We start from the raw sequence: 57,671 nt of genomic DNA on the forward strand, positions 1-57,671 counted from the left end.
AGCCGCGCTGGTGCAGCAGAGCGTGAACGTTCAGGCCAACCTGAACTTCTCACACTGAGTAACAACGAAACGGCACGGCGGGGCCTCGTTGTCCCGCCGTGTCGGGTCGTCGCTGGCGGACATGATCGGGTGGTCGCGGTGATGCGTCGTCGCGATCTGTTGGAACGCTTGCACCCAGGAGAACTTGCCGTGCGATACCTTCTTCCGATGGCGTGCGTCGTGTTCGGCGCCGCGATGACGTCCGGAGCCGCGTGGGCCGAGGATGGTGGCATTCCACCCTCCTATCTGGTCACCGGCGACGAGTCGCCCATTGCCGCCTACGTCGCAGCCGCGCGATGCGATTGCGCAAGTGATGCCAAGGACATCGGCGATTCCGTCGACACCAGCACGCTGGCCGACATGAGCGGCGGCACCGAGATCATCCAGAACACCAGCCTGACCGGCACGGTTTCCAACGATTCGGCCGATCATGTGATCTCCGGTTACAACCTCATCACCGGCGGTTCGCTCGCCGGCGAGGCGGGCATTCCGGTGGTGATACAGAACTCGGGCAGCAATGTGCTGATCCAGAACGCCACTGTGCTCACTGTGCAGTTCAAACCATGAACAAGTGGGCAGCGCTGTTGGTGGTCTTGGCGGCGCTGCCGCCCGGAAGCCACGCCTCCACGCCGGTGGACGTGGTCAGCCAGGGCAGCTACACGGTGCATCTGACGAGCCTCAAGGAGGCTCGCTACAAGGCCACCATTCACCAGAAGTACGACTTCAGCTGCGGCTCGGCCGCCGTGGCGACCCTGCTCACCTATCAATACGGCTACCCGATGAACGAACAGGTGGCCTTCGAGCAGATGTATACCCACGGTAACCAGGCCAAGATCAACAAGGAAGGCTTTTCGCTGCTCGACATCAAGCGCTTCCTTGCCGCCAACGGATTCGAGGCCGATGGTTTCAAGGTGCCTATCGACAAGCTCGAGAAGGAGCACCTGCCGGCCATCGTGCTGATCGACGAAAACGGTTATCACCACTTCGTTGTGGTCAAGGGTATTGAGGGCGATCGCATCCTGGTCGGCGATCCCGCGCGTGGCACGCGGGTCATTTCGCGCAAGAAGTTCATGGCTGTGTGGAAGAACGAACTGGTCTTCGTCATCCATAACCGGCGCAATCTTGCGGTCTTCAATAATCCGAACGATTGGCGGGTGGCGCCCGGCGCGCCTTTGAGCATCGGCATCGACCACAACCCGCTTTACAACACCGTGATGCCCAAGAAAGGGCCGGATGACCTATGAGGGAGCGGCCGATGAGAACTGCAACCTACATCATTTGTGTTGGCGCGATCTGCCTGGCCTCCGGCTACGCCGTCAGGGCGCAGGACGGAGCTCGCGACACCATGCCGGTAGCGACGCCGGCGGCAGTAGCCGCTGCGCCGGTCGCAGCAAATGCCCAAGGGCCCGTGGACGAGGTGGACCAGTGGACGCCGGTGAGCCAGGACGCGCTGGACGAGACGCGCGGTGGCTTCGACCTGGGCAATGGGCTCGTTGCGTCGTTCGGCATCGACCGGGCCGTGTACGTCAATGGCAACCTGGTGACTTCCACCAGCTTCAACGTGCCGGACATCGCGCACATCACCGCGCAACAGGCCAGCGCGATGGCCGCTGCACTCAACACCATCTCGGTGGTGCAGGTCGGTCCGAACAACACGTTTGATGCTACGGGACTACAGGCGACCTCCGCCGGCACCGTGATCCAGAACACCCTCAACCACCAGAACATCCAGAGCATTACCACCCTCAACACGACGGTCAATTCGCTCAACGCGTTCCGCCAGGGCAGCTTGCAGGACGCGTTGCAGCAGTCACAGCTGCAGTCACTTGGACATTGATCCGCATGGGAAGTGAGGCCACAGCAGTGCCAGACGACTACCCGCGCGCCACGGCGAAAGATCGCAGCGCGCGAGTAAGTCACCGAAGTCAACCCGAGGACGATGGGGGAGTGTGATGCAACGTCGAGCATGGAGATTTGTCTGGTCGGCCGGTTGTGCAGGATTGGTGACGCTCGGCGCGCCAGTCGCGGCGCAGCAGGCGGGTGCTCCTGCGGCGCCGGCCGGGGCGACTACGGTCGCCACTACAGCAACAACGACAGGAACTACGGCAGCACCCACCACGGCAACCATTCCCGCGGCGCCCGCCACCCAGGCATCCGCCCCGTCGGGGGATGATTTGCGCAAGAAGGTGATCGAACAAGGCGAGCGCATCGAGGCCATGCGCAGCCAGATAGGCGCGCAGATGGAGCAACTCGATGCGATGAAGCGCGCGCTGGCTACGCAGGAGGCCGATTATCAAGCGTTACGCCACGCTGTGGGCATGGACGAGTTGGACAAGCAACGTGCCGGCAGCATTTCCGCCGGCGGCCCGGGCGCTTCCGCATTACCAATGCCCGCAGCGCAGGCGGTGGCGGCAAATGCACCATCGCCGGACCAGGCGGGCCAGCCAGGGCAGGCTGGTCCGCAACAGCCAGTGGGCGAGGCGCCCAAGCCCGATACGCGACCGCCCGAAGTGGCGCCGATCTTCCAGCAGCCTGGTGTGCTGACGCCCAAGGGCAAGTTCATACTCGAGCCGGCCTACCAGTTCGAATACTCCTCTGTCGATCGCGTGGCGCTGGTCGGCTATACCGTGATTCCCGCCATCCTGATCGGCTTGATCGACGCGAGGCAGGTCAAGACCACGACGCAGATCGGCTGGCTGACCACTCGCTACGGCATCACCAATCGACTCGAAGTCGAATTGCGCGTGCCGTACGTCTATGAGCATCAGGACACCATCAGCCGCGAAATCTTCACCGGTGCGGCGACAGACAATGCCTTCGGCTCCAGCGGCCACGGCCTGGGCGACATCGAGGCGACAGCACGCTACCAGATCAACGTTGGCGGCCCCGACAAGGCTTTCTACGTAGGCTGGCTGCGCGTGAAATCGGCTACCGGCAAGGATCCGTTCCAGGTCACCACCGACTGCATCCAGCGCTGTGTCGAGAACGTGATCAACGAAGTGGACCTGTCAGCGACGGGTACCGGCCTTCCGCTGGAGCAGCCGACCGGCACGGGCTTCTGGTCGATCCAGCCCGGCGTGACCTGGCTGTATCCGACCGATCCCGTGGTGTTCTTTGGCAACCTCAGCTACCTGTACAACGTTCCCCGTGACAACGTTTCCCGCAAGATTCTGCTCGGCGGCACCGAGGAACTGGGCAAGATCAAGGAAGGCAACATCGCCGACGTGAGCATCGGCATGGGCCTGTCGTTGAACGAGAAGGCCTCGATCTCCATCGGCTATGACCAAAGCTTCGTCGGCGTCACCAAGCAAAACGGCCAGACCGTACCTGGCTCGGTGAAGACCGTGCTCGGCACGCTGCTGATCGGCGGCTCATGGCGACTCAACGACAAGCGCACGCTCAACTTCACCCTGGGTGTCGGCGTGACGCGCGACACCCCCGATGCCACCGTGACGGTGCGCGTGCCGATGATGTTCTGACCCATCGGCACGCATCGTGGGTGACCCTGAAGGCCTCTGTTTTAGAGGCCTTCGTGCTGCATCACCGCCTGCACGCCGGCATCCTGCAGCATGCGCTGGTGGAAGCGGCGCAGGTTGTCCAGCCCGCCCAGGTCCACGCCCTTGGCCTTGGCCCAGTTGAGCACCACGAACAGATACGGGTCGGCGAAGGAGCGCGTGCCGGTCAGCCAGTCGCGTCCGGCCAACTGCTCGTCGAGCCGTTCGAAATAGGCGCGCAGGCGGATCAGCGCCGTCTGGCGCAGCTGTTCCTGCGCGGCTTCGCCGTCGATGAAACGCTCCGGGCGGAACACCGGGCGGAACGCCGGATGCAGGTCGGAGTTGATATAGGCCAGCCAGCGGTTCACTTCCGCGCGACCGCGGGCGCCATCGCCGCCGAGGCCGGCCTGCGGATACTTGTCCGCCAGGTAGTTGAGGATCGCGGCGTTCTCGGTCAGCACCCAGCCGTCATCCTCCTGCAGCGCGGGCACCGTGCCGGCCGGACTGATGCGCAGGTAATCGGCGGAGCGCAGGTTCTCGCGAGCGACGCGCTCGGCCTGGTACGGCTGACCGATCCATTCGAGCACGATATGGTCGGCGAGCGAGCAGGCGCCCGGGAGGTAGAACAGCTTCATGCAGTGGTTTCCTGGTCGGATGGGCGCGCGCAGTGTCGCCGTTTGGGCCAACCGATCTCAAGCTGTCGTCTGCCGTCGTTCCCGCATGCGCCTGACCAGCCAGCCGCCCAGGCACACGCCGGTCACCAGAAGTACATCGAGCGCATAAGCGGCCCATGCATGCGCCTCGAACCAGGGCGACACCCACTGGTCGTGGGAGATCATGCGCGCCGAAGTCCAGGCGATGGCGCCGGCGCCCAGGTAGATGATGAGTGGGAAGCGCTCGATCAGGCGCAGCAGCAGCGTCGAGCCCCAGACGACCAGCGGCACGCTGATCGCCAGGCCGAGCACCACCAGCAGCAGCTGCCCTTTGGCGGCGCCGGCGATGGCCAGCACGTTGTCCATGCCCATGAGCGCGTCGGCAACGATGATGGTGCGCATGGCCGCCCAGAAGCTGCTGGCGGCAGCCACCTCGTGCGGCGTGTTCGGTTGCGGTTGGAGCAGCTTCCAGGCGATCGGCAACAACAGCAGGCCGCCCGCCATCATGAGGCCGGGCAATTCGAGCAGGAACACCACGACGCCGGTCAGCAGCAGACGCACTGCAACGGCGCCCGCGGTGCCCCACACGATGGCCCTGGTCTGGATGTCGCGAGGGAGATTGCGCGCGGCGAGTGCGATCACGATGGCGTTGTCGCCCGCGAGCACGAGGTCGAGCAGGATGATGGCCAGAAGACCAGAGAGAAAGTCGGCGCCTGTCAGTTCCATGGAGCGGTCTCCGCGCGTTGGACGAATGCAGCAACGACAGGTACGCGCGGTCCGTCGCTACTGCAAAAGTCTCGTTCGCGGCGGCGCCGCCGCGGTGACCGGGGCGTGGTTTGCGCCCGTGGTGACGACCACCGCGAGGACACCCAGCAAGGCGTGTCCGGAACTACTCCCTTTTGGGATCAGTGTTCGATCATTTTCACGGCGCCTCCGGTTTTTCGTCAAGCCGTGTCCATGCAAGGGGCGCTCGGCAAAACGGTAGAATGGCCGGGCTTTGTGTTGCTGCGAGAACACCCATGAGTGCGCACGACATCCGCTCCGCCAGGCGCCCCGATCCCGACCAACCGATGGTCGACGTCGCCAATTACGTCCTCGACTACCAGATCGACTCGTCCGAGGCATACGACACGGCGCGCTACATGCTGCTGGACTCCCTCGCCACCGCGATGCTGGCGATGAAGTTCCCCGAGTGCGTCAAGCACCTCGGCCCGATCGTGCCGGGCGCGAACCTGCCGGGCGGCGCCCGCGTGCCGGGCACCAGCCACGAGCTGGATCCGGCGCAGGCCGCATTCGCCATCGGCACGCAGATCCGCTGGCTGGATTTCAACGATACCTGGCTGGCCGCCGAGTGGGGTCATCCGTCGGACAATCTCGGCAGCATCCTGGCGGTCGCCGATTACCTCTCGCGCAAGGCCGAGCGCGAAGGCGGCACGGCCATGTCGGTGCGCGACGTGCTCACCTACGCCATCAAGGCCCACGAGATCCAGGGCTGCTACGCGCTGCAGAACAGCTTCAACCGCGTCGGTCAGGACCACGTGATCCTGGTGCGCCTCGCTTCCACCGCGGTGGTCACCGCCATGCTGGGCGGCAGCAGGGAGCAGATCATCACCGCTGTATCGCACAGCTGGATCGACAACGGCGCGCTGCGCACCTACCGGCACGCGCCCAACACCGGCCCGCGCAAGAGCTGGGCGGCCGGCGACGCCTGCCGGCGGGCGGTCATCCACGCCATCAATGCGGTGTACCGTGGGGTGGTGGGTTATCCGTCGGCGCTCAGCGCCCAGACCTGGGGGTATTACGACGTCGCCTTCAAGGGCAACGCGTTCCGGTTCGAGCGCCCCTTCGGCAGCTACGTGATGGAGAACGTGCTGTTCAAGATCAGCTACCCGGCCGAATTCCACGCGCAGACCGCGGTGGAGTGCGCCATGAAGCTGCACGGCGCCGTGGCCGGCAAGCTCGATCAGGTCGAGAAGGTGGTGATCGAAACCCAGGAAGCGGGCAGGCGCATCATCGACAAGACGGGTCCGCTGGCCAATTACGCCGACCGCGACCACTGCATCCAGTACATGGTGGCGGCGCCGCTGATCTTCGGCCGCCTTACCGCCGATGATTACAACGACGACGTGGCCGCCGACCCGCGCATCGACGCGCTGCGCGAGAAGACCGTGGTCAGCGAAAATCCGCAGTTCACCAGGGACTACTTCGACCCCGATAAGCGTTACATCGGCAACTCGGTCCAGGTGTTCTTCAAGGACGGCTCCAGCACGGAAAAGGTGTCCATTGACTACCCGATTGGGCATCGCAAGCGCCGTGCCGAGGGCATTCCGGTACTGCTGACGAAGTTCGAAGGGGCGCTGCGCGGCCACTTGCCGGCCCATCGGGTCAAGGCCATTCTTGAGGCCACGGGGGACCCGCAGAAGCTGGACGCCATGGCTGTTCAGGACTTCCTGGGTCTCTTCACGCTGTAAAGACGGCGTGAGCAGAAAATGAACGGGCGTTTGGGGTCGATTTGCAATTGTTTAACTTTTGCTAAACTACTCCGCGCCCGTTTCGGGTAAATCACGCTTCAAGCTTCTTAGGTTCGAAGTCATGTTCGGGGATTCGTAGGAGTTGAAATCCACGACTGATGTTTTTCCCGTCTGGGGTGAACGGACGCGTACACCAATAAACGAGGAGACACCTGATGAAACGTAAGGGCCTGTACATCCTGATTGCCCTCGCCCTGGGCGGCGCCGGCGCCGTTCACGCGCAGGACAACACTTCCAGCTCCACCTCGACCTCTACCGACACCTCCACCTCGAGCACCGGCGTGTCCCAGTACGACGGCCGCTGGTACATCGCGCCGACGGTGGGTGGCTACTACAACGACACCAAGCGCAACACCAACAGCCGCCAGTTCTACTATGGGCTGGGCGTGGGTCGTTACTTCTCGCCGAACTGGTCGCTGGACTTCTTCTTCGATCGCACCAAGCGTACGGTCGACAGCAACCTCGGTGGCGGCAGCTGGTCCAACAACACCTACGGTCTTGCTGCCCGCTACTACTTCCTCGACTGGAATGCGTGGCGTCCGTACCTGCTCGGCGCCGTCCTGGGCACCGATCACCACAACCCGTTCGACAAGAACTGGGAAGTGGGCGCTGAAGGCGGCGTCGGTGTGTCCAAGACCATCACCGACAGTTCCGACTTCCGCGTTGAAGCCGGCTACCGCTACGACTGGGACGGCAAGTCGCAGCCGAACCGCAACGGCTACGGCGACTGGTTCCTGGGCTTCAGCATCGTGTCGCGTCTCGGCGCGCCGCCGGCTGCGCCAGTGGTCGCTGCGCCGCCGCCGCCGCCGGATTGCTCCAAGCAGTTCCGCAATGGCGTGAACCTGTGCGACAACAAGTGCCCGGATCTGCCGGAAGGCACCATCGTCGGTCCGGATGGCTGCCCGCAGAAGGTCGTGATCGACCTGCGCGGCGTGAACTTCAAGTTCGACAAGCCGAAGAGGGGCGACAAGGACATCTCCAGGGCGCTGGCCGAGCCGACGAAGGATTCGCTGGCCATTCTCGACCAGGCGGTGGATACCCTGCAGCGTTATCCAGATGTACGTGTCCAGGTTGCCGGCCACACCGACAACATCGGTACCGCCAAGTACAACCAGGATCTGTCCGAGCGTCGCGCGCAGATCGTGTACGACTACCTCGTCGCGCATGGCATCTCCTCCAGTCGTCTGGATCCTCCGGTCGGTTTCGGCTTCAACAAGCCGATCGACACCAACGACACGGAAGCGGGTCGTGCCCGCAACCGTCGTGTGGAGCTGCAGGTCCTCCAGCAGGGTCAGCAGGCCGCCCCGCAGAGTCCGCAGGGTCAGTAAGCAAACACTGTCAGGGAAGATCGAAAAGCCCGGCGTATGCCGGGCTTTTCTTTTTGTGCGTGCTCACATCACAGACGTGTCATGCGCGCAACTGCTCATCGTGTGCGACAAGCCGCGACACGTTGTCGCAGTCGGTGTTTGCGCAGGAAACGCTTGCATGCGTTGCCTGAACCACGCTTCACCAACGTCGTCTCCTTACTCGTGCGATGGCCTTAACGCTTTTGCTACACTCCGCCGCGCTTTGAATCCTGAGACACCTTTTTCGCTCGGGGCGCGAAGCAAGGGACGGCTGTAGTCCCTCGAAGTAGAAGTCAGTTTTGACGCGCGTTTTCGTCTGGGGTGGGAACGGACGCGGATACCAATAATATGAGGAGACACCAGATGAATCGTAAGGGCCTGTATTTTGTTATCGCCCTGGCTCTGGGCGGCGTTGGCGCCGTTCACGCGCAAGACAACACCACCGGTGCGACCACGCCGAGCTTCGACGGCCGTTGGTACATTGCTCCGACGGTGGGTGGCTACTACAACGATACCGATCGCAACACCAACAGCCGTCAGGTCTACTACGGCCTGGGCGTTGGCAAGTTCATCAATTCGTACACCTCGCTCGACCTGTTCTTCGACCGCACCAAGCGTAGCGTCGACAACTCGGTCGGCGGCGGTCGTTGGTCGAACAACAACCTCGGCGTGGCCGCTCGCTTCTACTACGGCGACTGGAACGCATGGCGTCCGTACGCCCTCGTGGGCGTGATGGGCAGCTACCACCAGAACGCAGCCAGCAACGCGTGGGCTCCGGCCGCCGAACTGGGCGCTGGTCTGTCCAAGACCATCACCGAAAGCTCCGACTTCCGCGTGGAAGCCGGCTACCGTTATGACTGGGACGACAAGAGCATCCGCAGCCAGAACGGCTACGGCGACTGGTTCCTGGGCTTCAGCATCGTGTCACGCTTCGGCGAACCGGCTGCCGCTCCGGCCCCGGCTGCCGCTCCGGCCCCGGTTGCTCCGGACTGCTCCAAGCAGTTCCGCAACGGCGTGAACCTGTGCGACAACAAGTGCCCGGATCTGCCGGAAGGCACCATCGTCGGTCCGGACGGCTGCCCGCAGAAGGTCGTGATCGACCTGCGCGGCGTGAACTTCAAGTTCGACCGCCCGAAGAAGGGCGAGACGGACATCAAGAAGGCGCTGGCTGAGCCGACCGCCGACTCGATGGCCATCCTCGACCAGGCTGTTGACACCCTGACCCGCTACCCGGACGTCAAGGTCACCGTTGCCGGTTTCACCGACTCGGTGGGTAAGGAAGCCTACAACCAGGATCTGTCGGAGCGTCGCGCTGCGATCGTGTTCAACTACCTGACCACGCATGGCATCGCCGCCAGCCGCCTGGTCGGCCCGTTCGGCCACGGCATGAACAACCCGATCGGTGACAATGGCACCGAGGGTGGTCGCGCCCAGAACCGTCGCACCGAGCTGCAGGTCCAGCAGTAATCGGAGCTTCGTGCAGTACCGAAAAGCCCGGCGAAAGCCGGGCTTTTCTTTTGTGCGGCGGGCGCCACCCGCTTCGATCGCCTACCATGTTGCGCGCCGTCTTCTTCGAACCTTTGTTTCATGCGTCCATCCCGTCCAGCCGCACGAACATCAGCGCCAACGACTCCGCGCCACGGGCTGGCGCGCGTGCTCAGCAAGCTGGGCGTGTGCTCGCGCAGCCAGGCGGAAAAGGCGGTGCGCGAGGGCAGGGTTAGCGTGGATGGCAAGATCGTGCTCGATCCGGAGCGTCCTGCCGATGCGCAACGTCAGCGCATCCTGCTGGACGGCGAGCCCGTCATGGCGAGCGAACGCGTCTACATCGCGCTCAACAAACCGCGCGGCATCGTGGTGAGTGCTTCAGACGAGCGTGGCCGCGACACGGTATACGACCTGCTGAAGGAAGCGGGGTTGCCATGGCTGGGACCGGTGGGGCGGTTGGACAAGGCGAGCGAAGGCTTGCTGCTGCTGAGCAACGATAGTGTGTGGGCGGCGAGGCTCACCGAACCGAAGCATCACGTGGACAAGACGTATCACGTGCAGGTCGACAGCGTTCCCGATCAGGCATTGCTCGATGCGCTCATCGAAGGCGTGGTGGAAGAGGGTGAGCGTCTTGCGGCGCGACGCGCTGTGCTGCTGCGACATGGCGAGAAGAACGCGTGGCTGGAGATCGTGCTCGACGAGGGGCGCAATCGGCATATCCGTCGCCTGCTGGCGGCGCACGATGTCGCGGTGCTTCGGTTGATCCGCGTGGCGATTGGTTCGCTTGCGTTGGGCGAATTGGCCAAGGGGCAGTGGCGGCGCCTCAGTGAGGATGAGGTTCGGGCGTTGGCGCAGGCCTAGCCGTTTCTCTCTCATCATCGAGGGCATGGGCAAGTTGCCGGGACCTGAGATGTCACCGCCCGCGCTGCGGAAACGCACACTGCGCGCGGCCGCGATACCTTGAGTCGCTCCGATGCGTCAATACTGCGCGGCGCATTTTGAAAATCGATCGCTAGGGTCGGAATGGACGATAGGTGTGGTGCGCTATGGGACGGCCTCGAAGGGGGCATTCTTGCCGCGCACCTCAAGCTCGTCATCCCTGCGAAAGCAGGGATCCAGTGACTTTGCCTTTGGCTCTGTCTTCGACGCTTCCGCCAGCATGCCGCCTACGCGGCGGGCGTTTCGACCACCGTGAAGGTGGCAATGTCGCCTGCCGGCGCTCGAGTCACTTTTCTTTTGCTGGCCCAAAAGAAAAGTAACCCAAAGAAAATGGCCTCAAAGGCTCGTAGCGATATGTGGAATACGAGCCAGGGCGACTGTGGCCAGCCTGATCAGCGACGTGCTACCTCACGGACAGCGGCTACACCGCAACGCGCCTTGGCGGAGAGGGCTCAAAGCGCGGGTGTATTTGTGCGATCAGCTCGGATGACTCGGGGAGAGTCGGTGGCCGGCAACCGCACAGAGTGCGCTTGCTGCAGGAGTTCACCTTCATCCAACCCTCTCCCCGAGCAGCAACGATCTTCGCGTGGAACTAGGGGAGAGGGATGGCCGTGGCCTCAGATCACGCCCAGCTTCTTTCCTACCTTGGTGAACGCGGCGATCGCCTGATCCAGCTGCTCGCGCGTATGCGCCGCGCTCATCTGGGTGCGGATGCGGGCCTGTCCCTGCGGGACTACCGGGTAGAAGAAGCCGGTGACGTAGATGCCTTCGTCGAGCAGCTCGGTGGCCATCGCCTGGGCCTTCTTGGCGTCGTAGATCATCACCGGAACGATGGGATGCACGCCGGGCTTAATGTCGAAGCCGGCCTTGGTCATCTGTTCGCGGAAGTACGCCGTGTTGGCCTTCACCTGCTCGCGCAGGTCGCCAGCGGCGGCGAGCATCTCGAACACCTTGATGCCGGCGGCGACCACGTGCGGCGGCAGGGAGTTGGAGAACAGGTAGGGGCGTGAGCGCTGGCGCAGCATCTCAATCACTTCGCGTGGGCCGGTGGTGAAGCCACCGAGGGCGCCACCGAGCGCCTTGCCCAGCGTGCCGGTGATGATGTTGATCTTGTTGAGCACGCCTTTGACTTCAGCCGAACCGCGGCCAGTATCGCCGAGGAAGCCGGTGCAGTGGCATTCGTCGATGTGCACGAGTGCGTTGTATTTCTCGGCCAGCGCGGTGATCTGGTCGAGCGGCGCGATGAAGCCGTCCATCGAGAAGGCGCCGTCGGTGGTGATCAGCTTGGTGCGCGCGCCGGCGGCGTCGGCGGCCTGCAGCTGCTTCTCGAGGTCCGCCATGTCGCAGTTGGCATAGCGGAAGCGCTTGGCCTTGCACAGGCGGATGCCGTCGATGATCGAGGCGTGGTTCAGCGCGTCGGAAATGATCGCGTCCTCTTCGCCCAGCAGCGGCTCAAACAGGCCGCCGTTGGCGTCGAAGCAGGCGGCGTAGAGGATGGTGTCCTCGGCGCCGAAGAACTCGGCGATCTTCTTTTCCAGCTGCTTGTGCAGATCCTGCGTGCCGCAGATGAAGCGCACCGAGGCCATGCCGAAGCCGTGGGTGTCGAGCGCGTCCTTGGCGGCCTGGATCACGTCCGGATGATCGGCCAGGCCGAGGTAGTTGTTGGCGCAGAAGTTGAGCACTTCCTTGCCGCTGTCCAGGCGGATCTTCGCCGACTGCGGCGAGGTGATGATGCGCTCGGCCTTGAACAGGCCCTGCTCGCGGATGGATTCAAGTTCGCTGGCGAAGCGCGACTGGCCGGGGTAGCTCATGGGGGAATTCCAGCTGGGTCAAAGGCCTATTTTGATCCCTTGGGGGCTGGCTGTGAAGGAAGGAGAAGGAGCGGCCGCTGAGGCAGGCGCTGGGGCCTCGTGGCTATCGCGCACAGGGTGCGCTCGTACAAGGAGACTGTTCGCCGTCATTCCGGCGTAGGCCGGAATCCAGTGACGGACAGGCCAGGCCGTCGCGGCAGGCGGCGCCCTGGACTACTCGCGAAAAGCGGCGCCGGGCGCAGCTGGATTCCGGCCTGCGCCGGAATGACCGCCTTATTGCGAGGCGTGGAGTCTGGAGAACCCCGCGGCTTACCCCTGGTGCAGGCCGAACTCCACCCGTGTGGTCTTGCCCTTGTCGTCGATGCCGTCGGCGTTGAGCTTGGGATCCTTCAAGGCAACGCGCTTGTCGTCCAGCTTGCCCTTCAGCGCCGCCTGCACCGCCTGCGCGCGGCGCTGGGCCAGGTCGCGCATGGCGCTGTCGTCGACGGACACATTCGTTTCCATCAGGCTGCGCATCTCGTCCGGCTCCAGCGACTTCTTCAGGCCGATAATGTTCTTCGGCTTGCCCTTGAAATCGTCGTCCTTGTAAGCGCGCTTGAGGTACTTCTCGTACTCGTCGGGCGTGACGTTGACGGCGGCCAGGGCGGCGTCGGAGGTATCGGCGTTCTTGCCTGACTGGTCCAGCACCTTCTGCTTGCGCACCATGTAGTCGACGGTGAACTTGCGCAAGCCGTCCTGATCCTTGGACGGGTCGACGCGACCGATGACGTCGAGGTTTAACGCGGCCTTCTGGTTGAGCATGGCGACGATCTTGCCCAGCCGCTCCTGCGCCGCGCTATCCAGCACGTCCGAGCCCGGCTCGAATTCCACATAGCCGAGGTCTTCATGGTCACCTCCGTGGAAGGCCGCGCCAAGCAGGCGGAACGGGGCGGTGACGGCCTTGGCGATCAGGTTGCCGATCGCGCGCCAGATCAGGCCACCCATGCTGAATTGCGGGTCATCAAGCGAGCCCGATACGGGCACATCCACGTCGATGTTGCCCTGCGTGTCCTTGAGCAGGGCCACGGCCAGCTTTACCGGAAGATGCTGGATGCCGGGGCTTTCGTTGCGGTCACCGAAGGTCAGCTGTGTGATGAAGATGTGGTTGTCGGCATTGAGCTTGCGGTTGTCCAGCATGTAGTGGACGTCCATCGTCAGCTTGCCGGCGGTGATCGGGTAACCGGTGTACTTGGTGGAGTAGGCGGTGAGTCGGGTCAGCTCGACGTCGTTGGCCTTGCCCTTGATGTCGAGGAAGGCCACTGGCTGCAACGGGTTGATCGTGCCGTCGATACCCACCGGCGAGTTGTCGTCTAGCGCCGCCTGCACCGAGAGGCTAGCGGGCGGGTCGCCCGGCGTGGTGCCGAAGCCGCCGATGTTGCCGGTGAGCTTGGTAAGGTTCGCGGTGTAGTTGGGCTTGATGAAGTTGTCGGTGTAGTTCAGCTGGCCGTTGACCAGCGTGATGCCGCCGACATGAAGGTCGGCCGCAGGGGCAGCCGACGCCGCAGCCGTGGTGGGGGCTCCGGCTGTGGCTGCCGTGGCGGTAGCCACGGGCGCTGTCGGTTTCGGTGCTGCAGGGGCCGCCGGTGCGGCGGCGACGCTGCCTTCGGTGCGTGTCACGGACACCGGCGCCTGCTCCGGTTTTGCCACCACGTCCGACAGGTTGATCTTGCCGCTCGCGTTGACGATCACGCGGGCATAGAACGAACTGAGCACCAGCCCGCCGATATGCATGCGCGGCGTGCCGGGACCGTAGTCGGCGTCGACGTTGGTGGCGCTCAGCGTCCGCCAGCGGAGGAAGTCATCGCCGGTAAGCTTGTCCTGTACGCGCACGTTTTCCAGCGCGGCGTTTCCCTTGTAGGAAACCTTTGGGTCCTTGCCACGGCCGTCGTAGTGCAGCTTGCCGTTGCTGCTCAGGCGTGCGGTGGAAATAGTGACGTTGAGCGGCACGCTGATGTACGGCGCGAAATTGGCGATGTCCATCTGCTTGGACGTCAGCTGCACGTCGGCCATGGCCGGCGAGGGCTGCACCTTGCCGTTGACCGAGAAGCTGCCCTTGCCGATGTTGCCTTCGAGCTTCAGCTGGCGGGGTTCGTTGAGCTTGTCACTCAGGTTGTCCATGCCGCCCTTGAGCGACGTCACCTGGATCTTCACGGGCTTGTCGCCGGACGCCTGGTCGGTGAAGGCAATCGAAGCATTGTCAAAGCCGAGGTGCGCCACGCTCCAGTGCCACGGCGGGCCACTGTCAGCCGCGGCCTTGCCGGTAGGCGTCTTGGCGGCGAACAGATCCACCAGGGTGATGTGCTTGTTGGGGTCGCGCGCCACGTCCACGGCAAAACCGTCGGCCGTCACCGTGCCGAGCTGCGCCTGGCGGCTGGCCATGTCGACCAGCTTGATCTCGGTATCTGCCTTTTTCCATGCCACGGGTGCGACATGACCCTTGGCTTGAGGCTCCAGGGCAAAGTCGGTCACCGTGGTGTGCGCATCGGCGAGGTGAACGTTCATTGCCTTGCCCCAGTCGACCTGGACTTGGCCGTTCGCGTCGAGCTTGCCTTTCGAGGCGCGCGCAGCGAAGCCCTGATAGCCGATCGCCTGCAGCGGCACGATGTCGACTTGCTTCATGTCGAGCGTCGCGACCATTTTCGTCGCGGCCAGATCCACCGTGCCCTTGGCGGAGATGTCGCCGCCGAACAGTTGGCCCGCGAGGTCCATCCTGGCAGGAGGTGCGGGCAGTTTGCTCAGCGCCTGCAGGCTGCCGTGCACATGGGTGAGGTCCAGCTTGTCCTTGGTCGCGTTGGTGTAATGCAAGGTGCTGTCGTTGAGCAGCATCGAGGCGATGCGCAGGTCCATCGGCGGCGACTTTTCACTCGCGTCGGCCGGCTCGGACGGCGCAAGCAGCTCGTCGAGGTTGGTGTGACCCTCGCCATCCACGGTGTAGTACTGCTGAGCTTGATCCAGCTTGAGCGTGCCCAGGTAATAGCGTGAGACCAGAGGCTGCACATCCAGAAGGTCGGCGCTGCCATGCGCCACCGTGACGATGGGCTCGCCATGGTTGCTGTTGAGGACGAAATCATCCAGCTGAAGGTTGCCGATGAGCTCCACCAGCGGCGTGGGTTTGGTCTGGAGGAAGTGCAGCTCGAGCGGGCCGCTTGCCAGACCCTTGGCGATGGCAGCGGGCAAAGGTGTGGGGGAGTAGGCAACCATGCGTGCCAGGTCCAGGTGGTCGAGCTGGAAGCTGACGATCGAATCGCGGTTGTCAGCGAATGGCTTGGTATGGCCCTCGATCCGCAGCGGGCTGCCGTCCACTTTCATCGATAGCAGCGGCTGCACGAACACGTCGGTGTCGTTGGGCAGGTTGGCGAGGAACGGGATACCGATATCCAACTGCTCGATGTGGTGCTCGGCCTTCAACAGCTGGTCATCGAACTGGATGTCGCCGTCGTGCACGCTGATGTTGGACAGCGCAAACCGCGCCGGCGGCGCCTTGGGATCCGAAGGCCTGGAAGTGAAGCGCTCGATCAGGTCGGTGAAGTTGAAGCGCTGGTCCGGCGTCCGGACGATGTGAATGCGCGGGTGCTGCAGGCTGAACTCGTCCAGCACCGGCGCCATGCGGAACAGCGAGCTCCACGAGCTGTTGATCACCGCCTGGTCGACGTCGAAGAACGGCGACTTGCCGTCGCGATCGCCGATGTGTAATTGGTCCAGCTGCAGGCGCAGCGTATAGGGATTGAGGTGGACGGCGCCGATGGTGACCGGGCGCGAAAGCGCCGCGCTGGCGCGCTTTTCGATCTGGCTATGGATGATCGGCGGAGCGATGAAGAAACCCAGCAGGCCGAACACGACCACCGTGGCGACGGTGATCAAGGTCCAGCGACGGACCCGGCGCGAGCGATAGACGGCTAAGGCTCGGTCGCGTCCCGCGGCCAAACGAGGGTTGCTGAACAGATCAGCCATCCGACGATGCTCCCATGACATCGCGTGCCGACCGTGGGGATCGCCTGATCCCACACCTTCACAATCCCGGCGATTTTGTCGGCCGCCTGCTCCGAAGTTTAACCGGGGGATTGTGAATTCAGTGGGCCTTTTCCGCCGCCTGGGGCGGCGGAAGAGGCGGTATGTGACGGAGGTTCAGGATTGCTCAGGACCAGGAGCAGACGACCTTGCCGCACTTGCCCGCATCCATCAGGTCGAAACCTTTCTGGAAGTCGTCGATGTGGATCTGGTGGGTGAGCACCTTCTGCAGCGGGAAGCCGGTCAGCACCATCTGGGTCATCTTGTACCAGGTCTCGTACATGCGACGGCCGTAGATGCCCTGCAGGGTGAGGCCCTTGAAGATCACCTTGTCCCAGTCGATGCCGGCGCCCTTGGGCAGGATGCCGAGCAGGGCGATCTTGCCGCCGTGGTACATGCAGTCGAGCATGTCGTTGAAGGCGCGCGGGTTGCCGCTCATTTCCAGGCCCACATCGAAGCCTTCCATGTGCAGGTCCTTCATCACGTCCTTCAGCGATTGGTTGGCCACGTTCACCACGCGGGTGGCGCCCATGTCCGCCGCCAGCTTGAGGCGGTAGTCGTTGATGTCGGTGACCACCACGTTGCGTGCGCCCACGTGCTTGGCGATGCCCGCGGCGATGATGCCGATCGGGCCGGCGCCGGTGATCAGCACGTCTTCGCCGATCAGGTCGAACTCGAGCGCGCAATGCGCAGCGTTGCCATACGGGTCGAAGAACGCGGCCAGCTCGGACGGGATCTGGTCCGGGATCGGCCACAGGTTCGAGGCCGGCATGGTCATGTATTCGGCGAACGCGCCATTACGGTTCACGCCGATGCCGATGGTGTTCGGGCACAGGTGCTGGCGGCCGGCGCGGCAGTTGCGGCAATGGCCGCACACGATGTGGCCTTCGGCCGAGACGCGGTCGCCGATCTTGTAACCGGTGACGCCCGGGCCGATCTCCACGATGCGGCCGACGAATTCGTGGCCGATGGTCAGGCCAGGCTTGATGGTGCGCTGGGACCAGTCGTCCCACTTGTAGATGTGCAGGTCGGTACCGCAGATCGCGGTCTTCTCCAGCTTGATCAGCACCTCATTGGGGCCGACCTCGGGGACGGGCACTTCTTCCATCCAGATGCCCTGCTCGGGCTTGCGCTTGACCAGGGCTTTCATCATCTGAGGCATGGGATTTCCGTGGGGAAGGGCGGGAAAAACGACATTATAGAAGGCGGGGCTGGCGCCGCCTTCGTGCAGTGCAGCGTTGCCCCTGGGGCCGCCGCGGATTATCGTCGCAATTTTTTGCGATATCCCGTCGGGGGAATGGATGAAGCGAGTGACATCGAGGCTGCTCAGCGCGGCCGTGGGACTGGTCATGGCAACCGCCACGCAAGCCGACGAGGGGATGTGGATGCCCTCGCAACTCCCGTCCATCGGCAAGCCTTTGCTGGCGGCCGGCTACAAGGGCAACCCCGCCGACCTGGCCGACCTGACCAAGGCGCCGCTCAGTGCGGTGGTGAAGGTGGGCGGCGCCACGGGCGCTTTTGTCAGCAACGACGGGCTGGTGCTCACCAACCATCACGTGGCGTTCGGCATCATCCAGTACAACAGCAATGCGCAGCGCGACCTGATCCAGGACGGCTTTGTTTCGCACCAGCGCGGCAAGGAGCTGCCGGCCAATCCGGATTCCCGTCTGCGCGTGACCACTGGGTTCGACAAGGTCACTGAGCGCATTCTTGGCGCCGCCCATGGCAAGACCGGCCGGGCCTATTTCGATGCGATCGATGTCGCCAGCAAGGCGCTGGTGGCCGAGTGCGAACGCGAACCGGGCATGCGTTGCAGCGTGGTCAACATGTTTTATGGCCGCGACTTTTATCTGGTGACGCAATTGGAGTTGCGCGACGTGCGCCTGGTCTACGCGCCGCCGCGCGCCATCGGCAACTACGGCGACGAGGTCGACAATTTCGTGTGGCCGCGCCACGCGGGGGACTTCACCGTGCTGCGCGCCTACGTAGGGCCGGACGGCAAGCCTGCCGATTTCGCCAAAGAGAATGTGCCGTACCACCCGCCGGCGTATCTGAAGATCGCACGCGAGGGGGTACGCGAAGGCGATTTCGTCATGCTGGCGGGCTATCCGGGCATCACCTATCGCCATCGCACGGCGGCCGAATTCGCCGACCAAGTGGAATGGCGGCTACCCACCACGGTGCAGGTGATGCAGCAGCTGCAGCAGGTGATCGAGGAGGCCGGACGGGACGATCGGCAGGCCGCCATCCGCTACGCCTCCCAGCTGCAGTCGCTCAAGAACGGCATAAAGCGCTTCAGCGGCGAGCTCGAAGGCCTGAAGCGCAGCGATGCGGTGGCGACCCGCCGCAAGGACGAGGACGCCATGCTGGCCTGGCTGGGAGGGCAGTCTTCCGCAGCGGTGCTGCGCCCGCCGATCGATCAGGTGAGCCAGCTGATCGCCGCGGGCAACGCCACGCGCGAGCGCGATCTGCTGCTGGGTCTGCTGCAGACGCAGACGCAATTGATGCGCTCGGCGTTGATCCTGCAGCGCTTCGCGTACGAGCGTGGCAAGCCGGATCCGCAACGCGAGTCCGGCTACCAGCGGCGCGACGAGGATCTCGCCGCCGGCATGCTGCGCCAGGTGCAACGTCGCTATGACCCGGCGGTGGAGAAGCAGCTGCTGGCCACGCTGCTGACGCGTTACCAGCAGCTGCCCGACGCCCAGCGACTTCCGGAATTCGACGACGCCTTTGGACGAACGCCCGCCGAGCTGACGGCGAGGTTGGACCGCGTGTACGCGTCGACCCGCCTTGGCGAGGAAGCCCAGCGCCTTTCGTGGCTGACCGCCGAGCCAGCCGCCGTGGAGCACGCCGACGACGCGCTGCTGGCGCTGGTCGCACGGCTGCAGCCGGCGCTCCTGCGCATCGACGATGAGCGGAAGGCGCGCGAGGGCGATCTGCTGCGGTTGCGCCCGGCCTATATGGAGACGCTGATCACCTACCGCGAAAAGCAGGGACGGGCGGTCTACCCGGACGCCAATTCGACCCTGCGCGTGAGCTACGGAAAAGTGTCGCCGCTGAAGGCGCGCGATGCGGTGTCCTACGACCCGGTGACAACCACGGCGGGCATCGTCGAGAAGAATACCGGCGTGGTGCCGTTCGATGCGCCAAGGCCGCTGCTCGACGCGATCGCCAGGTCCGACTACGGCGACTATGCCGATGCGAAGTCCGGCGCAATGCCGGTGGATTTCCTGAGCAATCTCGACACCACCGGCGGCAATTCCGGCTCGCCCGTGCTCAACGCCAGGGGCGAGCTGGTCGGGCTGAACTTCGACAGCAACTGGGAGGCCGTCAGTGCGAGCTGGATGTTCGACCCGCGCTACAAGCGGGCCATCCACGTCGACCTGCGCTACATGCGCTGGCTGATGGACAAGGTCTATCCGGCGCCGGAGCTGCTGAAGGAGCTGGGCGTGCCGGCCAGTGAACATCGCTGATCGACGCTCATGCAGGTGAGTGGAGAGGGCGAGTTGATAGAATGCCGTGATGCCGATCGACCAGCGCCCGCTCGCCGTATTTTTGATGGGCCCGACCGCATCGGGCAAGACCGCGCTCGCCTGCACCCTGAGCGAGCAGTTTCCGGTGGACCTGGTGAGCGTCGACTCGGCGCTGGTCTATCGCGACATGGACATCGGCACGGCCAAGCCGGACGCGGCCACGCTGGCGCGCTACCCGCACCGCCTGATTGACCTGCGCGATCCTTCCGAACCGTACTCGGCCGCGGATTTCCGCACGGATGCGGTCGCCGCGATGGAGGACATCACGTCCCGGGGCAGGACGCCGTTGCTGGTGGGTGGGACTGGCCTGTACTTCCGGGCGCTGCAACAGGGCTTGTCGCAGTTGCCCGAAGCGGATCCGTCGATCCGCGCGCGCCTTGCCGCCGAGGCGGCGGGCGCGGGTTGGCCCGCGCTGCACGCGCGCCTGCAGCAGCTCGACCCGGTGGCGGCGGCGCGCATCGGTCCCAACGACGCGCAACGGATCCAGCGAGCGCTGGAAGTCATCGAGCTTACCGGACGGCCGTTGTCCGAGCAGCAGCGGGGCGGCCATGGCCAGCCGTTCCCGTGGCGCGTGCTCAAGCTCGCGCTGATTCCCTCCGACCGGGCGCCCTTGCACGCACGCATCGCCCAACGTTTCGACGCCATGCTTCGCGCAGATTTTCTCGATGAGGTGCGGGCCTTGCGTGCGCGCGGAGACCTGCATGCGGATCTGCCGGCCATCCGGGCCGTCGGCTACCGCCAGGCCTGGGAACATCTGGACGGCCAAACGGATGCAAAGGAGTTTCGCGACCGCGGCATCTTCGCCACGCGCCAGCTAGCCAAGCGGCAGATCACCTGGCTGCGCAGCGAGCTTGACGCTCGGGTGCTGGACCCCGATCGGCCCGATCTGCAGGCGCTCGGCGCCGATGCGCTTCGGCTGTTCCTCGGCGATCCCAAAACGCCTTGAAGCGCGCGTCGTCTAAACGTCTTTTTCACAGATGAAGAAAGCGCGCATTTACTCTTTCATCAACGATTTAAAAGTGGTTAATATTCCTTCGTCTTGGGCCGGGGCGCGATAAGCGTCTTTTCTCCGGCCCGTCCGTTCGCGAGGGGAGAAGAAGAAATGTCCAAAGGGCAATCGCTGCAAGATCCGTTTCTGAATGCACTGCGCCGGGAGCGCGTTCCGGTCGCCATCTACCTGGTCAACGGCATCAAGCTGCAGGGCACCATCGAATCCTTCGACCAGTTTGTCGTGCTGCTGCGCAACCAGGTCAGCCAGATGGTCTACAAGCACGCCATCTCCACCGTGGTGCCCAGCCGCAACGTGCGCGTCGGCAACGGCCATGAAGGCCACGCCGATGCTCCGGTCGGTACCGACGCCGACGCTTGATTCGGCGGACCTGCCGACCCATCTGAGTAGGGAAGGCGTCCGGCCGCAGTGAGGCTGCCGCCGGGGCGCGTGTCGACATACACTCCCCACTCCTGCCTTGCGCCGCGGGCTCGTTGTCCGCGGCGCGGCGTTTCCATACAGGTCCTTCCACCCTCGTGTTTGATCGTCAAAAGAGAGGCGACCGAGCCCTCCTGGTTCTCCCGCAGTCCCGCGGGGACGGTGATGTGGCACGGCGCGCCGACGAGTTCGCCGAGCTGGTCCGCTCCGCCGGCGCTGAGATCCTGGGCAGCATCACCGCCCGCATCGACGTACCCAATCCGCGCTACTACATCGGCACCGGCAAGGCCGACGAGGTGGCCGAGGCGGCGCGCGCGCTGGGCGCCGACCTGGTGCTCATCGACCACCTGCTGTCGCCGGTGCAGGAGCGCAACCTCGAGAAGCTACTCAACATCCGCGTGGTCGACCGGGCCGGGCTGATCCTGGACATCTTCGCCCAGCGCGCCCGTTCGCACGAAGGCAAGCTGGAAGTCGAGCTGGCCCAGCTCAAGCACCTGGCCACCCGTCTGGTCCGTGGCTGGACCCATCTGGACGCCCAGCGCGGCGGCGCCATCGGCAACCGCGGCCCGGGCGAAACCCAGCTGGAAACCGACCGCCGCCTGCTGGCCGAGCGGGTGAAGATGCTGTCCAAGCGCCTGGAGAAGGTGCAGACCCAGCGCGGGCAGCAGCGGCGCGCTCGCCTGCGCAACACGGTGCCGCGGGTGGCCCTGGTCGGCTACACCAACGCCGGCAAGTCCACCCTGTTCAACGTGCTCACCGAAGGCGAGGTGTTCGCCGCCAACCTGCTGTTCGCCACGCTGGACCCGACCGTGCGCAAACTGGATGGCCTGTCCTGCGGGCCGGCGGTGCTGGCGGACACGGTCGGCTTCATTCGCGAGTTGCCGCACGACCTGGTCGCCGCCTTCCGCGGCACCCTGGCCGAGGCGCGCGACGCCGACCTGTTGCTCCACGTGAGCGATGCGGCCGATGACGAGCGCGAGCGGCTGGCGCGGGTGGTCGATGGCGTGCTCGAGGAGATCGACGCCGGCGACCTGCCGCAGCTGCGGGTGATGAACAAGATCGACCTGGCGGGTCTGGAGCCGCGCATCGACCGTGACGCGGACGGCAAGCCGACCGCTGTATGGCTGTCGGCTGCCACCGGCCAGGGCCTGGAGCTGCTCCGGCAGGCGCTGGGGGAGCTACTGGGCGGCGATCGGGTACAGTCGGAGCTGCGCCTGCCCCTGTCCGCGGGCCGCCTTCACGCGCGCCTCAAGGCCGCGGGGGCCATTGCCGGGGAAGAGGTCGATGAGGATGGCTGGCGCCTCAACATCGACGCCCCGCGCAGCGTGATCGCCCCCCTGAGCGGCGGCAGCGCCGCCGAAGCCGCCCTGTTGCGCAACCTTCTTGCGGCCCCCGAGGAATCGACCCTGTAACAGTCCGTCTTGTGCGCGACAGGCCCGACGTCGACTTGGCGCATCGGCTACCGGGTCGCGCGCATGGCGGGGCGGGGAGGGAATCCCGGCCCAGCTCTGGTAGAATGACAGGTGTTTGTGCGGCCTCTCCGTGCCTCGGCGGCACACTGCCACGACACGCCTTCGCCCATGTCCAAACCCGTTCAACGCGTTTTCCGGCCAATGTTGCCGGCCTCCCAGCGGCCTCAAGGAGACTGACCATGGCCTGGAACGAACCCGGAAACGGGCAGCGCGACCCTTGGGGCAAGAACCGCCAGTCCGGCAACAAGTCGCCCCTGGACGACCTCATCAAGCAGTTTCGCGGCCTGCTCGGCAGGCTTGGCGGCGGCGGGGGCGGCGGTGTGCTCACCATCCTGCTGGCCTTCGCGCTGGTGGCTGTGGCCTTCTCCAGCTACACCATCGTCGACGCCCGCCAGGCCGGCGTGGTGCTGCGCTTCGGCAAGTACGCGCGCACGCTGCCGCCCGGCTTCCACCTCAAGCTTCCGCGTCCGATCGAGACGGTCACCAAGGTTGGCACCACCGAGATCCGATCGGTGTCCGACAAGGTGCGCATGCTGACCAGTGACGAGAACATCATCACGGTCGATTTCAACGTGCAGTACCAGGTGTCCGACGCGCGCAAGTACCTGTTCTCGCTGAGTGGTCCGCCGGAGGACACGCTGCGCCAGGCCGCCGAGGCCGCGGTGCGCACCGTGGTCGGCGCCAATGCGATGGACAACGTACTCACCAGCCAGGGCAGCGAACCCACCGCAGCGCCCGCTGCGGCCGGCACCGCCGCCGTAGCCACCGCCTCGACGGCCCCGATTCCGGCGACGCCGGCGGCGGCAGCCGCGGCGCAGACCCGCGACACGCTGCAGCAGCAGACCCGCGAGATCCTGCAGGCCACCCTCAACGAATACGATGCGGGCCTGGTGGTCACCGACGTGAGCTTCCAGAACGTGGCGCCGCCGCAGGAAGTGAAGGACGCCTTCGACGACGTCAACGCCGCGCGCGAGGACAAGCAGGGCACCGAGAACAACGCCCGCGCCTACGCCAGCCAGGTGGTGCCGGTGGCCCGCGGCGAGGCTTCACGCATTTCCGCCGAGGCCCAGGGCTACGCCGCCCAGCGCGTGGCGCTCGCCACCGGCGATGCCTCGCGCTTCAACCTGATCCTCAAGGAATACAAGGCCGCGCCGGACGTGACCCGTCGCCGCCTGTGGCTGGAAACGGTCGAGGACGTGATGTCCAACAATCCCAAGGTGCTGGACGGCTCCGGCGGTCGCAACATGATCTATCTGCCGCTCGATCGCGTCACCGGCAAGGAAGTGCCGGGTGTCGGCGCAGTGATGCAGTCCGCGGGCAGTGACAGCCTGGCCGGCAAGGAGAAGCAGCCGTGAAGTTCGCCTCCGCCATCATTGCCGTGCTGCTGGTCCTGATCGGTTTCAACAGCCTGTTCGTGATCCACGAGGGTGAGTCGGCGCTCGTGCTGCAGTTCGGCCGCATCGTGCGCACCGGCGACAAGCCGGGTCTGCACGTCAAGTTGCCGTTCGTGCAGCAGGTGATGACCTTCGACAACCGCATCCTCACGCTGGAGGCGCCGCCCGAACGCTACTTCACTTCTGAAAAGAAGAGCGTCAACGTCGACTTCTTCGTGAAGTGGCGCATTGCCGATACCGCCGCCTACTACCGCGCCACCGCCGGCGACGAGTTGCAGGCGGCGGCTCGCCTGACCCCGCTGGTCAAGGATGCGCTGCGCTTCGAGTTCAACGGCCGCACCCTGCAGGAGCTGGTGGCTGCCGGCCGCAAGGACATCACCGAGGCCGTGCGCAGGCAAACCGATGCGGCGGCCACCCGGAACCTCGGCATCACCGTGGTGGATGTGCGCATCAAGCGCATCGACCTGCCGGACGAAGTGAGCGAGTCGGTCTACAAGCGCATGCGCGCCGAGCGCGCCCAGCTGGCCAACGAGCTGCGCTTCACCGGCCAGCAGGCGGGCGAGACGATCAAGGCCGATGCCGATCGCCAAGCCCAGGTCATCAAGGCCGAGGCCGAGCGTGACGCGGCCAAGGTGCGTGGCGAAGGCGACGCCCAGGCCGCGGCGATCTACGCGCAGGCCTATGGGCAGGATCCGGAGTTCTTCGCGTTTTATCGAAGCCTGGCGGCGTACCGTAAGTCGTTCCAGGACGGCAAGGGTGTGCTGGTGCTCAAGCCGGACTCGGAGTTCCTGCGGTATTTCAACGACGGCGCGGCGTCCAGGCACTGAGTGGTGAGTGGCGATGTCGCGTGAGCTGCTGGCTGCCATGTGCCTGGTGCTGGTGATCGAAGGCCTGGTGCTGTTTGCCGCCCCGCGTCGGTGGCAGGCCACCATGCGCGAGGCGGTGAAACTCAGCCCGCGCATGCTGCGCCTGTTCGGCGCGGTGGCCATGGGTATCGGCCTGGTGGCTTTGCAATTGGTGCATTGAGTTAGTGCGGTGGATGGGCCGTTCAATCCGTCGGGATTTCCAACGAAGCCTCACCGTCGTCCCAGCGAAGGCTGGGACCCAGTGACTTGAAAGGCGCTGGATTCCAGCCTTCGCTGGAATGACGAGCAAAGGCCTTCGATCCGTTTCGCGCCCCCCGGGGCGCCTCATTCTTCAAATTGACGAGAGCAACATCATGGGCAAGTCAGTAGTCATCCTTGGCGCGCAGTGGGGCGACGAAGGCAAAGGCAAGATCGTCGACCTGCTGACCGAACAGGTCAAAGCGGTCGCTCGTTTCCAGGGTGGCCACAACGCCGGCCACACGCTGGTGATCGGTGGCAAGAAGACCGTGCTGCACCTGATTCCGTCGGGCATCCTGCGTGACGACGCGCTGTGCCTGATCGGCAACGGCGTCGTGCTGTCGCCGCAGGCGCTCAAGCAGGAAATCGAGGAGCTGGAAGCGCAGGGCGTGGAAGTGCGCTCGCGCCTGAAGATCAGCCCGGCCACCCCGCTGATCATGCCGTACCACATTGCCGTGGATAAGGCGCGCGAAGCCGCCGCCGGCAAGTCGGCGATCGGCACCACCGGCCGCGGCATCGGTCCGGCCTACGAAGACAAGGTGGCTCGCCGCAGCGTGCGCGTCGCCGACCTGATGTACCCGCACGAGCTGCCGGAGAAGATCAAGGCGGCGGTCGAGTACCACAACTTCATCCTCACCCAGTGGCTGAAGGCCGAGCCGGTCGACTTCCAGCAGGTGCTGGACGATGCGCTCGCCTATGGCGAGTTCATCCGCCCGATGGTCGACGACGTCGCCACCATCCTGCACGACGTGCGCAAGGAAGGCGGTCACATCCTGTATGAAGGCGCCCAGGGCGCGCTGCTCGACATCGACCACGGCACCTATCCGTACGTGACCTCGTCCAACACCACCGTCGGCGGCGCCCTGGCTGGTACCGGCGTGGGCGCGGGCGACATCGACTACGTGCTGGGCATCTGCAAGGCCTATGCGACGCGCGTGGGCGGCGGTCCGTTCCCGACCGAGCTCAACGACGAGATGGGCGAGCGCCTGCGCAAGGTCGGCAACGAGTTCGGCGCCAGCACCGGCCGTCCGCGCCGCTGCGGCTGGATCGACCTCGTCGCGCTCAAGCGCGCCGTGCAGATCAACGGCATCAACGGCCTGGCCATCACCAAGCTCGACGTGCTCGACGGCCTGCCGAGCATCAAGGTCTGCATCGCCTACGAATATCGCGGCAAGCGCCGCGAGCTGGCCCCGCTGGACGCGGACGGCTGGGCCGAGTGCAAGCCGGTGTACCTGGAGTTCCCGGGCTGGGACGAGTCCACCGCGGGCATCCGCGAGTGGGACAAGCTGCCGGCCGCCGCTCGCGCCTACCTGCGCGCCGTGGAAGAGCTGTCGGGCTGCAAGCTGTCGCTCGTCGCCACCGGCGCCGACCGCGACGACACCATCGTGCTGGACGATCCGTTCGCCTGATCGGTCATCGATGAGTTGCGCAGAAGAGCCCCGCATTGCGGGGCTTTTTTGTGGGCGCTTTTGTGCCGGACTACTCGCGATTCATGGGGAAAAGACGCTGGATCCCTGCTTTCGCAGGGATTACCAGCCATGCGTGGCACCTCTTCTTGTCGTCATCCCTGCGAAAGCAGGGATCTAGGGCCTTGGCCTCCCGCCCATGACTTCCGGCCATATCGACCGGTATCGTCATGTCCCAACATCGAAGTGTTTTGCGTCCAAGAGGGCCGGTCCAGGCCCACCAAATAGGGGATACAACATGCGTACTCGCCTGGTTTCCGCCATTGCGCTGGCTTTGGCTGGCGTGACCTTCACCGGAGCCGCCCTGGCCGCCGCTGCAGCGCCAGTGGCACAGACCACCACCCAGCTTCCGCGCGCGGTGCGTCCGACGCACTACGCCGTGTCGATCACGCCACACGCCTCGACGCTGACGTTCGACGGCAAGGTGACGGTGGACGTTGAAGTGCTGGCGCCCACCAACAGCATCACGCTCAACGCCATCGACATGAGCTTCGCCACGGTGGCGCTGACGGGCGGGAAGGGCGCGCCAGCGCTGACGCCCAAGGTCAGCGTGGACAACGATGCGCAGACGGCCACTTTCACCTTCGACAAGCCCATCGCCAAGGGCAAGTACCAGCTGGCGATGAGCTACAGCGGCAAGATCGGCACGCAGGCCAACGGCCTGTTCGCCATCGACTACGACACCAAGGCTGGCAAGAAGCGCGCGCTGTATACCCAGTTCGAGAATTCCGATGCACGTCGGTTCATCCCGTCGTGGGATGAGCCAAACTACAAGGCCACGTTCGATCTCGACGTGACCGTGCCCGCGGGTGACATGGCGGTGAGCAACATGCCGGTCGCGTCGAAGACCGATGCCGGCAACGGTCTCTCGCACATTACATTCCAGACTTCGCCGAAGATGTCGACCTACCTGCTGTTCTTCGGCACGGGCGAATTCGATCGCATCACCACGAACTCCGAAGGCGTGGAGATCGGCGTGGTCACCCAGAAGGGCCTGAGCGAGCAGGGAGCGTTCACGCTGGAATCGGGCAAGGCGGTGCTGAAGGAATACAACGATTACTTCGGCGTGCCGTATCCGCTACCCAAGCTGGACAACGTCGCCTCGCCGGGCAGCAGCCAGTTCTTCTCCGCCATGGAAAACTGGGGCGCGATCTACACCTTCGAATACGCGTTGTTGCTCGATCCGTCGTTCTCCACGCTGCAGGACAAGCAGAACGTGTTCGGCACCGCTGCGCACGAAATGGCGCACCAGTGGTTCGGCGACTTGGTGACCATGCGCTGGTGGGACGACCTGTGGCTCAACGAGGGCTTCGCCTCGTGGATGGCCTCGCGCACCACCGACCGTCTGCATCCCGAGTGGAATACCAAGCTCGACGCCGTGGGCATTCGCGAAGGCGCCATGTCGCGCGATGCCGTGGTCACCACGCATCCGGTGGTGCAGCGCATCGACACGGTGGAACAGGCGAGCCAGGCGTTCGACTCGATCACCTATTCCAAGGGTGAGTCGGTGATCCGCATGCTGGAAAGCTACGTCGGCGCGGACAACTGGCGCAATGGCGTGCGCAGCTACATCAAGGCCCATGCCTACGGCAACACGGTGTCCGACGATCTGTGGCGCGCCATGGACGCGGCGGCGCCGGGCAAGCAGGTGGCCACCGTCGCGCATGAGTTCACGCTGCAGCCTGGCATCCCGCTGATACGCGTGGAAGCAGGCGAGTGCACCAACAACACGGTGACGCTCAAGCTGACCCAGGACGAGTTCACCAAGGATCGCCCGGACAAGAAGCCGCTGCGCTGGCATGTGCCGGTGACCGCGCAGAGCATCGGCGGCAAGCCGGTGCACGCCTTGGTGGATGGCGAAGCGACGCTGGCCGTGCCGGGTTGCGGTCCGGTGCTGGTCAACGCTGGCCAGAGCGGTTACTACCGCACGCTGTACGCGCCGGCGCAGGTGGCGGCGATCAAGGGGAGCTTCACCAAGCTTGAGCCGATCGACCAGCTCGGCGTGATGAGCGATACCTGGGCGCTGGCGATGGCGGGCCTGCAGCCGGTGTCGGATTTCCTCGACCTGGCCCAGGCGACGCCGGCCGACGCCGATCCGCAGATCTGGGACGAGGTGGCGAGCAGCTTCGCCGCGCTCAACGACTACTACCGCGGGGACACCAAGCGGCAGGCCGCGTTCCGCGCATACGCCACCAAGCGCCTGTCGCCGGTGTTTGCACGCGTGGGCTGGGAAGCCAAGCCGAACGAGAGCGTGCCGACGACCATCCTGCGCAGCCATCTGATCAACGTGCTGTCCAGCCTGGGCGACACCACGGTCATCGCCGAAGCCCGTCGTCGCTACGCCGCGCAGGCGACTGATCCCAAGGCCGTGCCCGCCGAGCTGCGCAAGACCATCCTCGCGGTCGTGGCCAGCCATGCCGATGCGGCCACCTGGGACCAGATGCACACCGCCGCCAAGGCCGAGACCACACCGCTGGTGAAGGACCGTTTGTACGCACAGCTCGCTTCGACCGAAGACGAGGCCCTGGCCAAAAAGGCGCTGGATCTGGCGCTTACCGATGAGCCGGGCGCGACCAACAGCGCCGGCATGATCCGCATCGTGTCGCGCCTGCACCCGGAGCTGGCCTTCGACTTCGCACTGGCTCATCGCGAAAAGGTCGATCAGGTGGTCGATGGCAGCTCGCGCAGCCGCTACTACCCGACGCTCGGCGCCACGGCGTTCGATCAAGCAATGGTCGACAAGATCAATGACTACGCCACCAGGTACCTGGCGGCAAGCTCGCGTCGCGATGCCGACACGGCGGTGGCCAACATCAAGTACCGCATGATGGTCCGCAACGAGCGGCTGCCGTCGGTGGATGCTTGGTTGGCGAACAACGGCAAGTGATAGCCGCTGATTGAACCGTGCTCGTCATGCCACATGGCTGATGCAGAAGGGCCCCGCCTTGCGGGGCCCTTCTGTTTATTGCGCCCGCCCGCGTCCGGGCAGGATCGCGCTTATCGCACCGGGCCGACCTGATTCGGCTGGCGGTACGAGTACTTCAGCCCGGCGAGCTTGGGCCTGCCGTCGTCGAGGGGCTGTCACGCTTTGCCATTACTTGCCCAGATCCTTCAGGAACTCCTTGGTGTATTGCAGCGAGGTGGTCGACGGCACCGAGTTGCAGGTGGCCGAAGCGGTGGTCTGGTTACACGGCGTGTCGCGATCCAGCGACCAGAAGTGCAGGCCGGCGAGGCCGTTGCTGACGGCGTAGCTGGTAATCGTGTCGGCGTTGGCGATGCTGAAGTTCTCGGTGGACACATCGTTGACGCCGATCATCGGGGTCAGCTCGATCTTGCTGGCCGGGATGCCGTAGGTGTGCTGAAGGTTGGTCACCGCCTGGATCGCGGACTGGCCCATGTCGCACACGCCGTTGGAGACAACGCACACGCCTGCGCTCGGGCCGCCGAAGTCCATCACCATCAGGTTGATGGTGTAGTTGGTCAGCGAAGAGGCCTTCACCGCCTTGATCACCATGTCGCCGAGGCTGTTGACGCCGCCGTAGCTGCCATCGGACGCACCCAGCGTGGCGAGGGTGAAGGAGAAGCGCAGGTTCGGATACAACGTCTGGCCGTAGGCTGCGGCAGCGACGAGGTTGTTGATCTGCGCCTGGGTCTGGCCGCCCTCGATGTCGAAGTCCACGCCCACCATCTGCGGCGACATGTAGCGCGAGAGGAAGCTGGCGAAGTTGGCCGTGCTGCCGCAGGTGAAAGTGCCGGCCTGGCCGCCAGTGGAGACCACATAAGGCAGGCCCGCGCTCGACAAGGCCGAGATGTTGGCGCTCGCGAAGCTGGCGCCCGCCACACCACCCCAGTTCTCGCTGCCGCACTCGCCGGTGGCGAAGGCGAGGGTGATGGCGCTCAGGTTGGTGACGTAGTTCGACTTGAGGCTTCCGGCGCCGACGACCGGAATGGCCGAGCCGGTGGCCGCCGCCGTCTGCATCACATTGGTGTTCCAGTTGAGATTGACGGTGATGTCCTTGTACGGACTGAACAGCAGGTTGGCCCCTGTGCCCGGCGGGTTGGTGGTGGAGCCGCCGCCCGAACCGCCCGTGCCACCCGAGCCACTGCCGCTACCCGAACTGCCGCTACCCGAGCCGCTGCTGCCGGTGCAAGAGCCTTGCGAGGTCCACGGTTCACCGGAGCCGGTAGCGCCGCTGTTGGTGGCGGGGTCGTTGCCTTGCGTCCACCAGTTGGCGACATAGTTGATGCCGTTCTCGCTCACGACCGTGCCGCCGTTGTAGGCGGTGGTGGAAACCCATGCCGCTGCGCAGGAGCCGCCCGAACTGCTGCTGCCTCCGCTGCCCGAGCCACTGCTACCGCTACCGCCACTCGAGCTGCCGCCGCAGGCGCCCTGCGAGGTCCACGGCTGTCCCGATCCGGTAGCGCCGCTGCTGGTCGCCGGGTCATTGCCCTGCGTCCACCAGTTGGCGACATAGTTGATGCTGTTCTCGCTGACGACGGCGCCGCCCGAATAGGCGGTGCTCGAACTCCATGCCGCAGCGCAGGCCGGTGCGCTTTGCGCATGCACGGTCTGCACGGGAGCCATGGTCAACAGGCTCATGGCCATCACGCCGCCGGCAGTCGTGCCGAACGCGTGAAGCGCCATGCGTAGCCACATCACCGATTGCTTTACTCGCATAGGGTCATCTCCTAAGTCGTACTGCAGAGTTGGGTGAATGCTGGATTGGCGACTGGCCGGTTCCGTCGGCCATCAGGGCGGTTCGTTCCGATGTGATCCTGCATAGCCAGCGGCGCTGGCCGCGGCTGGAGCGATGTCGTCTTGGGAACCCTTTATGACAACGTTGTCTCCGATGGCACGGTGAAACTGTGATGCCCGCCATGAAAACGACAGTTGCCAAACGTGCTCATGGCAAAGTGGCTATGTCCCGCGTCGCAGCAAAATTGCGGTGAATTTCAGCGACTGAGAACGCTGCATATGGCCGTTTTTCCGATTTAGTTGATGGTGCGGTGCGATGAGTGGCGTTTGGCTGCAAATTGGCCCAGGTCAGCCCCAAATGCATCATCTGACAACGTTGTCCGCCGTGGCGATCCGCGGGACATACGGCGTGCCAGGCGAAGCTGCGCCACGCGCGGCATGGCGAAGTGCGGGCGAGGTCCTCACGGCCGTTGCATGCGCACGCATGCACGTGCGCGAACCGGTAGCATCGCTTCGAACGTCGACGCGGGGGGCGTCGATGTCGCAACCAGACAGGGGAATGTTCATGGTTCGAAAGTACAAGCAGGACCGCTGGTACTGGCCGGAGCTCGGCAATCTCGCCGACGCGGAGCAGGCGTCGAATGCGGGTAGCTGGGCCGCCGTGTTCTGTGCGGCCGTGACTGCGATTGTCGCCGCCATCAGCATGTTCAGTGGGAAGTCGATCCTTGGCATCAACGCGATGGCTTTTGGTGATGCCGCCGTGTTTGCCGTCATCGCATGGCGCATTCGCGCCAGGTCCAAATCGTTCGCCGTGATCGGCCTGGTGCTGTTCATCCTCGAGAAGATCTACCAGTTCGCCACCCAGCCGCAGGTGCTGGGCTTTGGCTTGTTCATGGCGATCATCCTTACGCTCGCCTTTGCCAGTGGCGTGCGAGGCACGTTCGCTTATCACCGCATGCGCGAGGCGTTGGCGCTGGAGCGGGCGGCAGCCCAGGAAGCTTGAGCGACCAAGCGCCCTTGACGTCAGTCGGCGGCGCTGAAAGCAGAAAGGGCTCCGCACGCGGAGCCCTTTCCTTTTGCGCGATGCTGAAACGCGCTTACGCGACGTTCGGCTCGCTGAAGGCCTCGATCTCGCCCTTGAACGCTTCCACCGGCACGCAGCTGCAGAAGACGTTCTTGTCACCGTAGACGTTGTCCACGCGGGCCACCGGCGACCAGTACTTCTGGAACTTCAGGCTGGGCAGCGGGAAGGCGGCCAGCTCACGGGGGTAGGCGTGCGTCCACTCGGATGCCGACACCATCAGCGCAGTGTGCGGCGCGTGCTTGAGCGGATTGTCCTCGCGGTCCAGCTTGCCGGTTTCGATCGCGCGGATTTCGTTGCGGATCTGGATCATCGCGTCGATGAAGCGATCCAGTTCGTACAACGATTCGCTCTCGGTCGGCTCGACCATCAGCGTGCCGGCCACCGGGAAGCTCAGCGTCGGCGCGTGGAAGCCGAAGTCGATGAGGCGCTTGGCCACGTCTTCGGCGCCGATGCCGGTGGCGTCCTTGACCGGGCGCACGTCGAGGATGCACTCATGGGCCACCAGGCCATTGCGACCGGTGTAGAGCGTCTCGTAGTGCGGCGCCAGGCGCTTGGCGACGTAGTTGGCGTTGAGCAGGGCCACCTGGGTGGCGCGGCGCAGGCCGGCGGCGCCCATCATGGTGATGTACATCCAGCTGATCGGCAGGATCGAGGCCGAGCCGAAGCTGGCGGCCGACACCATGCCGACATCGCCTTCACCACCGAAGGTGCGCGGCAGGAACGGGGCCAGGTGCGACTTCACTGCGCAGGGGCCCACGCCCGGGCCGCCGCCGCCGTGCGGGATGCAGAAGGTCTTGTGCAGGTTGAGGTGCGAGACGTCCGAACCCCACTTGCCCGGCTTGGCGACGCCGACCAGCGCGTTCATGTTGGCGCCGTCGGTGTACACCTGGCCGCCGTGCTCATGCACGATCTCGCAGATCTTGACGATGTCTTCCTCGAACACGCCGTGCGTGGACGGGTAGGTGATCATCAACGCGGCGAGGCGGTCGCTGAACTTCTCGGCGGCGCGCTTGATGTCCTCGACGTCGACGTTGCCGTTCGCATCGCACTTGGTCACCACCACCTGCATGCCGCACATCTGCGCGGAAGCCGGGTTGGTGCCGTGCGCCGATTCCGGGATCAGGCAGATGTCGCGATGGCCTTCGCCGCGCGAGCGGTGGTAGGCGCGGATCGCCAGCAGGCCGGCGTATTCGCCCTGCGCGCCGGAGTTCGGCTGCAGGCTCACCGCGTCATAGCCGGTGCACTCCACCAACATCGCTTCCAGCTCGTCGATCAGCTGCTTGTAGCCGGTGGCCTGGTCGGCTGGCGCCAGCGGATGGATGTTGGCGAACTCCGGCCACGTCACCGGGATCATCTCGGCGGTCGCGTTGAGCTTCATGGTGCAGCTGCCCAGCGGAATCATGGTGCGATCCATCGCCAGGTCCTTGTCGGCCAGCGAACGCATGTAGCGCAGCAGTTCGTGCTCGCTGTGGTGCGTGTTGAAGGCCGGGTGGGTGAGGAACGTGGTCTTGCGGACCAGGTCGCGCGGCAGTGCGTCGTGCACCTGGGCGTCGAGCGCATCAATGTCGGCGATGGTGGCGCCGAACACGGCGGCCAGCGCAACGACATCAGCACGCGTGGTGGTTTCGTCCAGGCTGATGCCGACGCTGCTGGCGTCGATCGCGCGCAGGTTGATGCCGGCCGCGCGGGCCTTGGCGTGCAGTGCAGCGGCATCCACGCCGGTGACGTGCAGGGTGTCGAAGAAGTCCGCGCCGACGGTCACGCCAGCCTGGCGCAGCGCGACGAACAGGATCGAGGCCAGTCGATGCACGCGGCGGGCGATGCGGGTGAGGCCTTCCGGACCGTGGTACACGGCGTACATGCTGGCCATCACGGCCAGCAGCACCTGCGCGGTACAGATGTTGGAGGTGGCCTTCTCGCGGCGGATGTGCTGCTCGCGGGTCTGCAGGGTGAGGCGGTAGGCCGGCTTGCCTTCGGCGTCGATGGACACGCCGATCAGGCGGCCCGGCATCGAGCGCTTGTAGCTGTCACGGCAAGCCATGAAGGCGGCGTGCGGGCCGCCGAAGCCGAACGGCACGCCGAAGCGCTGGGTGTTGCCGACCACGATGTCGGCGCCCCATTCGCCCGGCGAGGCGATCAGGGTGAGGGCGAGCAGGTCGGTAGCCACGCAGACCACGCCGTGGCGCGCGTGCACCGCGTCGGCCAGCGCCTTGTAGTCGTTGATGCGGCCGAAGGTGTTGGGGTACTGCAGCAGCACGCCATAGCTGTCGACGCTGGTCGCTTCGCTGTCGTCGCCGATGTGCAGGTCGATGCCCATCGCCTCGGCGCGGGTCTTGATCACTTCCAGCGTCTGCGGATGCACGGCGCTGGACACGAAGAACACGTTGGACTTGGACTTGGCCGAGCGCTTGGCCAGGGTCATGGCTTCGGCGGCGGCGGTGCCTTCATCGAGCAGGGACGCGTTGGCGATCTCCATGCCGGTGAGGTCGGCGCACATGGTCTGGAAGTTGATCAGCGCTTCCATGCGGCCCTGCGAGATTTCCGCCTGGTACGGCGTATAGGCCGTGTACCACGCCGGGTTCTCGAGGATGTTGCGCAGGATGACGTTCGGGGTCAGCGTGCCGTAGTAGCCCTGACCGATGAAGCTCCTGAACACCTGGTTCTTGTCGGCGATGGCGCGGATCTTGGCGATCGCTTCGACTTCGGTGATCGGCGCCGGCAATGCGAGCGGGGCAGGCGACTTGATCTTGCCCGGCACGATGGCGTCGGTCATCGCTTCCAGCGAGTCATAGCCGACCACGCCGAGCATGGTGGCGATTTCCGCGTCGTTGGGGCCGATGTGACGCTCGATGAAGGCGTCGTGGTGCTCGAGGTCGCGCAGCGAAGGATGGGCGTTCTGACTCATGGCAGGGGCTTCCGGAAATGACCGATAACGGCCGGACGTGCAAGCCGCACGTGAAGCGCCCCTCTGTCCTTTTGCCTGAGAGTTTGGAAGCTTGCGCTTCGTGCCCCTTCGGCGCCGGATTCAACCGGTCTCTCCAGAGTGTTGGTGCGTAGTGATGGTATGGGGCCTGAGCGATTACGGGCGTTGCGCCTTCGGCAGCGGCTCGCACCGCTTCTCCCACCACACGCTAAACGACAATTATAAGGTGCCGGGGAGCGGAATGCCTCCCCTGCGGGGGTATCCTTCAGGCACGATGCGGAATCCGTCTCAGGTCGCATAAGATGCGCCGCCCCTCGCCAAGGACCGTGCCGTGAGCCATCCCCCGTTCCAGCTGGCGCGAATCGACCATGTCGTGTTGCGCGTGCGCGATGTCGCCGCCATGCAGCGTTTCTACTGCGATGTACTGGGCTGCCGCGAGGAGCGTCGCCAGGACGAGATCGGCCTGATCCAGCTGCGCGCCGGCGATTCCCTGATCGACCTGGTTTCGCTGGACGGCAAGCTCGGCCGCCAGGGCGGCGCCGGGCCCGGATCGGAGGGGCACAACATGGACCATCTGTGCCTGCAGGTGGAGAACTATGACGAAGCGGCCATCGTGACGCACCTCGAGGCCCACGGGGTACGTGTGGGCGAGATCGGCTCGCGCTATGGCGCCAGGGGCGAGGGGCCATCGATCTACCTGTACGACCCACAGGGCAACATGGTCGAGCTGAAAGGCCCGCCACACGCCTGATCCGCGTCGCTTCCGCCTTACCTCTACTGGACGAGTGCGCGCTCGGCAGTTTTGTCGTAAGTTGCTGCGTCGACCGTCGGTTCTCCCCGCGGTCGATGGCGCCTCGCGTCCGCTGGATTGCCGTCTGGCGCTCCGGGACCGACGTCGCTGCAGTTACCGCCCAGGTCCCTCCGAACGCTTGAATCGACGAGGAGAGTGAGCATGGCGACATTTATTGCGTTGACCCGCCTGACCGACCAGGGCATGCGCGCGATCAAGGACACGACCCAGCGGGCCCAGTCGGTGAGGGCCCTGGCCGGAAAGTTTGGCGTCAAGGTGAAGGATCTCTACTGGACGCTCGGTCAGTACGACATCGTGGTGGTCATCGAGAGCGACGACGAACTGTCGGCCACGGCCTTTGCAGTGAGCATCAGTGCGGCGGGCAACACTCGTTCGGAAACCCTGCGTGCCTTCACCAGTGAAGAGATGGGGACGGTGCTGGCCCGGATGGGGTAGTGCAGCGAGGGCTCGTCGTGGCGGGCCCGCCCGGCGCCGGGCTGGGCTCGCTGCGTATCGGTCATCGCCGTCCGCTCAGAACTGGTAGGTGACGCCGAAGCCGCCGCCAGTCGTGGCGAGGCTGATCTGGTTGCCGTCCTCGTGGCTGCTTTCGTCTTGCGCGTAGTAGCGGTGGAAGATGTAGCCGGCCAATTTCCAATGGGGCGAAAGCCGGTAGTCCAGCCCCACCACGGCTTCCCAGTTCGTCTGTGCGGTGTAGACCTCGCCGCCTTCAGTGCGAAAGCTGTTGACCCAGGGCAGGCGTCCCCAGGTGGCGTCGGCCGTCAGGCGCCACTTGTCCGTCAGCGGATAGCGCAGATGCAGGCCGAAGATCGGCACCGGCATCTCCTGCACATAGAAATCCTCCTTGAGTTCGTTGCCCACACTGTCGGCGGCGACCGTGCCGCGCATCCTGAAATTGAGCATCACGTAGGTCGCGCCGATGCTCCCGTAGAGGCCGCCACCCTGGCCTACCTCGACCAGTCGATGCCAGTAGGAGGCGTCGAAGGCAAGGGAATCCTGGAAGTTCGTGGCGGTGTTCATATGGCCGGGTGCGATGGTGGTGCCGTTGAAATACACCGGCACGTCGGTCGTCGCGTTACCCAGCAGCTGGTGCGTGGCGAAGCCGAAATGCAGCTCGCTGACATCGGAAAACGCCTTCCACACCTGCAGGCGTATCGTCTGCATGTCGTTGACGTTGAGGTCGTCGCTGAAGTGCAGGCGGGTGCCCTGGATCGCGTTCTCGCGCACCTGCACCCATCCGTTGGGCACGCTCACTTCGCCGGCCAGTTGGATATGCCAGGACGTGTCATCGGTCTGTGCGTGCGCCATGCACGACAAAACCAGCAACGGCAGCAGGAGCAACCTGCGCCGGGCACGCAACCCTTGCCGCACGATCGATAGGGCGCTTGCGATCATGGCCGGGAGTACGGCGGCGCTGGGCGGAGTACCGTTCCCTGGCAGTGATCCCGCCGGACTCCATCCGGGAGCTTACGTCGCCGCAAGTAGCGGGCGGTGCAGATGGTGTGAAGGAGCAATCCTGTGCGGCGGATGAAATGATTTCCATCCGCACTTGTGGTTGGTCAACCTTGCGGTATCCCGGCCATGTCCGGCAGATGATGGGCGATGCCCTTGTGGCAGTCGATGCAGGTTTTCTCTCCCGTGCCCAGCCAGCGTTGGTGAATCTGGGCGGCTCTCGTTGACTGCCGGGTAAGGTCCATGGAGGCGTAGTTGTGGCAATTGCGGCACTCCAGCGAATCGTTGGCCTTCAGTCGCGCCCATTCGCGTTCGGCCAGTTCCAGGCGGTTGTCGAGGAATTTCTCGCGCGTGTTGATGGTGCCGAAAATCTTGCCCCACACCTCCTGCGAGGCCTGCATCTTGCGCGCGATCTTGTCAGTCCACCGGTGTGGCACGTGGCAGTCGGGGCAGGTGGCGCGCACACCCGAGCGGTTGGTGTAGTGGATGGTGGTCTTCAATTCCTGGAACACGTTGTCGTGCATCTCGTGGCAGCTGGTGCAGAACGCCTCGGTATTGGTCGCCTCAAGCGCGGTGTTGAAGGCGCCCCAGAAAATCACGCCAGCAATGAACCCGCCCAGGGTCAGGAAGCCCAGGCTGTAGTGCACGCTCGGGCGGCGCATTGTCCGCCAGAACATGGCGGCCCAGCTCTTGATGCGCGGCCACATGGTCAGTTCGCCTTCTGCACGGGCTGCTCGGACATCACGGTGTCGATGTCCTTGAAGTTGTTCGCGACCAGCGGCTTGGCGTCCGTCTGCGTCACGTGGCACTGGGTGCAGAAGTATCGCCGCGGCGAAATGGTGGCGAGGATCTGCTCGTCACGATCCATGTAGTGAGTGACGCTCACCGGCGGCGCCTGGAACCTGTCGGCATTGGCGCGCGCGTGGCACAGCAGGCAGCGATTGGAATTCTTGTCGATCTGGTAGTTGTCGATCGAGTGGGGGATGGTCGGCGGCTGCATCGGATATGCGCGCACGCGCTTGATGTCGGTGTTCTCCACATGAGCCATCACCGGCGGGCTGGCCTCCTCGGCGATCGGGACGCCACGCCGGATCGCATCGATCTGGTTGCTGGCCGGGCGCGCCTCGGTGGCGCTGGCTGGGGCAGTTGGCTTCTGTGCAGCAGCAACCGGCTCCGATACGGCCGAGGACGCCGGGGCGGACTTGCGGCCGACCGCGTAACCGACCGCGACGGCCACGACGATGGCCAGCAGGGCAATGGCAACAACAGGCTTGTCACGCATCTGGGCGCTCCTCCTAGACGGCCACGACCTTGACGGCGCACTTCTTGTAGTCGGTTTGCTTGGAGATCGGGTCGGTCGCATCCAGCGTGACCTTGTTGATCAGCTGGCCGGCATCGAACCAGGGCACGAACACCACGCCGGGCGGCATGCTGTTGCGCCCGCGTGTCTCCACGCGCGAACGCATTTCGCCGCGGCGCGACACCACCTTCACCTCGTCGCCGCGCTTGAAGCCGCGCGACCTCGCGTCGTCCGGATTCATGAACACCACGCCCGAGGGGAAGCTGCGGAACAACTCGGGCACGCGCATGGTCATCGAACCGGAATGCCAGTGCTCGAGCACGCGGCCTGTCACCAGCCACATGTTGTACTCGGCGTCCGGGCTCTCGGCGGGCGGCTCGTAGGGCAGCGCCCAGATCACCGCGCGCCCGTCCTTGTTGCCGTAGAACTCGAAGCCGGCGCCGGCCTTGACGAAGGGGTCGCTGCCCTCGCGATAGCGCCATAGGGTTTCCTTGCCATCCACCACGGGCCAGCGCAGGCCGCGTGCCTGGTGGTAGGCATCGAACGGGGCCAGGTCGTGGCCGTGGCCGCGGCCGAACGTGGCGTACTCCTCGAACAGACCCTTTTGCACATAGAAGCCGAAGGCAGCCGACTCGTCGTTGTCGTAGCCCGCTTCGATCTGCGAGGTGGGGAACTTGTCCACGTTGCCGTTCCTGAACAGCACGTCGAACAGCGTCTTGCCCTTGAATTGCGGGTTGGCGGTCAGGATCTCCGCCGGCCAGCATTCGTCGGTGGTGAAGCGCTTCGAAAACTCCATCAGCTGCCACAGGTCCGACTTCGCATCGCCGGGCGCCTTGACCAGTTGGTGCCAGAACTGGGTGCGGCGTTCGGCGTTGCCATAGGCGCCTTCCTTTTCCACCCACATCGCGGCAGGCAGGATCAGGTCGGCCGCCTGCGCCGTGACAGTGGGGTAGGCGTCGGAAACCACGATGAAATTGCGCGGGTCGCGATAGCCGGGATAGGTCTCCTGCATCAGGTTGGCGCCGGCCTGCATGTTGTTGTTGACCTGCACCCAGTAGGCATTGAGCACGCCATCGTGCAGCTTGCGGTTCTGCTCCACCGCATGGAAACCGGGCTTGGGCTGGATGATGCCTTGCGGGATCTTCCAGATTTCTTCCGCGCGCTTGCGGTGCTCAGGATTGGTCACCACCATGTCGGCGGGCAGGCGATGGCTGAACGTGCCCACTTCGCGCGCGGTGCCACAGGCGGAGGGCTGGCCGGTGAGCGAGAACGGGCTGTTGCCCGGGGTGGAGATCTTGCCAGTCAGCAGATGCAGGTTGTAGACCATGTTGTTGGCCCACACGCCGCGTGTGTGCTGGTTGAAGCCCATGGTCCAGAACGACATCACCTTGGTCTTCGGGTCGGCATAGAGTTCGGCCAGCTTCTCCAGCCAACCCTTGTCCACGCCGGTCATTTCCACCGTCTTTTCCAGCGTGTAAGGCGCGACGAAGGCGGCAAACTTGTCGAAGTCGATGGGTTCGCTGGCGCCCGGGTCCTTGGCGTTCTTGGCCTTCTGTTCCAGCGGATTGTCCGGTCGCAGGCCGTAGCCGATGTCGGTGACGCCCTGCTTGAAGTTGGTGTGCTGGTTGACGAAATCCTTGTTGACGCGACCGGTCGTGATGATGTGGTTGGCGATGTAGTTGAGGATCACCAGGTCGGTCTGCGGCTTGAACACGATCGGAATGTCAGCCAGGTCGAAGCAGCGATGCTGGAAGGTCGACAGCACCGCGACCTTCACGTTCGGGTTCGACAGGCGATGGTCGGTGACGCGCGTCCACAGAATGGGATGCATCTCCGCCATGTTCGAGCCCCACAGCACGAACGCATCGGTAGCCTCGATGTCGTCGTAGACGCCCATCGGCTCGTCCATGCCGAACGTGCGCATGAAGCCCATGACGGCCGATGCCATGCAATGGCGCGCGTTGGGGTCGAGGTTGTTGCTGCGGAAGCCGCCCTTGAACAACTTGTTGGCGGCGTAGCCCTCCCATACGGTCCACTGGCCGGAGCCGAACATGCCAATCGAGCCGGGGCCTTTTTCCTTCAGCACGCGCTTGAACTGCTCGGTCATCACGTCGAAGGCTTCGTCCCACGAAACCGGGGTGAATTCGCCATCCTTGGCATAGGCGCCGTTCTTCTTGCGAAGCAGGGGCTGGGTCAGGCGATCGCCCCCGTACATGATCTTGGAGAGGAAATAGCCCTTGACGCAGTTGAGGCCGCGATTGACCTCGGCGTGCACATCGCCATGGGTGGCCACCACGCGGCCATCCTTCACCGCCACGTTCACGCCGCAACCGGTGCCGCAGAAGCGGCAGGGGGCCTTGCTCCATTTCATCTGGGTGATGTCGCCTTCGAGCAGCACATTGGTCGCGCTCGCAGGCAAGGCGATGCCGGCGACCTTGGCGGCAACCGCAACCGCCGTGTTCCGAATGAATTCCCGTCGCGTCATGCTCATGCGTCAGTTCCTCACGTGTGTGCGACCGGGCCAACCGGTTCGTCCAGTTCCTCAGGCGATTCGGCGTGGTGGTAAATCAGGGACACGCTGATCACGCCCGGCAAATCCCCCATGCCATCGATGAGGTCCATCACCGCGCGCTGATCGTCGGTTTCGCAAAGCACGACGCAGCGACAGTCACCGTGCGCGGCGATCTGCAACGAAGGATGGGCGCGGGCGAACGACTGCACCGCTCGCAGTGCATCGGGTCGGTGCAGTACGACAAGGCTGGAAATATGCTGCTCGCTGCTCATGTAACCGTCCTGCCAGAGGTGGGACAACGGTCATGCGATCATGCGGTCGTTACGGAAAAGCGTGGGCGACGAACCTGCTCATCTCCCCGGCGGTCCGCTGACGAGCATCTGCCAGATCCAGACGACGAATCCATAAGAGGCGACGATTGCAATCGCCAGGATAGGAAACAGGGCAATGGTCAGCAGCAGGAAGACCGTGCGCTCCTGGCGCTTCAGGCCCATCTCCGGTGACGATTCCATGCGCGCCTCCAGAAGGAAGGTAAGCTGTATCTGGGTCGGTGTTTCTAGCGTAGCACCGATTGGCAGTTGATCTGTGCACGCGGGATGGACGTGAAAGTGCCGCGTGCATTTTTTTCGTGCGGGTGTGGTTTCTACTTAAATCTGCCTTGCGCCGTGCGTGGGATTGCGGTGAAAGTCATGTGAAGTAACCAAGGGAGCAAGACACATGCGGCATGGTCGACAAGTACGAATTTTTCATGGGCTGATTCCATTCATGTTGTTGTGTGTGGTGCTGGCGATGGACGTCCGGGCGTCCGAGCCGGAAGTGCGCGTGTCGGCGCCAGGTCATGCGCCGTTGGCGCTCGATGCAGGCGCGCTGGCGGCCATGCCTCATGTCTCCGTCACGGCGGCGGCGCATGACGAGCCGCCGAGCGAATGGCGCGGCGTGCCGCTGCGGGAAATCCTGTTGCGCGCGGGCGCCCCGCTGGACAAGCCGCTGCATGGGCGGGACCTGGCGAGCTTCGTGCGGATCACGGCGAGCGATCATTACCAGGTGGTGTTTGCCCTGGCCGAGCTGGATCCCACACTGGGCCACGCCCAGGCGATGCTGGTTGATCAGCGCAACGGTCAGCCGCTGGCGGGCGATGGCCCTTATCGACTGCTCGTGCCGGGCGAGCAACGTCCGGCGCGCTGGGTGCGCAACGTGACCGCCATTGAGGTCGTCGACGGCTCCCGTTCGCCGCCGTGAGCAACCGCTTCAGGTAGCGTCGGCGGGGGGCAGTGTCAGCGCGGCGACGGCCTCCCTCGCCAGCGGAAGCAAATCGTCGCCCCCCTCGCCGAGATAGGCCTTGAGCTGGCGGCGCATCACCGGGTCCCAGAAGCGGGTGAGGTGGTCGCGCACGCCATTGACGGCGACGGTGTGGTCGGGCTCGGCCTGGAAGTAGGTCGCAATGTCGTTGGCCATGGTGACCAGTCGTTCGATGCGCATGACTAGCCCTGTGCTGCGCCTGCCTGGAGGCGCTCGGGGTGGGTGTAGATGTTGTGGCTGTCGGGACGGGTGAAGCCGATCAGGGTGAGCCCGGCGCTGCGAGCCAGTTCGATCGCCAGGGCCGTGGGAGCGGAGATGGCGGCCAGGATGGTCATGCCGGCGCCCGCCGCCTTGGTGACCATTTCGTAGCTGGCCCGGCTGGTCACCAGCGCCAGGCCATCCTGCGGGTCATGGCCGGCGCGCGTCATGGCGCCGATCAGCTTGTCCAGCGCGTTGTGGCGGCCGACGTCCTCGCGCACCAACAGGATCTCGCCTTCGCAATCCGCCCAGGCGGCCGCATGCACGGCGCCGGTGGCCAGGTTCATGGGTTGGCGCGATTGCAACTGGTGACGCGCACGTTCGAGCGCAGCGCGGGTGATGGTGTTGCCGGCGCCCACGGGGTGATGGTGGCGGATCACGTTCTCCAGATCCCGCGTGCCACAGATGCCGCAGCCGCTGCGGCCGGGAAGCAGGCGTTCGGCCTGTTCCGCGAGCTTGGCCCCGGGGGCGTTGTCGGTCACCCGCATGGCGAGCTCGACGCCTTCCAGCAGGGCGTGGCGCTCCACCTGCAGCAGTTGCGAGGGTTCGCTGATCAGGCCTTCGCTAAGGGAAAAGCCCAGCGCGAAGTCGTCGAGGTCATGCGGGGTGGCCATCATCACCGCGAAGCTGGCGCCGTTGTAGACCATGGCGACAGGGACCTCCTCCGCGATGCAGTCCTCCGCCTGTGTGACCTGGCCATGCTGCCAGCGCTCCACCTCGCGGGAGACGTAGCCCGGTGGCGCGGCATGGTCTCTCGCGACGCTCAAGCGGGCTTCACCGACTGTTCGAGCAGCGCCTCCTGCGTTTCGGTGAACGCACGATGGCGCTTCTGCCACTCGGACGGCTGGTTGACGCGGGTGACCTGCACCGCCGTGACCTTGTACTCCGGGCAATTGGTGGCCCAGTCGGAGTTTTCGGTGGTGATCACGTTGGCGCCCGAGCCCGGGAAGTGGAACGTGGTGTAGACCACGCCCGGCTGCATGCGCTCGGAGATCATCGCGCGCAGCACCGTGTCACCGGCGCGGCTGACAATGCCGACCCAATCGCCCTCGGCGATGCCGCGCTCCTCCGCATCGTGCGGATGAATCTCGAGGCGGTCCTCGTCATGCCACATCACGTTGGCGGTGCGGCGCGTCTGCGCCCCCACGTTGTACTGGCTGAGGATGCGGCCGGTGGTGAGGATGAGCGGATACTCGGTGCTGACCTTCTCTGAGGTCGGCACGTACTCGGTGAGCATGAAGTGACCCTTGCCGCGCACGAACTCGTCCACGTGCATTACCGGCGTGCCCAACGGATGCTCCTCGTTGCACGGCCACTGGATAGATCCGAGCTCGTCGATCTTGTCGAAGCTGATGCCGTGGAAGGTCGGCGTGAGCGCGGCGATCTCGTCCATGATCTCGGAGGCATGCGTGTAATGCATCGGGTAGCCCATGGCCTGCGCAAGCAACTGGGTGATCTCCCAGTCCGCATAGCCGCCCTTGGGGTCCATGACCTTTCGCACGCGAGAGACGCGGCGTTCGGCGTTGGTGAAGGTGCCGTCTTTTTCCAGGAAGGAGCTGCCCGGCAGGAAAACGTGCGCGAACTTGGCCGTCTCGTTGAGGAACAGGTCCTGCACCACGATGCATTCCATCGCGGTGAGCGCCGCCGTCACGTGCTGCGTGTCGGGGTCTGACTGCGCGATATCTTCGCCCTCGATGTAGACGCCCTTGAAGCTGCCATCGAGCGCCGCTTCGAACATGTTGGGAATGCGCAGGCCGGGCTCGGCGAGCAGGGTGACGCCCCAGGCCTGTTCAAAGGAGTGCCGCACCGCGTCGTCGCCCACATGGCGATAGGCGGTGAATTCGTGCGGGAACGAGCCCATGTCGCACGAACCCTGCACGTTGTTCTGCCCGCGCAGCGGGTTGACGCCCACGCCCTTGCGGCCGATGTTGCCGGTGGCCATCGCGAGGTTGGCGATGCCCATCACCGCGGTTGAGCCCTGGGCATGCTCGGTAACGCCCAGGCCGTAGTAGATCGCCGCGTTGCCGCCGGTCGCGTACAGCCGCGCCGCGTCCCGCACCATCTCTGCCGGCACGCCGGTCACCGACTCCATCGCCTCGGGGCTGTACTTGTCCTGCGCCACCAGGGCGCGCCATCTGGCGAAGGGTTCCGGCTCGCAGCGGCGGGCCACGAAATCCTCGTCCAGCAGACCTTCGGTCACGATGACGTGGGCCAGGCTGTTGAGCATGGCGACGTTGGTGCCGGGGCGCAGCTTGAGGTGATAGTCAGCCTGCACATGTGGCGTGCGGACCAGGTCGATGCGGCGAGGATCGATCACGATCAGCCTGGCGCCGGCGCGCAGCCTGCGCTTCATCTGCGAGCCGAACACTGGATGTGCGTCGGTGGGATTGGCGCCGATCACCAGCACGACTTCGGTCGATTCGATCGAGTCGAAATCCTGGGTGCCGGCCGACTCGCCCATGGTGGACTTGAGGCCATAACCGGTCGGCGAATGACAGACGCGGGCGCAGGTGTCTACGTTGTTGTTGCCAAAGCCGGCGCGCACCAGCTTCTGCACCAGGTACGTCTCTTCATTGGTGCAGCGCGAGGAGGTGATGCCGCCTATGGCGTGCTTGCCGTAGCGGGCCTGGATCCGCTTGAATTCGCTGGCGACGTGGGCGATGGCTTCTTCCCAGGTCACCACCCGCCACGGATCGGAAATCCGGGCGCGGATCATCGGCGTGGTGATGCGATCAGGGTGGGTGGCGTAGCCGATGGCGAAGCGACCCTTGACGCAGGAGTGGCCGTGATTCGCCTGACCGTCCTTGTTGGGGACCATGCGCATCACTTCCTGACCCTTCATTTCGGCGCGGAAGCTGCAGCCGACACCACAATAGGCGCAGGTGGTGACCACGCTGTGTTCGGCCTGGCCCTTGTCGATCAGCGACTTCTCCGACAGCGTGGCGGTGGGGCAGGCTTGCACGCAGGCGCCGCAGGAGACGCATTCGGAGTCGAGGAAGCGATTGTCCTGGCTGGCGGCCACCTTGGAGTCGAAGCCGCGGCCCTGGATGGTCAGGGCAAACGTGCCCTGGACTTCTTCGCACGCCCGCACGCAGCGCGAGCAGACGATGCACTTGGACGGATCGAAGGCGAAATAGGGATTGGATTCGTCCTTGCCGACGAAAAGCGGGTTGGGCACGGTCTTTGGTGATCGCCCCTGATCATCGGCGCCCAAGGCCGTCCATCCGTAGCCGGACTTCTCCATATCGATTTCGGGGTGGACGTGGTTGGCGCCGTCATAGCCGTAGCGCACCTCGCGCAGGCCGACCACGCCGGCCATGTCCTGCAACTCGCAATGGCCGTTGGCGGGGCAGGTGAGGCAATCCAGCGGGTGGTCGGAGATGTACAGCTCCATCACGCCACGACGGATCTCGGCCAGCTTGGGCGTCTGCGTGTTCACCTTCATGCCTGCGCTGACCAGGGTGGTGCACGAGGCCGGGTAACCCTTGCGGCCCTCGATTTCCACCAGGCACAGGCGACAGGAGCCGAACGCATCAAGCATCTCGGTGGCGCACAGCTTGGGGATGGCGATGCCGGCCTGCGCCGCCGCGCGCAGCACGGAGGTGCCCTCGGGCACGCACACGCTGCGGCCGTCGATGTCCAGCTCCACCATGGTCCCCGAGGTGGACTTCGGTGTGCCGTAATCGATCTCGACGATGGACAACATGGGGCTCTACCTCCTCAGACGGCCGCCTTGCCGACGTGGTCCGTGAAATCCTCGTGGAAATGATCGAGCGCGCTGAGCACCGGGAACGGCGTCATGCCGCCCAGCGCGCACAGCGAACCGGCGACCATCGTCTGGCACAGATCGCGCAGCAGCACCTCGTTGCGCTCGCGCTCGACGGCGTCGCCGGTGAGCATGCGGTCGATCACCTCGACGCCGCGAACCGAACCTATCCGGCAGGGCGTGCACTTGCCGCAGGATTCGATCGCGCAGAAGGTCATGGCGTAGCGCGCCTGCGCGGCCATGTCGACGGTATCGTCGAACACCACCACACCACCGTGGCCAAGCATGCCGCCGATCGCGGCGATGGCTTCGTAGTCGACCGGCGTATCCAGTTGCGCCGCCGGAATATAGGCGCCCAGCGGGCCGCCCACCTGCACTGCGCGCACTGGCCTGCCGCTCGCGGCGCCGCCGCCGTAATGCTCGATGAGTTCACGCAGGCTCAGCCCGAAGGCGCACTCAACCAGGCCGGGGCGCTTGAGGTTGCCCGCCAGCTGGATGGGCAGCGTGCCGCGCGACTTGCCGATGCCGTAATCGCGGTAATAAGCCGCGCCGTGCTCCAGGATGAGGGGAACGGTGGCCAGCGTGACCACGTTGTTCATCACCGTGGGTTTGCCAAACAGACCCTGGACGGCGGGAACCGGGGGCTTGAAGCGTACCTGGCCGCGCTTGCCTTCCAGCGATTCAAGCAGCGAAGTCTCTTCGCCGCAAATGTAGGCGCCTCCGCCCATGCGCACTTCGAGATGGAACGCCTTGCCGCTGCCGCGCACATCGTCGCCGAGGTAACCGGCCGCCTGTGCGGCGGCGATGGCCGCCTCCATCGCACGCTGGGCGTGCGGGTACTCGACGCGCAGGTAGATGTAGCCGCGTGTGGCGCCCACCGCGAGGCCGGCGATGGTCATGCCCTCGATCAGTACGAACGGGTCACCTTCGATGATCATGCGGTCGGCGAACGTGCCTGAGTCGCCCTCGTCGGCATTGCACACCACGTACTTCTGGGTGGACGGTGTATCCAGGCAGGTCTTCCACTTGATGCCGGCAGGGAAGGCGGCGCCGCCGCGTCCGCGCAAGCCGGAGTCCAGCACGACCTGCACGATGGATGGCCCGGCCATGCCCAGCGCGGCCGCGAGTCCGCGGTAGCCGCCGTGGGCGAGGTAATCGTCCAGGCTGCGCGGGTCAACGACGCCCACGCGCGCGCAGGTGAGGCGCTGCTGGTTCTTCAGGTAGTCGATCTCGCTGGTCGGGCCGTGCGCGAGCGGGTGCTTGCCGCCGTGCAGGAAATCCGCGTCGAACAGCGCCGACACGTCGTCTGCGCTTACCGGGCCATAGGCGACGCGGCCGGCGGAGGTCTCGACTTCAACCAATGGTTCTAGCCAGTACAGGCCGCGCGAACCATTGCGTTTCAGATGTACATCGATGCCGCGTCGTGAAGCTTCCGCGGTGATCGCGGTCGCGACGGCTTCCGCGCCCACCGAGAGGGCACCGGCGTCACATGGCACGTAAATCGTGATGCTCATGTCGACTCCGCCTCGAGCCAGGCGTCGAATCGTTCGGGGGTCATGCGCCCCTTGAGTTCGCCGTCCACCATCATCGCGGGCGAACACGCGCAGTTGCCGAGGCAATAGACCGGCTCGAGCGTATAGGCGCCATCGGACGTGGTCTGGTGAAAGTCCACGGCCAGGCGACGCTTGACATGTTGTTCGAGCGCAACGGCGCCCATCGCCTGGCAGGATTCGGCACGACACAGCTGGATCACGTGCCGACCCGCCGGCTGCTGCCGGAAGTAGTGATAGAAGCTGATCACCCCATGGACATCAGCGCGCGAGAGATTCATCTCTCGCGCGATGAGTGGCGTTGCTTCTTCAGGTACGTAACCCAGCGCGTCCTGCACCCCATGCAGAATGGGGAGCAGGGCGCCTGGCGTACCTTTCAGCCGCGTGGTCACTTCGAGCACCGCCACGCGGATGTGCTCGGGAATGGCCGGCAGCATGGCGATATCTATCGCTCGTTTCATGTTTCCACCATCGTGGACCACGTCAGAACAGGGCGGCAGCCTTGGTGATAGCTATCCATACACCGATCAGGAAAGGAATGCCAACCGCTGCCCAGGCGATCACGCCCACGAGGCCGAAGCCGCCGCGCGCCGCATGCTGCGCACTGACGGAGAGGGCCGCCGCTTCGTGTTGCAGGGAAAGCTCGCGATCCAACTCTTCATCGGTCATGTGTGCACTTTCCTTCACCGGCCGAACCAGCAGATTGCAGATCATGCCGACCAGAAGGAGTACGGCGAGGATGTAGAGCGTCCGGTCGTAGACCAGGTTCTTGGCAACCCCTGCGTTGAGCTGCGCCTCGCGGACCGCGGCGATCAGGAACGGACCCACGATGCCCGCCACTGACCAGGCCGTCAGCAGGCGACCATGGATGGCGCCCACCATCTGCGTGCCGAAGATATCCGAGAGATAGGCCGGCACGGTGGAGAAGCCGCCTCCGTACATCGACAGGATCACGCACACTGCGATCACGAAGGCCCCGGCGAGCCCCATGTGGCCGAGCGTGGGCAGCGAGCAGTACAGCGCAATGCCAAGCGCAAAGAAGATGAAGTACGTGGTCTTGCGTCCGATGAAGTCGGAAGTCGACGCCCAGAAGATGCGCCCCAGGCTGTTGAACAGGCTGATCAGGCCAACGAGGCCCGCCGCCGAGGCGACAATCGCAGCCTTTTGTGCTGCGCTGAGTTCGACCGCGCTGTCCAGCCCGAGCAACTTGCCACCGAACACGTCCTGGAACATCGGGCTCGCCATCGACAACACGCCGATGCCCGCCGTCACGTTCACGCACAACACCGTCCAGATCAGCCAGAACTGCGGCGTCTTCCATGCCTGGTTCAAATGCACGTGGCGATGCGTGATGAGCTTGTTCGACGATTCGGACGGCGGCGTCCAGCCCAGGGGCCGCCAACCGGTAGGTGGTACGCGGAAGCCGAAGGCGCCTGCCGACATGGCGACGAAATAAAGCAGCCCCATGCAGACCAGGGTGGAAGACACGCCGGGCACGCCGTTGGTGGTGAACTTCTGCATCAGCGCCACGGCGATCGGGGCGCCGATCATCGCGCCGCCGCCATAGCCCATGATGGCGAAGCCGGTGGCCAGTCCTCGTCGGTCGGGGAACCATTTGATCAGGGTCGACACGGGCGATATGTAGCCCAGGCCCTGGCCTATTCCTCCCAATACGCCGGCGCCGAGATAGACCAGCCATAGCTGGTGCATCGACACGCCGATTCCGCCGATGACAAGGCCGCCACCCCAACATAGCGCAGCGATGAAGCCAGCCCTGCGGGGCCCCGCGCGCTCCAGCCAGGCGCCCCAGATCGCGGCGGAAATGCCGAGCATGGCGATGAAGGTTTCGAAGATGTGATTGACCGCAGGGACCGTCCAGTTGCAGCCGGTGGCGAACAGCTGGGCCAGGAAGCCGAGTTTCGCGCATGCGGCCGGATCGGCCTCGGTCACCAGTTTCGTCATCGGCAGCCAGAAGACGGAAAACCCGTAGGCCATGCCGATACTCAGATGGATGGCCAGCGCTGCTGGCGGCACCAGCCAGCGATTGAAATGAGGGCCTGCAATGGTGCGTTCCCTGGCGAGTAATCCCGGCGTCCCTCCATGCGCCGAATCAAGGACATCTGCTTCCGGTACGCTCACCATAAGCAACTCCCCCATTGTCGCCAGGCCAAGTGGCCCGGCATCACGCCCGATCTTCAAGGCGTCGGCGCCAGCGGCGCCACCCTACTTAAGTCGAACAACGGGCGGAGTTAAGTCGGGTGGCTCGGCAGTGTGTTGCGTCGCAACACTTGCGTAAATCCATGATCTTGCTTGGCGGGTTCGTGACTGACGCGGTTGTATGACAGTCACGGTGACGAGGATCCAGGCTGCAGCGAATCGGCAGGTTGCGGGGCGCCGGCCGGTAAAGATGCGCAGGCGCCGCCGTGGCCCCTCGCTGTCCAACCCGGCGGCAACCGATGTCTGGCCAGGCATTCACCTACGGGTAACAGGAAGCGCGAGCGTTTCCGTGGCTCAGTCGTCTTCGTGCAGGCCGCGCTCCACGGCATAGACGGCCATCTGCACACGGCTGCTGAGGCTGAGCTTCTTCAGGATGTTTTGCACGTGCGCCTTGACCGTGCTCTCGGCGACGCTCAGCGCGCGGGCGATTTCCTTGTTGCTTTCGCCACGCGCCACGCTCCGGACAATGTCGCGCTCGCGCGCGGTGAGCCTGTCGTCGGATTCCGTGGCCGCGGGTGTTTCCTGCAGCGCCTTGGCCGGCGCACGTAGCTGCGCCACGAGTTTGGCGGTCATGTCATCGGCGATGACAGAGCTTCCGGCGGCCGCCTTGCGGACGCCATCAATGAGCGTGTCGGCCTCGATGTTCTTCACCAGATACCCGCAGGCGCCGGTTCGCAACGCCATGACCAGTTCCTCGGCATCTTCCGATACGGTCAGGATCACGACACAAGCGTCGGGAACGTCCTGGATCAGTAGCTGCAGTGTTTCGAGGCCCGAGAGTCCCGGCATGTTGAGGTCCAGCAAAATCACGTCGGGGCGCTGCCGCTTGGCGCGCTTGATGCCTTCCAGCCCGTCGGCGGCCTCGTCCACCACGGTGATGTCTGACTGCCGCTCCAGCAGGAGGCGAATGCCCGAACGAAACAGGGCGTGGTCGTCGATCAGCAGAATGCGAATGGTCATGCGGGATCCGTCCATCGAATGAAATTGTTCAGGCGGGCTGGCGATGGTCCCTGGACAGCGTCAGCCGCACCGATGCACCGTTTCCGGGCCGCCCATCGAGTTCGAGGTCTGCTCTTAGCCGAGCTGCGCGCTCGCGCATGATGCCCAGCCCCACGCGCTGGTGATCGCCGGCGAAGACTTTCGCCGAGTCATAACCAAGGCCGTCGTCGGTGATCTCCAGGGTGAAGTCCGCACCGTCGGATACTTCGATGACCACCTGGCGGGCCATGGCGTGTTTGCGCACGTTCGACAAGGCTTCCTGCAGGATGAAGAGCACCTGCAATTGCTGTTCGAGAGCCATGGGCGCGCCGCCGCAGTCCGCAAAGCGGAACACGACATTGACGCCGCTCTGGCGCTGAAAGCGTTCCATGGTGTTCTCGATGGCCAAACGCAGGTCGCCGTGGCCGAGCTTGGTGCGGAAGTTGGCCAGCAGTTCGCGAACGTCCTGGTAGCTCTCCTCCACCCCTCGCCGCAGGCGGGGCACGATGGCCTCGATGTCGCTCAGGTTGCCCGCGCCGGCGGCGTCGGCCAGCATCTGTATCTGCAGGTTCAAGTAGTTGAGCGCCTGGGCGATGCTGTCGTGCAGGCCTTGCGCGACGAGGTTGCGCTCCTCCACCACGGCGAGTTGCCGTGCACTGGCCGACAGGCGCAAGTGATTGATGGCCACGCCCAGATGTTGCCCAAGCGTCTCGAGCAGGTCCGATTCAGCAGGCGAAAGCCGGCGCGGAGCATGGAAGTGAAGCGAGAAGGATCCCATCACGCCGCCCTGGGCGCCGATGCGAAAAACCCACAAGCCCGCCAGTCCCTCGCGAAGGCATGGGTGGGCCCGACTGGACTCATGCACTGCGGACCGGAGGTCGAGCGCCGATGGCGCGCCAAGGCGCACCGGATCGCCGCAAAAGCAGGCATCCACCGCCATGCAATGCTCGGTGGCGCTCCATGCCGGCGAAAAACCCTCCGACACCAGGAGGTGGAGTTTGTCCTCTTCGGGACCGAGCACGCGCAGGGCGCCGCCATCGGCGTGGAACTGCGCCATCACCCGCTGCAGAAACCCCCGACACATCGGTTCAATGTCGTTGGGAAGGTTGAGGAAGGTGGTCATGTCGTAGAGTGAGGCGAGCGCGCTGTTGCGCGATGCCAGCTCTGCTGTCTTGTCTTCGACACGCCGTTCCAGGTTCCAATACAGCTCCTGCAGTTCGCCTGCCATGCGATTGAAACCCATGGCCAGTTCGCCGAATTCGTCGCGCGTCTCCACCGGAAGCCTCACGGCGAAATCGTGACCGGCCATTCGCAGCAAACCATCCTGAAGGCTGCGCACCGGGCGGATGATCCACAGATAGAGGAGATGGACCATGGCCACGGTGCCCAGGCAGGCGAGCACGGCCAGGGCGATCTGCGACAGTCGGAGCAGGGCGGTCTTTTGCGTGTTGTCCCGTTCGATCATCTGGACCAGCTGATCCGCCTCGCCCACGAAATCAGGCAGGATGGCGAGGTAGCGGGCCGCTTCTGCGGGCGAACGTCGCATATCGGCAACAAGGGCCGGCTTGATGCGCTGCTGCCAATCCTGCGCAACGCGATCGAACTGGGCCCGAATGGAAGACTCGTTGGGAAGGAAGAGTGGGCGTGCGGCATTGCCGTAGCGCAAGCGTGTCAGCGTGTCCTCGAACAGCGCCATCTGTTCGGGCAGGCCGCTCGGCCGGCCGCCACGCGCATCCATCAACTCGATGGCCATGCGGTTGGCGCGCATGCGCAAGCTGCCGGCGTCATTGATTGCAGCCCCCGCGCCTTCAAGCCTCCACGACAATAAGAGCGTGCTGAAGATCATGCCGAGCACGAGGGCAAGCGCGGTCAGCGACACGGCGATGATGCGCGTCGAAAGCCGGTGCCACTGCACGGGAAGTTCTGACGACGCCAGGTGAATCAGGCGGGACTTGGCGGATGTGAGCATGGAGGTATCGGTCGCGTCGGCACAGCCTGGGTGTCAAACGCAACCGACACGGCGAAGTCGTTACCCTTCGTCGATGGCGCCATGGAGGCGACATGGACGCCGTTGGGTTCCAGGGCTCGCCATCATGCAGCGGGCGATACGGCTGCGGAAGAAATGCTTGACCGGCTTGCCAGCCCGGATAACCGGTAGCCGGTCGCGGCATGTCCTCAAGCCATCCCCAGACGCCCAAGTCAGTGCGTGACGTGCCGAGGTTAAGCGATGGCCCGCATGGCGAGCATGACCCGATGCGGTGCTACTGCGGCAATTGAAGCCGCCTTCGCTGTGGCGAAGTCTGATGTTCAGGTCATGCTGCCAGCAACGCCGTCCGGTGCACGTCAACGGGGGCGCACCAGTTGCCATGTGCGACCCAGGTAGGTGACAGAAGCCAGTCCGCTCCAGACATGCACCAGACGGGTGAAGGGAAAGATCAGGAACAACGTGATGCCCATGAACAGATGAGCCTTGAAGATCATCGGCACGTCGGCGATGCAGCCCGCGGCGTCGCCACGGAAGGTCACCAGATGCTGCGCCCAGCTCATCAGCTGGAGCATGACGTGACCATCCAGGTGTCCTGACGACACCGCAATCGTCGACAAGCCGAGCAGCAGTGTCACCAGCAACCAGGCGAGCAGTAGCTTGTCGCCGCCAGTAGTGACCGCCGCCACGCGCGCCTCGGAGAGGCGTCGCTGCAGAAGTATCAGCAGACCGGTCAGGCAGAGCGCCCCCATGACGCCGCCCGCCACCATGGCGATCATCTGTTTGAGGCCGTGCGAGACACCCAGTGTGTCCCACACCGCGACTGGCGTCAGCAGGCCAACGAAGTGACCCAGGAACAAGCCGAGGATGCCCACGTGGAAGAGGATGCTGCCTGCCCGGATACGGCCGTGATAAAGCAGCTGGGAGCTGTCGCTCTTCCAGGTGTACTGCTCACGCTCGAAGCGGAACAGGCTTCCCAGCAAAAATATGGTGGCGGCGATGTAGGGATAGATGCCGAACAGGAACGCGTGCAGGAAAGGCATGGCGGATGTCTCACGGCGAGGGAGTGGCCTGGGTGCGAGCCCGGTACGGGAGTGGTTGGCAGGGCGCGGGCGTGAGCAGCGGCTCCACGCCGTCCACACCAGGGCCAAAGCGTTCCATCGCTTCATCCATGTCGCGGACCGGTGGCTCCGGTTGGGGCTTCGGTTGAACCGTCGTCAGCGAACGCAGGACAGCGAAGACGGCTGCATAGGGACTTCCTTCCCGCTGAAGGCGGTCGCCGATGGCGGCGAGCACGTCGATGGCATCGCCGAGCCATCGTTCGGCCTCGTCCTGATCGCCATCGGCGCACAAGACGCCGAGGAACTCCAGGAAGGCGGGGATGTGGTCGGGCAATTCATGGGTCATCGGCGCCCAGCCGCGCCGACGGTATTCGTCGAGCAGATCGACCATGGCCTGTCCGCGATCGCGACTTTCGCCATGGACGTGTTCGAACAGGTAGAGGGCGCAGCCCGGGTGACGATCGAACGTGCTGACGTAACGTTCCTGAACATCGATCAGATCATCCCTCCGGATCCGTTCCAGCAGCGGATCCAGCGCGTCACGTATGGCCGGCCGGTCTGAGAGAAAGGAATCGATGTCCGACAAGCCGGCGATCAGCGACGGCTCCGGATAGGCCAGCAAGGCGGACATCAGGTAATAGAGCCGCGCCTCGGGTGACTGCTTTGGTGCATGGTGTGTGATGTTCATGGCGTCTCCTTTTCCCCGGGCTTGGCCATGCCGGGTGCGCGGCTGAGCCCCTGCGGCCGGCGGCCGAACAGCGTGGGCGACGACACGCCGCCGGAACAGCCATTGCCAAACGTGAAGCCGCAGGCGCCCTTTTCATTGAAGCTGTCCTCGACCATCTCCTTGTGCGAAGAGGGGACGACGAAGCGGTCCTCGTAGTTCGCGATGGCCATGGTCTGGTACATGTCCTCGACCTGCGCTGCGGTCATGCCCACCTGGGCGAGCACGGATTCATCCACGGCGTCATGGACGGTCTGGGAACGCTTGTAGGCGCGCATGGCCAGCATGCGTTCGAGCGCACGGGCCACGGGCAGCTCGTCGCCTGCGGTCAGCAGATTGGCGAGATAGCGCAATGGGATGCGCAGGCTGGCGACGTCGGGCAGGATGCCGTTCATGCCCATGTGGCCGGCTTGCGCCGCCGACTGGATGGGCGACAAAGGCGGCACGTACCAGACCATGGGCAAGGTCCGGTATTCCGGATGCAGCGGAAAGGCGACCTTCCATTCCACCGCCATCTTGTAGACCGGCGAACGACGTGCGGCCTCCAGCCAGCTTTGCGGGATGCCTTGTTGAAGCGCCGCGTCTAGCACGGCAGGGTCATGCGGATCCAGAAAGACGTTCAGTTGTGACTGGTACAAGTCACCTGCCCGGGGCGTGGCGGCTGCTTCGGCGATGCGATCGGCGTCATAAAGCATGACGCCGAGATAGCGGATGCGTCCGACGCAAGTTTCGGAGCAGACCGTGGGCTGGCCAGCTTCCAGGCGCGGAAAGCAGAAGGTGCATTTCTCCGCCTTGCCGCTTTTCCAGTTGTAGTAGATCTTCTTGTAGGGGCAGCCGCTGATGCACATGCGCCAGCCGCGACACTTGTCCTGGTCGACCAGGACGATGCCGTCGTCCTCGCGCTTGTACACGGAGCCCGAGGGGCAGGACGCCACGCAGGTGGGGTTGAGGCAGTGCTCGCACAGGCGCGGAAGGTACATCATGAACGTGTTTTCGAAGGTGGCGTACATCTCCTTTTGCACGTTTTCGAACAACGGGTCGCGGCCGCGCGAGGCAAATTCACCGCCGAGGTCGTCCTCCCAGTTCGGGCCCCACTCGATCTTGTCCATCTTTTTGCCGGTGATGGCGGAAACCGGGCGGGCGGTTGGCGGCGTCTGCGACAAGGGCGCGTTCTGCAATCGCTCGTAGTCGTAGGTGAATGGCTCGTAGTAATCGTCGATCTGCGGGAGGTTCGGGTTTGCAAACAGATTGCCAAGAATCTGCAGCTTGCCACCCTGACGCGGACGCAGCTTGCCGTCGGCGTCCCGGATCCAGCCGCCTTTCCATTTCGCCTGGTTTTCCCATTCCTTGGGGTAGCCGATGCCTGGTTTCGTCTCAACGTTGTTGAACCAGGCATATTCGACGCCGTCGCGTGACGTCCAGACGTTCTTGCAGGTGACGGAGCAGGTATGGCAGCCGATGCATTTATCGAGGTTGAGCACCATGGCGACCTGTGCACGTATCTTCATTGGCCATCCCCCTGGGTCATGGCGCCTTCAAGCCAATCCACTCTTGCCATCTTGCGGACGATCACGAACTCGTCGCGATTGCTTCCGACCGTTCCGTAGTAGTTGAAACCATAGGCCTGCTGGGCATAGCCGCCGATCATGTGCGTGGGCTTGATGACGGTGCGCGTCACCGAGTTGTGGATGCCGCCGCGCATGCCCGAGGTCTCGGCGCCGGGCACGTTCACGATCTTTTCCTGCGCGTGATACATGAGGCACATGCCGCGCGGCACGCGCTGACTTACCACGACGCGCGCGGTGAGCGCTCCGTTGATGTTGAACACCTCGACCCAGTCGTTGTCCTTGAGCCCCGCCTCCTTCGCCTCCGCCTCGGACACCCACACGTGCGGGCCGCCGCGGGATAGCGTGAGCATCCGAAGGTTGTCCGAATAAGTGGAGTGGATGCCCCATTTCTGGTGCGGCGTGATCCAGTTGAGCACGAGCTCGGGATGGCCGTTGGGCTTGTGGGCCTGCATCGGTGCGATCGTCTTGGTGTCGATCGCCGGCTTGTAGGTACAGAAACCTTCACCGAAATCGAGCATCCAGCGATGATCCTGGTAGAACTGCTGGCGCCCGGTGAGCGTGCGCCAGGGGATCAGCTCGTGCACGTTGGTATAACCCGCGTTGTAGCTCACCTCCTCCGATTCGAGGCCTGACCAGGTGGGCGCGGAGATGATCTTGCGTGGCTGCGTCTGCACGTCGCGGAAGCGGATCTTGTCGTGCTCGCGACCAATGGCGAGGTGGCTGTGCTCCCGGCCTGTGACCTTGGACAAGGC

General features: G+C 64.6%; 46 protein-coding genes and 1 riboswitch (1 of these 47 cut by a window edge). Of the genes, 21 read left to right on the forward strand and 25 right to left on the reverse strand.

Annotated elements, in window-relative coordinates; all coding sequences use genetic code 11:
• The 4 genes from DVT68_RS20720 to DVT68_RS13435 all read left to right on the forward strand — a co-directional run.
• The coding region (locus DVT68_RS20720; RefSeq protein WP_233523465.1) for a hypothetical protein at window positions 1-606 on the forward strand (606 nt) is incomplete at its 5' end.
• On the forward strand, window positions 603-1,283 hold the full coding sequence (locus DVT68_RS13425) for a C39 family peptidase (protein WP_114825598.1): 681 nt from the start codon (window positions 603-605) through the stop codon (window positions 1,281-1,283). The genes DVT68_RS20720 and DVT68_RS13425, both read left to right, overlap by 4 nt.
• Before the next feature lie 11 nt (window positions 1,284-1,294).
• Window positions 1,295-1,876 carry a hypothetical protein gene (locus DVT68_RS13430; RefSeq protein ID WP_114825599.1) on the forward strand — a complete coding sequence of 194 codons (582 nt, stop codon included), beginning with the start codon at window positions 1,295-1,297 and terminating at the stop codon, window positions 1,874-1,876.
• Between the two features lie 337 nt (window positions 1,877-2,213).
• Window positions 2,214-3,518 carry an acetate kinase gene (locus DVT68_RS13435; RefSeq protein ID WP_199536062.1) on the forward strand — a complete coding sequence of 435 codons (1,305 nt, stop codon included), beginning with the start codon at window positions 2,214-2,216 and terminating at the stop codon, window positions 3,516-3,518.
• A 41-nt stretch (window positions 3,519-3,559) separates the two neighbouring features.
• On the opposite strand, the gene DVT68_RS13440 is transcribed toward DVT68_RS13435, so the two are convergent.
• Both DVT68_RS13440 and DVT68_RS13445 read right to left on the reverse strand, forming a co-directional pair.
• Complete coding sequence (locus DVT68_RS13440; RefSeq protein ID WP_114825601.1) at window positions 3,560-4,168, reverse strand: glutathione S-transferase family protein; 609 nt, start codon at window positions 4,166-4,168, stop codon at window positions 3,560-3,562.
• 57 nt (window positions 4,169-4,225) lie between these two features.
• Window positions 4,226-4,912 (reverse strand): TerC family protein, encoded by a 687-nt coding sequence (locus DVT68_RS13445; protein ID WP_114825602.1) that lies wholly within the window; start codon window positions 4,910-4,912, stop codon window positions 4,226-4,228.
• Window positions 4,913-5,205: 293 nt separating this feature from the next.
• On the opposite strand from DVT68_RS13445, the gene DVT68_RS13450 reads away from it, so the two are divergent.
• The 4 genes from DVT68_RS13450 to DVT68_RS13465 all read left to right on the forward strand — a co-directional run bounded on the left by DVT68_RS13450 (window position 5,206) and on the right by DVT68_RS13465 (window position 10,409).
• Window positions 5,206-6,657 carry a bifunctional 2-methylcitrate dehydratase/aconitate hydratase gene (locus DVT68_RS13450; RefSeq protein ID WP_114825603.1) on the forward strand — a complete coding sequence of 484 codons (1,452 nt, stop codon included), beginning with the start codon at window positions 5,206-5,208 and terminating at the stop codon, window positions 6,655-6,657.
• 215 nt (window positions 6,658-6,872) lie between these two features.
• Complete coding sequence (locus DVT68_RS13455) at window positions 6,873-8,045, forward strand: OmpA family protein (RefSeq protein ID WP_114825604.1); 1,173 nt, start codon at window positions 6,873-6,875, stop codon at window positions 8,043-8,045.
• A gap of 381 nt (window positions 8,046-8,426) precedes the next feature.
• The gene (locus DVT68_RS13460; RefSeq protein WP_114825605.1) at window positions 8,427-9,530 is read left to right on the forward strand and encodes an OmpA family protein; all 1,104 of its coding nucleotides are present in this window, start codon (window positions 8,427-8,429) and stop codon (window positions 9,528-9,530) included.
• Window positions 9,531-9,707: 177 nt separating this feature from the next.
• On the forward strand, window positions 9,708-10,409 hold the full coding sequence (locus DVT68_RS13465) for a pseudouridine synthase (RefSeq protein WP_425477510.1): 702 nt from the start codon (window positions 9,708-9,710) through the stop codon (window positions 10,407-10,409).
• Window positions 10,410-11,104: 695 nt separating this feature from the next.
• On the opposite strand, the gene kbl is transcribed toward DVT68_RS13465, so the two are convergent.
• The 3 genes from kbl to tdh all read right to left on the reverse strand — a co-directional run bounded on the left by kbl (window position 11,105) and on the right by tdh (window position 17,507).
• Window positions 11,105-12,298, reverse strand: a complete 1,194-nt coding sequence (kbl, locus tag DVT68_RS13470) for a glycine C-acetyltransferase (RefSeq protein ID WP_114825607.1) — start codon at window positions 12,296-12,298, stop codon at window positions 11,105-11,107.
• Window positions 12,299-12,607: 309 nt separating this feature from the next.
• Window positions 12,608-16,288, reverse strand: coding sequence for a DUF748 domain-containing protein (locus DVT68_RS13475; RefSeq protein ID WP_114825608.1), 3,681 nt, complete (start codon window positions 16,286-16,288; stop codon window positions 12,608-12,610).
• 184 nt (window positions 16,289-16,472) lie between these two features.
• Window positions 16,473-17,507 (reverse strand): L-threonine 3-dehydrogenase, encoded by a 1,035-nt coding sequence (gene tdh, locus DVT68_RS13480; RefSeq protein ID WP_199536063.1) that lies wholly within the window; start codon window positions 17,505-17,507, stop codon window positions 16,473-16,475.
• A gap of 187 nt (window positions 17,508-17,694) precedes the next feature.
• Between tdh and DVT68_RS13485 the strand changes: the two genes are divergently transcribed.
• The 9 genes from DVT68_RS13485 to DVT68_RS13525 all read left to right on the forward strand — a co-directional run bounded on the left by DVT68_RS13485 (window position 17,695) and on the right by DVT68_RS13525 (window position 29,626).
• Window positions 17,695-19,818, forward strand: coding sequence for a S46 family peptidase (locus DVT68_RS13485; protein ID WP_233523466.1), 2,124 nt, complete (start codon window positions 17,695-17,697; stop codon window positions 19,816-19,818).
• Between the two features lie 49 nt (window positions 19,819-19,867).
• Entirely contained in the window at window positions 19,868-20,824 is a 957-nt protein-coding gene (miaA, locus tag DVT68_RS13490; protein WP_114825610.1) for a tRNA (adenosine(37)-N6)-dimethylallyltransferase MiaA, read from the forward strand.
• Window positions 20,825-20,980: 156 nt separating this feature from the next.
• The gene (hfq, locus tag DVT68_RS13495; RefSeq protein WP_114825611.1) at window positions 20,981-21,247 is read left to right on the forward strand and encodes an RNA chaperone Hfq; all 267 of its coding nucleotides are present in this window, start codon (window positions 20,981-20,983) and stop codon (window positions 21,245-21,247) included.
• A gap of 155 nt (window positions 21,248-21,402) precedes the next feature.
• A complete protein-coding gene (gene hflX / locus DVT68_RS13500) occupies window positions 21,403-22,716 on the forward strand; it encodes a ribosome rescue GTPase HflX (protein WP_114825612.1) in 1,314 nt (437 codons plus the stop codon).
• Between the two features lie 239 nt (window positions 22,717-22,955).
• Entirely contained in the window at window positions 22,956-24,131 is a 1,176-nt protein-coding gene (gene hflK / locus DVT68_RS13505) for an FtsH protease activity modulator HflK (RefSeq protein ID WP_114825613.1), read from the forward strand.
• A complete protein-coding gene (gene hflC, locus DVT68_RS13510; RefSeq protein WP_114825614.1) occupies window positions 24,128-24,997 on the forward strand; it encodes a protease modulator HflC in 870 nt (289 codons plus the stop codon). Before hflK ends, hflC begins: the two co-directional genes overlap by 4 nt.
• A gap of 13 nt (window positions 24,998-25,010) precedes the next feature.
• A complete protein-coding gene (locus DVT68_RS13515; protein WP_114825615.1) occupies window positions 25,011-25,196 on the forward strand; it encodes a DUF2065 domain-containing protein in 186 nt (61 codons plus the stop codon).
• Window positions 25,197-25,389: 193 nt separating this feature from the next.
• Window positions 25,390-26,682 (forward strand): adenylosuccinate synthase, encoded by a 1,293-nt coding sequence (locus DVT68_RS13520; RefSeq protein ID WP_114825616.1) that lies wholly within the window; start codon window positions 25,390-25,392, stop codon window positions 26,680-26,682.
• A gap of 295 nt (window positions 26,683-26,977) precedes the next feature.
• On the forward strand, window positions 26,978-29,626 hold the full coding sequence (locus DVT68_RS13525) for a M1 family metallopeptidase (protein ID WP_114825617.1): 2,649 nt from the start codon (window positions 26,978-26,980) through the stop codon (window positions 29,624-29,626).
• Between the two features lie 207 nt (window positions 29,627-29,833).
• Here DVT68_RS13525 and DVT68_RS13530 read toward each other — a convergent pair whose 3' ends face one another.
• On the reverse strand, window positions 29,834-31,417 hold the full coding sequence (locus tag DVT68_RS13530; RefSeq protein WP_114825618.1) for a carbohydrate-binding protein: 1,584 nt from the start codon (window positions 31,415-31,417) through the stop codon (window positions 29,834-29,836).
• A gap of 502 nt (window positions 31,418-31,919) precedes the next feature.
• On the opposite strand from DVT68_RS13530, the gene DVT68_RS13535 reads away from it, so the two are divergent.
• Window positions 31,920-32,438 carry a hypothetical protein gene (locus DVT68_RS13535; protein WP_147281735.1) on the forward strand — a complete coding sequence of 173 codons (519 nt, stop codon included), beginning with the start codon at window positions 31,920-31,922 and terminating at the stop codon, window positions 32,436-32,438.
• A gap of 94 nt (window positions 32,439-32,532) precedes the next feature.
• Here the strand turns inward: DVT68_RS13535 and gcvP are convergent, their stop codons facing one another.
• Window positions 32,533-35,424 carry an aminomethyl-transferring glycine dehydrogenase gene (gene gcvP / locus DVT68_RS13540; protein WP_114825620.1) on the reverse strand — a complete coding sequence of 964 codons (2,892 nt, stop codon included), beginning with the start codon at window positions 35,422-35,424 and terminating at the stop codon, window positions 32,533-32,535.
• A gap of 53 nt (window positions 35,425-35,477) precedes the next feature.
• A riboswitch (glycine riboswitch) is annotated at window positions 35,478-35,571 on the reverse strand.
• A 202-nt stretch (window positions 35,572-35,773) separates the two neighbouring features.
• Between gcvP and DVT68_RS13545 the strand changes: the two genes are divergently transcribed.
• Window positions 35,774-36,193 (forward strand): VOC family protein, encoded by a 420-nt coding sequence (locus DVT68_RS13545; protein ID WP_114825621.1) that lies wholly within the window; start codon window positions 35,774-35,776, stop codon window positions 36,191-36,193.
• Between the two features lie 201 nt (window positions 36,194-36,394).
• The gene (locus tag DVT68_RS13550) at window positions 36,395-36,688 is read left to right on the forward strand and encodes a GYD domain-containing protein (protein WP_114825622.1); all 294 of its coding nucleotides are present in this window, start codon (window positions 36,395-36,397) and stop codon (window positions 36,686-36,688) included.
• Window positions 36,689-36,763: 75 nt separating this feature from the next.
• Here DVT68_RS13550 and DVT68_RS13555 read toward each other — a convergent pair whose 3' ends face one another.
• From DVT68_RS13555 to DVT68_RS13580, 6 genes are all read right to left on the reverse strand, one after another.
• Window positions 36,764-37,558, reverse strand: coding sequence for a TonB-dependent receptor (locus DVT68_RS13555; RefSeq protein WP_147281736.1), 795 nt, complete (start codon window positions 37,556-37,558; stop codon window positions 36,764-36,766).
• A 251-nt stretch (window positions 37,559-37,809) separates the two neighbouring features.
• On the reverse strand, window positions 37,810-38,409 hold the full coding sequence (locus DVT68_RS13560) for a cytochrome c3 family protein (RefSeq protein WP_114825624.1): 600 nt from the start codon (window positions 38,407-38,409) through the stop codon (window positions 37,810-37,812).
• A gap of 2 nt (window positions 38,410-38,411) precedes the next feature.
• Window positions 38,412-38,984, reverse strand: a complete 573-nt coding sequence (locus DVT68_RS13565; RefSeq protein WP_114825625.1) for a nitrate reductase cytochrome c-type subunit — start codon at window positions 38,982-38,984, stop codon at window positions 38,412-38,414.
• A 13-nt stretch (window positions 38,985-38,997) separates the two neighbouring features.
• Window positions 38,998-41,493 (reverse strand): periplasmic nitrate reductase subunit alpha, encoded by a 2,496-nt coding sequence (gene napA, locus DVT68_RS13570; protein ID WP_114825626.1) that lies wholly within the window; start codon window positions 41,491-41,493, stop codon window positions 38,998-39,000.
• Window positions 41,494-41,504: 11 nt separating this feature from the next.
• Window positions 41,505-41,786: a chaperone NapD gene (locus DVT68_RS13575; RefSeq protein ID WP_114825627.1), complete on the reverse strand. Its 282-nt coding sequence runs from the start codon at window positions 41,784-41,786 to the stop codon at window positions 41,505-41,507.
• Window positions 41,787-41,864: 78 nt separating this feature from the next.
• Window positions 41,865-42,026 carry a periplasmic nitrate reductase, NapE protein gene (locus DVT68_RS13580; protein WP_114825628.1) on the reverse strand — a complete coding sequence of 54 codons (162 nt, stop codon included), beginning with the start codon at window positions 42,024-42,026 and terminating at the stop codon, window positions 41,865-41,867.
• A 253-nt stretch (window positions 42,027-42,279) separates the two neighbouring features.
• On the opposite strand from DVT68_RS13580, the gene DVT68_RS13585 reads away from it, so the two are divergent.
• Entirely contained in the window at window positions 42,280-42,753 is a 474-nt protein-coding gene (locus tag DVT68_RS13585; protein ID WP_158543507.1) for a molybdopterin-dependent oxidoreductase, read from the forward strand.
• 9 nt (window positions 42,754-42,762) lie between these two features.
• On the opposite strand, the gene DVT68_RS13590 is transcribed toward DVT68_RS13585, so the two are convergent.
• The 12 genes from DVT68_RS13590 to DVT68_RS13645 all read right to left on the reverse strand — a co-directional run.
• Entirely contained in the window at window positions 42,763-42,993 is a 231-nt protein-coding gene (locus DVT68_RS13590) for a formate dehydrogenase subunit delta (RefSeq protein ID WP_114825630.1), read from the reverse strand.
• A 2-nt stretch (window positions 42,994-42,995) separates the two neighbouring features.
• Window positions 42,996-43,838, reverse strand: coding sequence for a formate dehydrogenase accessory sulfurtransferase FdhD (fdhD, locus tag DVT68_RS13595; protein ID WP_114825631.1), 843 nt, complete (start codon window positions 43,836-43,838; stop codon window positions 42,996-42,998).
• On the reverse strand, window positions 43,835-46,777 hold the full coding sequence (gene fdhF / locus DVT68_RS13600) for a formate dehydrogenase subunit alpha (RefSeq protein WP_114825632.1): 2,943 nt from the start codon (window positions 46,775-46,777) through the stop codon (window positions 43,835-43,837). Before fdhF ends, fdhD begins: the two co-directional genes overlap by 4 nt.
• A gap of 14 nt (window positions 46,778-46,791) precedes the next feature.
• Window positions 46,792-48,351: a formate dehydrogenase beta subunit gene (locus DVT68_RS13605; protein ID WP_114825633.1), complete on the reverse strand. Its 1,560-nt coding sequence runs from the start codon at window positions 48,349-48,351 to the stop codon at window positions 46,792-46,794.
• Window positions 48,348-48,848: a formate dehydrogenase subunit gamma gene (locus tag DVT68_RS13610; protein WP_114825634.1), complete on the reverse strand. Its 501-nt coding sequence runs from the start codon at window positions 48,846-48,848 to the stop codon at window positions 48,348-48,350. Before DVT68_RS13610 ends, DVT68_RS13605 begins: the two co-directional genes overlap by 4 nt.
• A gap of 22 nt (window positions 48,849-48,870) precedes the next feature.
• Window positions 48,871-50,529: an OFA family MFS transporter gene (locus DVT68_RS13615; RefSeq protein WP_114825635.1), complete on the reverse strand. Its 1,659-nt coding sequence runs from the start codon at window positions 50,527-50,529 to the stop codon at window positions 48,871-48,873.
• A 369-nt stretch (window positions 50,530-50,898) separates the two neighbouring features.
• A complete protein-coding gene (locus DVT68_RS13620) occupies window positions 50,899-51,564 on the reverse strand; it encodes a response regulator (RefSeq protein ID WP_114825636.1) in 666 nt (221 codons plus the stop codon).
• 28 nt (window positions 51,565-51,592) lie between these two features.
• Window positions 51,593-53,551: a type IV pili methyl-accepting chemotaxis transducer N-terminal domain-containing protein gene (locus DVT68_RS13625; protein WP_114825637.1), complete on the reverse strand. Its 1,959-nt coding sequence runs from the start codon at window positions 53,549-53,551 to the stop codon at window positions 51,593-51,595.
• A gap of 374 nt (window positions 53,552-53,925) precedes the next feature.
• Window positions 53,926-54,609, reverse strand: coding sequence for a respiratory nitrate reductase subunit gamma (gene narI / locus DVT68_RS13630; protein WP_114825638.1), 684 nt, complete (start codon window positions 54,607-54,609; stop codon window positions 53,926-53,928).
• Window positions 54,610-54,619: 10 nt separating this feature from the next.
• On the reverse strand, window positions 54,620-55,315 hold the full coding sequence (gene narJ / locus DVT68_RS13635) for a nitrate reductase molybdenum cofactor assembly chaperone (RefSeq protein ID WP_114825639.1): 696 nt from the start codon (window positions 55,313-55,315) through the stop codon (window positions 54,620-54,622).
• Entirely contained in the window at window positions 55,312-56,859 is a 1,548-nt protein-coding gene (narH, locus tag DVT68_RS13640; protein WP_114825640.1) for a nitrate reductase subunit beta, read from the reverse strand. Before narH ends, narJ begins: the two co-directional genes overlap by 4 nt.
• A protein-coding gene (locus DVT68_RS13645; protein ID WP_114825641.1) for a nitrate reductase subunit alpha crosses the window boundary here: on the reverse strand, window positions 56,856-57,671 show its 3' portion. The gene runs 2,898 nt beyond the window's last position; the window shows 816 of its 3,714 coding nt (coding positions 2,899-3,714); its start codon lies off the right edge, out of view; the stop codon is at window positions 56,856-56,858. The genes narH and DVT68_RS13645 overlap by 4 nt, the downstream gene beginning before the upstream one ends.

This window comes from Dyella solisilvae (assembly GCF_003351225.1).
Lineage (GTDB): Bacteria > Pseudomonadota > Gammaproteobacteria > Xanthomonadales > Rhodanobacteraceae > Dyella > Dyella solisilvae.

Excerpts from the sequence above, each read along its gene's own strand:
- DVT68_RS13485 (WP_233523466.1), top strand. The coding sequence starts at position 17,695 with ATGGCAACCGCCACGCAAGCCGACGAGGGGATGTGGATGCCCTCGCAA.
- narJ (WP_114825639.1), bottom strand. The coding sequence starts at position 55,315 with ATGAACATCACACACCATGCACCAAAGCAGTCACCCGAGGCGCGGCTC.
- DVT68_RS13615 (WP_114825635.1), bottom strand. The coding sequence starts at position 50,529 with ATGGTGAGCGTACCGGAAGCAGATGTCCTTGATTCGGCGCATGGAGGG.
- miaA (WP_114825610.1), top strand. The coding sequence starts at position 19,868 with ATGCCGATCGACCAGCGCCCGCTCGCCGTATTTTTGATGGGCCCGACC.
- DVT68_RS13430 (WP_114825599.1), top strand. The coding sequence starts at position 1,295 with ATGAGAACTGCAACCTACATCATTTGTGTTGGCGCGATCTGCCTGGCC.
- DVT68_RS13565 (WP_114825625.1), bottom strand. The coding sequence starts at position 38,984 with ATGCGTGACAAGCCTGTTGTTGCCATTGCCCTGCTGGCCATCGTCGTG.
- kbl (WP_114825607.1), bottom strand. The coding sequence starts at position 12,298 with ATGAGCTACCCCGGCCAGTCGCGCTTCGCCAGCGAACTTGAATCCATC.
- tdh (WP_199536063.1), bottom strand. The coding sequence starts at position 17,507 with ATGCCTCAGATGATGAAAGCCCTGGTCAAGCGCAAGCCCGAGCAGGGC.
- DVT68_RS13560 (WP_114825624.1), bottom strand. The coding sequence starts at position 38,409 with ATGTGGCCGCGCATCAAGAGCTGGGCCGCCATGTTCTGGCGGACAATG.
- DVT68_RS13460 (WP_114825605.1), top strand. The coding sequence starts at position 8,427 with ATGAATCGTAAGGGCCTGTATTTTGTTATCGCCCTGGCTCTGGGCGGC.
- napA (WP_114825626.1), bottom strand. The coding sequence starts at position 41,493 with ATGAGCATGACGCGACGGGAATTCATTCGGAACACGGCGGTTGCGGTT.
- hfq (WP_114825611.1), top strand. The coding sequence starts at position 20,981 with ATGTCCAAAGGGCAATCGCTGCAAGATCCGTTTCTGAATGCACTGCGC.
- DVT68_RS13625 (WP_114825637.1), bottom strand. The coding sequence starts at position 53,551 with ATGCTCACATCCGCCAAGTCCCGCCTGATTCACCTGGCGTCGTCAGAA.
- gcvP (WP_114825620.1), bottom strand. The coding sequence starts at position 35,424 with ATGAGTCAGAACGCCCATCCTTCGCTGCGCGACCTCGAGCACCACGAC.
- DVT68_RS13610 (WP_114825634.1), bottom strand. The coding sequence starts at position 48,848 with ATGAAACGAGCGATAGATATCGCCATGCTGCCGGCCATTCCCGAGCAC.
- DVT68_RS13535 (WP_147281735.1), top strand. The coding sequence starts at position 31,920 with ATGCACGTGCGCGAACCGGTAGCATCGCTTCGAACGTCGACGCGGGGG.
- DVT68_RS13530 (WP_114825618.1), bottom strand. The coding sequence starts at position 31,417 with ATGCGAGTAAAGCAATCGGTGATGTGGCTACGCATGGCGCTTCACGCG.
- DVT68_RS13585 (WP_158543507.1), top strand. The coding sequence starts at position 42,280 with ATGTTGTTGTGTGTGGTGCTGGCGATGGACGTCCGGGCGTCCGAGCCG.
- DVT68_RS13520 (WP_114825616.1), top strand. The coding sequence starts at position 25,390 with ATGGGCAAGTCAGTAGTCATCCTTGGCGCGCAGTGGGGCGACGAAGGC.
- DVT68_RS13455 (WP_114825604.1), top strand. The coding sequence starts at position 6,873 with ATGAAACGTAAGGGCCTGTACATCCTGATTGCCCTCGCCCTGGGCGGC.
- DVT68_RS13575 (WP_114825627.1), bottom strand. The coding sequence starts at position 41,786 with ATGAGCAGCGAGCAGCATATTTCCAGCCTTGTCGTACTGCACCGACCC.
- DVT68_RS13450 (WP_114825603.1), top strand. The coding sequence starts at position 5,206 with ATGAGTGCGCACGACATCCGCTCCGCCAGGCGCCCCGATCCCGACCAA.
- DVT68_RS13440 (WP_114825601.1), bottom strand. The coding sequence starts at position 4,168 with ATGAAGCTGTTCTACCTCCCGGGCGCCTGCTCGCTCGCCGACCATATC.
- DVT68_RS13475 (WP_114825608.1), bottom strand. The coding sequence starts at position 16,288 with ATGGCTGATCTGTTCAGCAACCCTCGTTTGGCCGCGGGACGCGACCGA.
- DVT68_RS13515 (WP_114825615.1), top strand. The coding sequence starts at position 25,011 with ATGTCGCGTGAGCTGCTGGCTGCCATGTGCCTGGTGCTGGTGATCGAA.
- DVT68_RS13425 (WP_114825598.1), top strand. The coding sequence starts at position 603 with ATGAACAAGTGGGCAGCGCTGTTGGTGGTCTTGGCGGCGCTGCCGCCC.
- DVT68_RS13620 (WP_114825636.1), bottom strand. The coding sequence starts at position 51,564 with ATGACCATTCGCATTCTGCTGATCGACGACCACGCCCTGTTTCGTTCG.
- DVT68_RS13590 (WP_114825630.1), bottom strand. The coding sequence starts at position 42,993 with ATGCGCATCGAACGACTGGTCACCATGGCCAACGACATTGCGACCTAC.
- DVT68_RS13445 (WP_114825602.1), bottom strand. The coding sequence starts at position 4,912 with ATGGAACTGACAGGCGCCGACTTTCTCTCTGGTCTTCTGGCCATCATC.
- fdhF (WP_114825632.1), bottom strand. The coding sequence starts at position 46,777 with ATGTTGTCCATCGTCGAGATCGATTACGGCACACCGAAGTCCACCTCG.
- DVT68_RS13550 (WP_114825622.1), top strand. The coding sequence starts at position 36,395 with ATGGCGACATTTATTGCGTTGACCCGCCTGACCGACCAGGGCATGCGC.
- DVT68_RS13580 (WP_114825628.1), bottom strand. The coding sequence starts at position 42,026 with ATGGAATCGTCACCGGAGATGGGCCTGAAGCGCCAGGAGCGCACGGTC.
- narH (WP_114825640.1), bottom strand. The coding sequence starts at position 56,859 with ATGAAGATACGTGCACAGGTCGCCATGGTGCTCAACCTCGATAAATGC.
- DVT68_RS13525 (WP_114825617.1), top strand. The coding sequence starts at position 26,978 with ATGCGTACTCGCCTGGTTTCCGCCATTGCGCTGGCTTTGGCTGGCGTG.
- narI (WP_114825638.1), bottom strand. The coding sequence starts at position 54,609 with ATGCCTTTCCTGCACGCGTTCCTGTTCGGCATCTATCCCTACATCGCC.
- DVT68_RS13555 (WP_147281736.1), bottom strand. The coding sequence starts at position 37,558 with ATGGCGCACGCACAGACCGATGACACGTCCTGGCATATCCAACTGGCC.
- hflK (WP_114825613.1), top strand. The coding sequence starts at position 22,956 with ATGGCCTGGAACGAACCCGGAAACGGGCAGCGCGACCCTTGGGGCAAG.
- DVT68_RS13605 (WP_114825633.1), bottom strand. The coding sequence starts at position 48,351 with ATGAGCATCACGATTTACGTGCCATGTGACGCCGGTGCCCTCTCGGTG.